Below are 56,170 nucleotides of genomic sequence, written 5' to 3'. Positions count from 1 at the left end.
CCACGTCGGCATCGAGGTGGCGTCCCGACCTCAGCGTGATCCCGTTGGTGTCGAAGTGGTCGACCTGGTCGGTCACCACCTCCACCCGCCCGGCGTTGATCGCCTCGAAGAGATCACCGTCGGCAGCGAGGCAGATCCGCTGATCCCACGGCTGATACGGCGGCGTGAAATGGGTCCCGATGTCGTAGCCGGCGGGCAGCCGCTTGCTTTGCATCCGCCGGAACAGGAACTTCATGAACTCGGGCGTCTTGCGCGCCAGGAACCAGCCGATCGCCTCCTGCACCGCCATTCGGAACCGGACCACAGTATGAAAGGCCTTGGGAGGAAGGAGCTTTCGCATCACCTCGGTCAACGAATCGATCCGCGGAAACGTCCCGATGTAGCTCGGTGTGCGCTGCAGCATCACGACCCGACGGGCCCGTTCGGCCAACGCGGGAATCATCGACACGGCGGTCGCGCCGCTGCCGATCACCACCAGCGTCTTGTCGGTGTAGTCGAGGTCTTCCGGCCAGTGCTGTGGATGCACGATGTCGCCGGTGAACTGCGCCATTCCAGGAAAGTCGGGGATGTAGCCCTCGTCGTACTTGTAGTAGCCGGTGGCGAAGAACACGAACCGCGACCGGTACGTCGTCCCGTCATCGAGGCGCACCGTCCACGTGTGCGTCGCGGAGTCCCAGTCGGCGCTGCGCACGTAGCTGTTGAACCGGATGTGCTCGTAGATGCCGTGCTTTCGGGCGCTGTCGATCAGATATTGGCGGATGTGGTCGCCGTCGGCGATGCCCTCGCGCCGCGGCCACGGCTCCCAGGGGAAGCTGAGCGTGAAAATGCTGCTGTCCGAGCGGATACCGGGGTAGCGGAAAAGATCCCAGGTCCCGCCGATGTTCGCGCGCCGCTCCAAGATCACGTAACTGATTCCGGGGTTGCGCTGCTGAATCCGGTAGGCGGCGCCGATGCCGGAGATGCCGGCGCCGACGATCACCACGTCGGCGTACTCACTGACGGTCACCGAACAAGTGTGACGCAGGCCTCACTTGTCCGGGCCGGCGGGCTGCGCGTCGTGGCAAGGTGGTCGGTATGGCGATGACTGACGCGGAGCGCGCGTGGGAGGAGCTCTACGGCGAACGCGACCGAGTGTGGAGCGGTCGGGTCAACGTCCGGCTGGCCGAGGTGGCCACGGCCATGACGCCCGGACGCGCACTCGACCTGGGCTGCGGAGAGGGCGCCGACGCGATCTGGTTGGCCGAACAGGGTTGGCAGGTAACGGCGGTGGACATTTCGCCGACAGCGCTGGATCGGGCCATGGCTGACGCTGAAGCTAGAAATGTGAAGAGCCGCATTGACTTTCAGCGGCGCGACCTCACCGAGAGCTTCCCGGATAGCGAGTTCGACTTGGTGTCGGCCCAGTTCTTGCATTCTCGGACTCCGATGGACCGGGTGTCGTTGTTGCGCCGCGCGGCTCAGGCCGTCAAGCCCGGCGGCACCTTGCTCATTGTGGATCATGCCGCCGCCCCGCCGTGGGCGTCGAAGATGCACGACCACCAATTCCCGACCGCCGACGAGGTGGTCGAGTCGCTGCAACTCGACGAAAAGCACTGGGATCGGGTCAGGGTCCAAGCCGTCGAACGCCAAACTGTCAGTCCCGACGGCGAACCCGCCGTGCTCACCGACAACGTGATGGTCCTGCGTCGGCGATGACCCAGCCGCCGCCCGGTGCCAACGCCGACGAGGTGTCCGCCTGGTGGAACTCGCTGAGTCGCGACCAGCAGGATCAACTGATCGCTGCACATCCGCCAGAGTTGGGCAATCTCAACGGCATTCCCGCACAAGCGCGCGACCAGATCAACCGCGCGGTCCTGGCCGACGACCTCAATCGGCCCGACGATGACGTTCGGCACCGCAACGCCGAACAGGTGACCATGGGCCTCGACCATGACAGAGGCGCGGACCCTGGCAATCCACGCCCGGTGCTGTTGTGGGCGTACGAGCCCTTGGCGTTTGGCGGGCAGGGCCGCGCAGCGATCGCGATCGGCGACCCGGATCACGCCGAGGACATCGCGGTGATCGTGCCGGGTGCGGGCAGCAGCGTCGCCAGCGGGTGGCTGCACGGCGGCCACAACGACGCGATCAATCTCTACGACCAGTCGAAGGCCGCCCACCCCGACGACGACCTGTCGGTGATCGCCTGGATGGGTTACGACACCCCCGACGGCTACGACGACGCCCGGGTGGCGTCACCGTGGCTGGCTCGTCAGGGAGGTGCGCGGCTGGCACAAGACGTCAACGGACTGGCTGCGACTCACGTGGGCGCCCCGGCTCATGTAACCGTGCTGGGTCACTCGTACGGGGCGACCACTGTTGCCGACGCATTCGCCGGCAGCGGCGCTCACGCCGACGACGTGATCCTGCTCGGTTGTCCTGGAACAGATTTGGCGCACAGGGCCAACGACTTTCACGTCAATGGTCACGTATACGTCGGCTCGGCGTCATCGGATCCGATCAGCTGGCTCGGTGAGGCGGGCGGTGTCCCCAACGAGTTGAACGAGGCACTCGGATACCCGTTCGGCAGATATGCGGGCCTGGGTACCGATCCCGCGGGCGACGGATTCGGCGCGATCCGGTTCCACGCCGAGGTGCCCGGCGGTGACGGGCTGAGCTTCCGCAACCATTCGCACTATTACGACTTGGGCGGCGAGGCGCTGCGCAGCATGGTCCACATCGTGACCGGCCACCCCGATGCGTTGGCCCGCGACAACCTGCTGGCGGAAGGACGGCGCCAGCCGCATATCAGCACGCCGAGCCAGATCACGCTGCCTTGGATCGGCCCAATTCGTCTGCCACACATCGACACTCGGATCCCGGGGGTGCCGGCCTACATCGATCCGGAAGCCGGGCGGGGCAGGGAGGACGCGTCATGACAGAACCGCTGACCGACGAGCAGGCGATGGCCCAGGTGCTCAACGCCGCCCGCGAGATCGTGCGGGCGGCGAACCTGGCTGACGTCACCGGTGCGTTCACGTTCGAGTCGTGCAACGACCAGGGCCGCCCGCCGTATCGAGGCCATGTCGAGATGAGCTTCGCGGTACCGGCGGGCACCGACCCTGCCGACTACTTCCGCCGGATCGCGCGGGCGCTGGTAGAGAACGGCTGGACGGAGGGGCCGCCGCCGGGCAAGTGCCCGTTCGGGGAGGCTGTGCACACCCCGGCCGTGATGGCGGTCATCTGCCATGCCTCCGGCAACATCGTCCGCGGCTCGGTGCAGGTCTCCGGTGAGTGCCGCAACATGACCGACCACCGGCACGACGGCAAGACGGTCGGGGTCGACGTCAGCGAGCAGCTCAGTGGCCGTTGACGCCCGCGTCGGCGAGCGCCTCCACACCCGCCGGCGTCACCCTCAGCACCCCGGCACTCGGGATGTCGTAGAACAGCCCGATCACGTTGACAGTGCGCTCTTCTCGCGCCCGGCTGACCACCGGATGCTCCGACAGTGTTTCCACCTGCACCGCGACGTTGACCATGCTGAGCTGGTCGACGGTGTCGAAGCCGGCGGCGGCCGCAGACTGTGCGACGGGATGACGGCCGTCGGCGAACGCGGCCAGCGTGGGTTGGCCGTGCTGCAACCACGCGTGCAGTGGTTCGTCGTCCGGGCCTGACTCCGAATTCTTCTGCGGCAAAAGCGCATTCATCGCGCCGCAACTCGAGTGGCCGCAGACCACGATCGAGGACACGTGCAGCTTTTCCACCGCGAATGCGATCGCCGCTTCGATCGACGGGTCCTGACGCCCGGCGGGAACGAGATTGCCGACGTTGCGGACGGTGAACAAGTCACCCGGGCCGCTACTGGTGATGACGTTCGGCACGATCCGGGAGTCGGTGCACGTGATGAACAGCGTCTCGGGCCGTTGGGCGTGGGCGAGTTCGCGCATGTGCGGGCGAAGGTAGGGCGCGGTCCGGCGGTGATACACCGCCAGCCCGTGCATCACGGGACGAGCACCGTTGCGGTTGCCGTTGGAATTGGACGGCTGCCATGAACTCCACGGCGCCACACCGGATCTCTTGTCGATGGGCGTGAACCCGCGAGCCGGCGGACCGGCCACCGCGTCGGAGACGTCGACGGCACCGACGTCGTGCACGCGTACGGTGCCGCCGGCCTCGCAATGGCGTTTTTGCCACTCCTCGATCGTCTCGTAGACCGCGCGGTCGATGAAGTCCACCGACAGCTCGACGTCGACCGCGGCGCCGCGTGGAATCGAGGCCAGCACTGCGGTCAGGCGTGGCAGCGACAGGAAACTGCACGAACCGTCGATGGACACCCGCCACTCGTCGTCGCCGATCTGCTCGGCGTGGATCTGCGCGCGCACCACCCGCCAGACCGTGAGCACGATCGTCAGGGCGAGCCCAATCAGCACGCCCTCGAGCAAGTTGAGGAAGATGACACCGAGGATCGTCACGACGTAGACAGCGAGATCGCCTGTGCGCAAAGCTGTTTCGATGTGAGCCCACTTGACCAGCTGGATGCCGATGACCACCAGGAGTCCCGCCAGCGCCGACAGCGGGATCTGCTCGGCCAGGCTTACGAACGGCAGCGCGAACAGCAGCACCCACACCCCGTGCAGGATCGCCGAGGCCCGGGTGCGAGCGCCTGCGGCGACGTTCGTCGAGCTGCGCACGATCACCCCGGTGACCGGCAGACCGCCCAGCGTGCCGGAGGCGATGTTGGCCGCACCCTGACCGATCATCTCCCGGTTGAAGTTGGTGCTGGTGCCGCCGATGCGGTCCACGGCCACCGCGCACAACAGGCTCTCGACGGACGCGATGAGCGTCATCGTCAGCACACCGACCGCGAACGCGCCCCACTGGCCGTCGGGCAGACTCGGCAGCGACAGCGCATCGACGAGCGAACCGTCGAGCTTGATCCGCTCGACGTCGAACGCGAACACCACCGAAATGACCGTCGCGCCCACGACCGCCACCAGCGGCCCCGGCACCTTGCCCAGCCACCCCGGCACCCAGCGCCACGCCACCAGCGTCCCGATCACCAGAAGACCGATGAACAACTCGGCTGGGTTCACGTTGAGCAGCTGGCGTGGTAGCTCGACCACGTTGGTCCAGGCCGACGACTGCGAGCTGCCGCCCAGCAGCACATGCACCTGCTGAAGCGCAATCGTGATCCCGATGCCGGCCAACATCGCGTGGACCACCACAGGTGATATCGCGAGCGCCGCGCGGGCCACTCGGCTCAGGCCCAGCAGAACTTGGCACACGCCGGCCGCCACTGTGATGGCGCAGGTCACCGCCCAGCCGAATTCGGCGACCAGGCCCGCGACGACGACGGTCAATCCCGCGGCCGGGCCGCTGACCTGCAGCGGCGAGCCGCCAAGAACGCCGACGACGATGCCGCCGACGATGGCTGCGATGATCCCGGCCAACACCGGCGCATCTGATGCGACGGCGATGCCGAGCGACAGTGGCAGGGCGACGAGGAACACCACCAGCGACGCCGGCACGTCGTAGCGCAGGATCGGCCGCAGCCGGTCGAGTCGCGTCGGTTCTTTCTTGGTGACGGCGGCTTGGTTCTCCGTCACTTCCATGGTGTGAATGGTTTGCTCCGCTCGTAGCAGGGAAGGGTCACTAAATGCTTGCTACGCAACGTATTTGCGTGGTCCAGGCGGATCAAGCGATCAGACCGAATGCATAGAAGATGCAAATCTTTGAAGGTCATATGTTCGTGACCATTCGAATCCCTTTGAAGCAGAAAGCGATTCATGTGGCCCGCGCCACAAGACCGCAAATGAGTCCGGGTGTGAGCAGCGCAGATAGGAAAACTCTATGAAGGACGTGACAGTCACATATGCGATCTGGACTATGGAATCATGACGACGCTGTCTGTGCCCGCGCGAAACCAACGCCCTCGCCAAGCGATCCTGGGGCAGCTGCCCAGGATGCATCGCGCCGACGGCTCACCGATCCGCGTCCTTCTTGTCGACGACGAACCGGCGCTCACCAACCTGGTCAAGATGGCGTTGCACTACGAGGGCTGGACCGTCGACGTTGCGCATGACGGCGAGGAGGCGGTGCGAAAGTTAGACGAGATGGAGCCGGACATCCTCGTTCTCGACATCATGCTGCCCGACATGGACGGCATGCAGATCCTGCATCGGGTCCGGGAGGGCGAGACCTACACGCCGATCCTGTTCCTGACGGCACGCGACTCCGTGACCGACCGGGTCACCGGGCTCACCGCGGGCGCCGACGACTACATGACCAAGCCGTTCAGCCTCGAAGAGCTCGTCGCGCGGCTTCGCGGGCTGCTTCGGCGATCCAACGTCACGGCGGCTCCCGAAGACGAAGTGCTCAAGGTCGGCGATCTGGTGCTCGACGGGGCGAGCCGGGAGGTCACCCGCGGCGGCGAGCCGATCGCCTTGACCGCCACAGAGTTCGAGTTGTTGCGGTATCTGATGCGCAACCCGAAGCGGGCGCTGAGCCGCGCTCAGATCCTCGATCGGGTGTGGAACTACGGCTTCGGAGGCCGCGCGAGCATCGTCGACCTCTACGTCTCTTATCTGCGCAAGAAGATCGACGCCGGCCGTGAGCCGATGATCCACACCGTGCGCGGTGTGGGGTACATGCTGCGCCCGCCCCGATGAGTGCCGTCCGCAGGTGGTGGCCGCGGTCGCTGCGGCGACAGCTGATCATCGGCGTGACCGCGGTCGTGTCGGTGGTGCTGCTGGCGGTCGGCGCGGTGTCGGTGCTCGTGCTGCGCAGCTATGTGACCGGCATGGTCGACTCGGAGGTGTCGCGGTCGCTGGCCGCGGTGTGCGAGTCCTTCGACAAGGTGACCGCCGAGCGCATCACGATCACCAGCACCGAGGAACCATTGGCGGCGTTCGTCGGACATGCCGAAGGCAACGTGATCGCGGTCCTGCGCAACGGCGACGTCGTCGAGGCCGCGGTCTTTTCCAACGGTGAACCGGTGCCCGCGTCGTCCGACGTGGTTTCCGAGATCAAGGCGCAGTCGTGGTCGGACGGTCCGCCGCGAACCGTCGAGTTGGCCGGTTTGGGCTCGTATCGGATGCAAAGCCGCGGTATCGGCGACGGCAGCGTGATCGTGTCGGGGGTGTCGTTGGAGGAGGCCAACGACGCGGTCAGGCAGAAGATGGTGGTCACCGGCGCGCTGATCGTCGTCGCGTTGTTGGTCACGGCGGGTGCCACATTCCTGGTCGTGCGGCATGCCTTGCGCCCACTGCGCCGCGTCGCAGCCACTGCCGCGAAGGCGGCGAAGGCGCCGCTGGACGATCACCGCATCACCGCGCGGGTTCGCGAGCGCGACACCGACCCGGACAACGAAGTCGGCATGGTGGGCGAGACGTTGAACCGGCTGCTGGCCAACGTCGACTCGGCGCTGGCGCAACGCGCGGAATCGGATCGGCGGATGCGGCAGTTCCTCGCCGACGCCAGTCATGAGCTCCGCACGCCGCTGGCGGCGATCCAGGGTTACGCCGAGCTGACCCGCCAGGACAGCGCCGAGCTCCCGCCCACCACCGAGTACGCGCTGGCGCGCATCGAGGCCGAAGCCCGGCGGATGGCGTCGCTGGTGGGGGAGTTGCTGCTGCTGTCACGCCTCGACGAAGGACATGACCTGGAAACCGACATCGTCGATTTGGTCGATCTCACCATCGATGCGGTGAACGACGCGGCGGTTTCGGGTCCGGGCCACCGCTGGCTGACCGATCTGCCCGACGACCCGGTGTGGGTTCGTGGTGATCGGGCGCGGCTGCATCAGTTGGTGAGCAATCTGTTGAACAATGCGCGGGTGCACACGCCTGCCGGGGTGACGGTGACGACGGCGATCGCGCGCGACGGTGACTACGCGGAGCTGACCGTCACCGACGACGGGCCCGACATCGATCCCGAGTTGTTGCCTCATCTGTTCGAGCGGTTCGTGCGGGCCGACAAGGCGAGGTCGCACCACTCCGGCAGCACGGGTTTGGGACTGGCGATCGTCGCGTCGATCGTCGAGGCTCACCAGGGCTCGGTGACCGCGGAGTCGGCGGAGGGCCGAACGGTGTTCCGGGTGCGGCTTCCGCTGGTCGACGATGTCGCGGTGGATTCTGCCCAGGCGGCCGTCGGAATCACGTAAATAGCATCGGGCGCCATTCTTTGTATTTCACATGAGTTTCTCGCAGGTGCGTCAATGCGCTTTTAACCTGGTGTTATGAACGCAATCAGGAGGACCGAAATGAGGCGTACAAAAATGGCTGTCCTCACCGGCGCCACGTTGTCCGCATTGTTCCTGGCACTGGCCGCTCCGGCCGCTGCGGGCCCGTCAGGACCAGGGGACCTCGGGCCTGACACGCGGGGTGCGAACACGCATGGTTCATGGGCTGTACCAGGGCAAACGCCATACGGCACATATCAGAACGACACGCCGCAGCAATCGGCGTCGCGTCGTTAGCGGCTATTTCCGCGTCAGCGGTAATTGACGAACTGCAGGGCGACGTCCAGGTCGGCTCCTTTGAGGAGGGAAATGACCGCCTGCAGGTCGTCTCTCTTCTTACTGCTGACGCGGATTTCGTCGCCCTGAATTTGCGTCTTGACGGTTTTCGGGCCCTCATCGCGGATCAGTTTGGTGATCTTCTTGGCGTGCTCGCTCGAGATGCCCTGCTTGATGGTGCCGCTGACTTTGTACGTCTTGCCCGAGGCTTGCGGCTCGCCGACGTCGAAGGCCTTCATCGAGATGTCGCGGCGGACGAGCTTTTCCTTGAAGACGTCGACGGCGGCCTTGACACGCTCCTCCGTGGACGAGGTGATCTCGATGACGTCGTCGCCCTTCCACGCGATCTTGGTGTCGGTGCCGCGGAAGTCGAAGCGGGTGGCCAGCTCCTTAGCGGCTTGGTTCAGCGCGTTGTCGACTTCTTGCCGGTCCACCTTGCTGACGACGTCGAACGATGAATCCGCCATGGGATCCGGTCCTCCTGGAGTTCTGCCGGTGTGGTCGTGAGGTTCATCTTCGTCGCACGCGATCCGAAGGGCCAAGGCAGGTGCGTGGTTTTTCAGTCTCGAGGGTGCTCGTTGTACCCTGCTATTCGCACCACGGCAGGTTGCCCGAGCGGCCAATGGGAGCGGACTGTAAATCCGTCGGCTTACGCCTACGCAGGTTCGAATCCTGCACCTGCCACCATCTGATGTGTCAAGACATAGTTGAGTCCTTGGACTCAGTCGCCCGCGATCGCAGCGGCGAGCGCCTTGGCGTTGTCCGCGATACGCCGCTTGCTCAGCCGAATCTCTTGCCGCTGGTAGGCGTATAGCTGCGGATCGACCGTCGCGAGCAGGACGTCGGCGTGCCAGCCAGCGTCCTTGGCGTCGAAGTCGTCTCGCAGCCGACGCAAAAGCGTCACGAGGTGTAGACGCCAGCCCTGATAAGCGCCGATCTTCAGCCGCCCGGGCGGGGTCGCGTCGGTCACCAGCAGCGCGCCGAGGTTGCGTTCGGTAAGCGCCACCAGCGCGTCGATGAACGCAGCCAACCGCTGCGCCGGCTCCGCGCCGGGGCCGAGCGGCGGCGGACCGGTCAGCACCGCCTCCTGCAGCGTCCTCTCGTCTTCGCCGACCACCGCGGCCAGCAGTCCGGCCTTGTCGCCGAACCGCCGGTACAAAGTGCCGACGCCGACACCCGCCGCTCGTGCGATGTCGCGCATCTCGACATTGCCGCCGTCGGGGGAGCGCAACAGCGTGCGCGCCGCGTTCAGCACCTTCGCCTCGTTGCGCGCCGCCGCTTCGCGCTGCGGTCGCCACCCGTCCATGCTCGCATCCTATTGCGGAATAGCGTTCCGCATCTGCGCGTTTGTGGTAAGGAACATTGTTCCGCAACTAGGGAGTGATCGAACATGGCCCGCGTACTGCTCGTCAATGCGTCGCCCCGTGGCGACGAATCTCATTCGCTGAGGCTCGCCGAGACGTTCGTCAACGCCTACCGTGAGCACGAGCCCGACACAGAGGTGGACCGGCTCGACACCTTCACCGACATCGCGCCTTTCGGCCAGCGACATGTCGCGGCGAAGATGGCGGTGATCGCGGGCCAGGCCGTGCCCGATGAGGCGGCACGGGATTGGTCCGCGGTCCTCGACATCGCCGCGCGCGTGCAGGCGGCAGACACGCTGGTTTTCGCCGTACCGATGTGGAACGGTGCAATTCCGTGGTCGCTGAAGCTGTTCGTCGACACAGTGACCCAGCCGGGCATCGCGTTCACGTTCGACCCGGCGACCGGATACCGGGGCCTGCTCGCCGGACGCCGTGCGGTGACCGTCTACACCAGCCGTGTCTACGCGCCGGGCGTGCCGCCGACGTTTGGAACCGACCACCAGTCCACGTATCTGCGGTGGTGGTTGCAGTACTGCGGCATCACCGACATTCATGAAATACGCCTGCAGCCAACCTTTCCGGGGCCGGATCTGGCGGGAGCTGCGAGACGGGCCGAACGCTTGGCGCACCAGCTCGCCGCAACGTTGGCAGGTGCCCGATGAGCGGGTGGGCGTGGCTGCTGACCGCCGCGCTGGCAGAGGTGGCATGGTCGCAGAGCATCAAGCCGACCGAGGGCTTCACCCGGCCGTTGCCGACATTGTTGTGCTTCCTGCTCGCGGTCGCGGCGGTCTATCCGTTGACCCTCGCGATGCAGAGCATCCCGGTGGGAACGGCGTACGCGGTGTTCACCGGCGTCGGTGCGACAGGAGCCGTCCTCCTCGGCATCGTCTTGTACGGTGATCCGGTCACGGCCCTTCGGCTGACCGGCATAGCGTTGGTGGTCGGTGGTGTGTTGATTCTCAGAACTGCGTAATTCGAGGCGTCGGCGCCGCGCAACAACTAGCCCTGCGCCTGATGCAGAACGCTGCACCTGCCACCGGTCCGCGGAGCTTTTCAGCCGGACAGCTGGCTACCGTACTGCGGACAGTAGACCTGCACGGACCTGGTCATGAATATCGCCGTCTGGCGTGGCGTCATCGGCAACGTGGTCTGCATTTTGCTCAGAATGTCCGCCGGCGATGCGCCTGCTGAAAATGCCTGGCAGACCACGTAGGCCTTCTGGATCGCTACCTGCGGCAGGTCGAAGGACAGTGCGTCGGCATTGAGTGCGCGCAGGAACGCGTCGTCGTCAGAGTCAGCGGCCGCGCCCGTCGCGGTGGCCAGCCCCAGTGCTGCTGCCGCTGTCGCGATGCCCACGAGCTTGGCGATGTCCTGATACGCGAACGTCATGGCGACTCCTCGATCACTTGCACCCGCCGCTGATGAACTCAAGTTAGTGGTTCCCCGGCCGGTCGGGTAGTCCGTCGTCTGGATCAGCGCCCCTACTTGTCGCTATGAGGCGGGCACAACGGGTCTCGGCTCTTGCGAAGGCGGCGCGACATACCCCCTCAGTCGTGCCGGTGCAGGAAGCCGTGCAATACCGCCTGAACCAGTTCGTTGACGATCGCTTCGCGCGACGGCTGGTGCGCTCCGAAGAACGTCGAACTCAGTGCCACCATGCCGACGATCATGGCCACCGTCGAATGCGCCGGCAGGTCAGCCTCGCTCGACCGCATACCCCGCAATCGCATGCCTTCAGCGCCGATTCGGCTGAGCAACGCCAGCGCCCGTCTGATGTCCGCGATGCCGGCGTCGGCAATCTCCTCCTCGCTGAACGCCTCGGAGGCGACGAGCGTCAGCAGCAGACCCCGGTGTTCGACGACCACGTCGTAGAGCTGCTCGACGAAATGACGCGCCAACTCTTCCTCGTCGGTCTGCTCGGGGACCACCGACTGCCAGGTCTGCGCGAATTCGTCGACGATGCCGGTGAACGGTAAGACGAGCGCTTCCCGAAACAGGCCGGCCTTCGAGCCGAAGTGGCGAAAAAGCAGGTATTCGCTGACTCCGGCCGCCTCGGCGATTTCGCGCGTCGTCGTGCTCCGATAGTCGCGACGGGCGAACAGTTCTCGTGCCGCATCGAGCAGAAGTCTGCGCGGTTCGCCGCGGGGCCGGCGGATCGCCTGAACCGGCGTCTTGTCAATCGAACGTCGCTGGGCCACGGTCTCACTCCTTGAACCGCGCTCAGCGGTTTGACGGCTTCCACGATAGCGGTCTTGACCGAGGCCGTTAGAATAGTGTTCACTTTTATAAACCGTGAGCGACGAAAGGGGCGTGGCTGTGGGAGCGGTGATCATGCTCGGCACGCTGTTCGGCCTGATCGTCCTCATCTTCGGTCTGGTCGTGTACTTCGATCCCGAAGCACGCAGTGGCACAAAGGAAAAGCGCGAACCGTGAACACCGAGCTGACTCCGTTGCTCACGGCTGCGGTCATCTTCGGCTGGGCCAGCGGCATCCTTTTCCTCGTCGCCGGCGTGTACCTGAGCATTCGCCGCCGACGCCTGCACCCTCTGCTTCTGCTGTGCATCTCGGCGATCTCGTTCTCGTGGATCGAGGCGCCGTACGACTGGGCGATGTACGCGCAATTCCCGCCGGCGCTGCCACGCATGCCTTCGTGGTGGCCGTTGAACATGACCTGGGGCGGCCTGCCGTCGTCGGTTCCGATCGGCTACATCGGCTACTTCTGCCTGCCCGCCGTGACAGGTGCGGCACTCGGACGTCGGCTGAGCGCAAAGTTCAACTGGCGCAGGCCAATAACGCTTCTCACAGTCGGTCTGGTCGTCGGCTTCTGCTGGGCCCTGATATTCAACGCCGGCCTGGGCGCCCGGCTCGGAGTCTTCTACTACGCCTACGTAATTCCGGGCCTCGGCTTGTTCGAGGGCACGCTGCATCAATACCCGATCTACGACGCGCTGGCGATGGGGATTCAGATGATGGTCTTCACTTACCTTCTCGGGCGGACGGATGCGCAAGGACGAAACGTCATCGAGATGTGGGCCGACAAGGTCTCACACAGCCGCGTCCAGTCGTCGATCCTGTCGATCGTGGCCGTCGTCGTGGTCGGAAACCTCGTCTACGGCGCCGTTTTTGCCCCACACCTTGTGACGAAGCTCGGTGGCTGGGTCACCTCGGGACCGACCGTGCAGCTGTTCCCCGGAGTTCCGGACCAACCCCGGTAGGGAGGAGCATCAGTGAGCACCAAGCAGACTGCGGAACTGTACTACGACCCGTTCGACTTCGACATCGACGACGATCCCTATCCGGTGTGGAAGCGAATGCGCGCAGAAGCCCCGCTCTATTACAACGACAAGTACAACTTCTATGCGCTGAGTCGTCACGACGACGTGGCGCGTGCGCTTCCCGATTGGCAGACGTATCGGTCGGGACGCGGCACGACGGCTGACATCTTGTTCAGCGGCCTCGAAGTGCCGCCGGGCATTTTGCTGTTCGAGGATCCGCCCTTGCACGACCTGCACCGCCGGTTGTTGTCCCGGGTTTTCACGCCGCGGCGGATGATGGCGGTCGAAGACCTGGTCCGCGGATTCTGTTCTCGCGCACTGGATCCGCTGCGCGACGCCGACGGATTCGACTTCGTGCTGGATCTCGGCGCCATCATGCCGATGCGCACCATCGGCTACCTGTTGGGCATCCCCGAAGAGGCACAGCAGCAGATCCGCGATCGCAACGACAAGAGCATCACCGTCGACTCGGAAGAAAATGTCGGCGATCTCAGCCCGACGGTCTTTCAGGACGCGATCGCGCTGTTCGCCGAGTACATCGAGTGGCGGTCGACGCATCCCTCTGACGACTTGATGACCGAGCTGCTCAACGCAGAGGTGGAAGAGGAAGACGGCTCGCGGCGTCGGCTCGAACGGACCGAAGTGCTCGCATACACCGCGATGATCGCCGGGGCCGGCAACGAAACCACCGCTCGGCTCATCGGATTCATGGGCCAACTGCTCGGCGAACATCCCGACCAGCGCCACGAACTCGTCGCAAACCCCTCGCTGATTCCGTCGGCAGTCGAAGAGACGCTGCGTTACGAACCCCCGTCACCCGTGCAGGCCCGCTACGTCGCCCGCGACGTCGAGTTGTACGGGCACACCGTCACGGAGGGCTCGTACATGCTGCTGCTCAACGGGTCGGCCAATCGTGACGAGACCAGATACAGCGACCCCGACCGCTACGACATCCACCGCAAGGCCGCGCATCTGAGCTTCGGGCAGGGCCTGCACTTCTGCCTGGGATCGGCATTGGCACGCCTCGAAGGACGAGTCGCCTTGGAGGAAGTGCTCAAGCGGTGGACCGACTGGGAGGTCGACTACGACAACGCGCGGCGCGCGCGGACGTCGAGCGTTCGCGGTTGGGCACAGCTTCCGGTCAGGACCGGCTAGCCCGCCCGCATCGAGGTCAGGAAGTACGTCTCCCGGCCCGTCGGATATCCGCCGCCGTCGGTGGCGATGTGGACATGGTCGAAGTGGTTGGCGGTCTCGTTGCCGTAGTCGGCCGTCCAGCTCGGCGCCCCGATGCCCGGATAGAACCCTTGGCGCCAGATCACGTGCAGCACGCCCCACCGTTGCGCATTGGCCAACGCCAAGCCGGCGATCTGGTTGCCCAGCGCGATGCCCTCCGCCGAGTGGTGGTTGGGGATCATCACGTCGATCGCCAAGCCGTTGGGATGCCACTTCAGCGGATCCTGTCGATAGCCGCCGATGGTGGTGATCTCGGGAAACATCACGCTGATGGCCCGCGCGACCCAGATGGTGTGCACCTGCAGGCCGTCTTCGGGGGCCACACCGCGAGGCAGTGCGAACTGCAAGTCCGCGGCTGAGATCGGCGCGCTGGCCGCCAGCAGTTGCGCCTCCTCGGGGCTGGCGACCCGGGGCGCAGCCGCCGGCGCCGCCGCCGCCGCAGTCGGCACCGCTGCAGGTGACGCGGCGCAGCAGTGCGTCTCCTTGCCTTGGCTGTAGAACATGGCCGCAGACACGGCGAGCGAAACCCCGAACGCCAGCCACCGCCCTCTGGCGTTGGCAAACGGGTTCGTGGCCACGAGCAGGACTTTACTGCCGACGGCGACCCGATATGGCGTTCTTCGCGGTCGTGACCAGGACGTTATCTACGGCGACGCCGGCTGGTCCGGCGGCGGCCCGAGCGCGCCGGTGATTCCCGACTCGCCAAGCGACGAGCGCAGGGCGCGCACCCCGTAGTGCAGCCGGGACAGCACCGTGGTTTCGTCGAGCTTCAACTCGCCGGCGATCTGCGCGACCGTCTGCGCGCCGTAGTAGCACCGGTCGATCACCGCACGCTGGTCGGCGCTGAGCCGAGCGAGCGCTTTCAGCAAGATCTCGCGGTTCACCGGGGCGTCGGCCATCGGACTACTTCCTGGGTGACGGTCACTCAGGTACTTCTCTACGAGCCGCGGAAGACATATTGTTGTTATAGTAATAAGACAACTAATGGACGGCAAGGGCAAAAAGGGAGCCGTGGACGAGACCCGCAACACACCCGTCTTGGTCCGTGCCGGAGCGGGGGTGCCGCTGCACCGGCAACTGTTCTTGGTGCTGCACGACGAGATCGCTCGCGGTGCCATCGCCCCCGGCGACCCGCTGCCGACGGAGCAGGAACTGTGCGACCAGTTCGGTGTCTCTCGCATCACCGTCCGGCGCGCATTGGCCGATCTCGCGGCCCAGGGCTATATCATGCGCCGACAAGGCGTGGGATCGTTTGTGCGCGAACGCGATTCGCATGACGAGCCCACGGCCAGCCGGTTCTACGACGACGAGATGCATCGGATCCAGTTCGAATCCGGCGTCGAAGTCATCGACTTCGGCGTCCGCACCACCCCGCCGGTGATCGCCGACAAAATCGGTCTGGCCGGCGACGCGCTGTACGTGCTCGCCGTCCGGCGCGCGCGTCGCACCCGCGAACCGCTGATGGTCACGGAGGCCTGGATGCCTGCCGATCTCGCCAAAACTGTCACCGCTGAGAAGATGGCGCACACGCCGATGTTTCAGCTTCTCGCCGAGGCGGGCGTCAAATTCACCCGCATGCAGCACGAGTTCAGCGCCGAGATCGCCAACCCCCGCAACGCGCGCCTGCTCGACGTCGCGATCGGCGCGCCGATCATCCGGATCGACCGCATCTCGTTCACGCACGACGACCGGCCGCACCATCACCTGTCGATCCTGTTGTCGCCCAACCGAAGCCGCATTCTGCTCAGCCACTCCGTCGAAGAACTCGAGACCGTGCCCAACATGGCGATCCTGCACGACGTACGCAGGTGAGTGGCGATGCGGCTGTCAAATCATGTCCTTGTCGGTGAGCCATCGCATGATCGGCCAACCGACGAATACGGGCAACCAGCACGTGAGCACCCGGTACAGCAGCACCGACGGCACCCCGACGGCCGCCGGCACCCCGAACGCGGCCAGCCCGCCGATCAACGCGGCTTCGACGGCGCCGACACCGCCTGGTGTGGGAGCCGCCGACGCCAGCGTGCCGCCGATCATCGTGACCACGGTGACGGTGACGAACGTGGTGCCACCGCCGAAGGCCTCCACGCTCGCCCACAGCGCCAGCGCCATGCCGAGAGTCGTTGTGGCGCAACCCAACACGATCAGCGCGAGTCGCTTCGGTTCGCGAGCCAGGTCGACCAGGTCGGCGCCCACCTCTTCGAGACGCGGCCGCACCGCCGTCCCCAGCCACTTACGCAGCCGGGGCACGAACAAAAAGGCGCCCACTGCACCGAGCGCCAGACCGGCGATCAGGTACAGGATCGTGGCCGACGGCACGAAGTGGGAGAGGTCGGTCGACGCGCCCGCCGCGGCGCTGAAGAACAGCAGCAGCCCGACATGGGTGATCACCTGGACAGACTGCTGAAGCGCCACCGCGGCAGTGGCGCGCACCGCGCCGAGTCCGCCCTTCTGCAGGAAGCGGGTACTCAGCGCCAGCCCGCCGACGCCGGCCGGCGTGGTGGTGGCGGCGAATGTGTTGGCCACCTGCATGATCGCCAGGTGCCGGAAGCTCACCAACCCGTTGGCGCACGCCCACAACGCCACCGCTGCGCCGATGTACGTCAGCGCCGACACGGTCAAACCCAGTAGCGCCCACCACCAGTTCGCGGTCCGCAACTCGGAGAAGAACGTCGGCAGGGTGCTGATGAACGGGTATGCGACGTACACCAAGGCCACCAGTAGCACCAATTGGATGAGTTGCCGGCGGGTGAACCGGGTGATGGTCTCGGTTTGGATCTGGTTGGCGCCGGTCTGGTGTTTCACCTCGTCGCGGGCGGCAGAGATCACGGCACCCGCATCGGTGATCGAGGTGCGAAGCCGTTTGGGCACAGCCGATTTCGTGAGCCGGCGCGACGCCGTGAGGATCGTGTCCTTTCCGAACGCGTCGATCGCCGCGCCCACCGCCCGTTTGGCGTCGTAGATGTCGGTCGTCGTGACCAACAGCTGCGCGATGTCGGATTGCAGTTGAGCGTCGGTGGCGCCGTACTCTGCGCGGCCGAATCCGCCGAACAGCACGGTGCCGTCCTCGACGGTGATCTCCTTGCGCCGCAAGTCGCCGTGCGAGATCTGCTGGTCATGCAGCTGATGCAGCGAATCCCACACGCGGTCAACGGGAATCGCGTCGTCAAGTGGGCGGCCCCGGGCGGGCGTGTGGGCGTAAAGATGCCATCCGCGATCGAGCTCCGCGACCGCGACCGCGGACGTGTTGGCGATGCCGATGTCGCCGATCGCAATTGCCATCAGCGCGCGGTGCTCGACGGCGCGGCGCATCGAGGCCTGCAGTGGCGCGGTTTCGCTCCCGCGCAGCTTCAGTTTGCGCCACAGCTGCCGCAGCGCACCGCCGCTGCGCTGGTTCGGCCCGTACATCTCCACGATCGCGGGTGTGCCGGGTTCCGACGACGCCGCCGACAACACGAGCGGTCCGCGGCCGGCCGGGCGCACCACCGTCAGCGCGGTGGCATGGAATCCGCGCCGAGCCAACGCCCGCACGGCGCCGTCCAGCGGCACTTCCAACGCCGGTGTACCGACGACGAGCACCACCAATGCGCCGACGAACCAGCCCACCGCCAGACCCAGCAGCGCACGCGCCGGCACGACGGCGCTGACGACAAGATGGATGGGCACGAAGGCCAGCAAAAGTGTCCACCACCAGCGCCGCCACCGGCTGGGCAGCCAAGGACCCGAGACCGTCAGCACCGCCGCGAGCATCGCGATCCACCGCGGGTCGTCGAGGAATTGCGACAGGGTGGTGTCGAGCTTCTCGGACACGTCGAAGTGCCATCGGGGCGCGGCGATGCCGTTGCCGGTGATCGACAGGGCCAGCAGAGCAATCAGCGCGGCCGCCGCATACGCGCCGAGCATTTTCCACTGGCGGGCGACGATCAACCCGACCAGGATCAAGAACGGCAACGCCAGGATCGCGAAGCCGTACACCAGATAGATCAAATTGGCTTGGGCGGGCGGCAGAATGCCGACGATCCGGGAGATGGACTTCTCCAACGCCATCCACTCGGTGCGGGTGACCAGAGACCCCGTGACCACGATCGCCAGGAACACCGTGGCCAGCGCGAGCCGCAGGATGTCGTTGGTCCGTCGCGTCAACGGTTGCAGCAAGCTGCCCGAAACGGTGACGTCCCGCCCGTCAACTCGCATGTTCCGATTCTGCGCTCGGCCGCCGCCCGGTCGCGCCTTAACCTCACCACTCCGACCAATAACGAAACAACGGGCGCCTTTTTAGGCGCCCGTTGTTCCGCGAATGGCTAGTGTCAGTGTGCTCCGCTCTTGTGCGGGTTCTGGTATGTGCCGTAAGGCGTTTGCGCATTCGTCGGGTAGTTGTTCGTGTCGACGCCGACCGTGTCTTGCCCGTTGTCGGCCGGCGCGACGGCCACGGCCGGGGCAGCCAGTCCGATGGACAGCGCGGCCAGCGCGCTCGCTGCGATCGTGGCGAATGTGACGTTCTTCTTCATTGTCGTGCCTCGCTCTGTGCTCGTCTGCTGACCGACTTCGGTGGGTTCTCTTGGCCGGTCGATCCTGAAAACAGGGCGCCCGAAACTTTTAGTTCCGGGTTGGCAGAAAGTTGTCCAGGGTTGGCAGAAATGCAGCGGATGCGCCGCGAACAGGGCAATTTGACCGTCCGGTCTCCAGTGCAACGTCAACTGTGGTCGGATAGCGGAGGTATGCGTCCCTAGGTTGGCGACAGGGGGAACGATGACGACGCCGGAACCGCAGACGCCCCACCCGCCATTGTCCGGGCGAGGCTGGCTCGCGCTGGGAGCGGTCGCGGCGGCCGTCAGCGCGCTGATCGTCGGGATACTCGTCGCGACCACGCCGCCGTCGCAGCCAACCGCGTCGCCTGCCGCCACGACCGCCGCTTCGCCGCTGCCCGACCTCGGCGGTCCGCGTTCGCAGTTGGTGCCCGAGGTCACGCTGCCGGTGGGCGCGCGGCCCTACGTCGGCAAGCGGCCGACACCGCCGGGTTTCGAGTTCTGGGAGGTGCCCGGCAGCCATCATGAGCTGGTCGCGCAGATGCGCGCCGAGTTGCCGACGTACGCGCCGCTGAACGGGATGCCGTGGTGCGGCGAGTTGAGCGACGCGATCACCACGTGGGCGTGGGGATCGGCCGCGGACACCATCGGCGTCTCGCTGACCGACGGCGGCGTGATGATCACCCGCCTGCCGCAGCCGCTGGGCTGCCGTCCTTAGTTCGTCAGCGCACCACGACCGCGTGCTCGCCGCGCGGCACCAGTTCGCCGACGACGGGTGCGCCCGGAATCTCGCCGGCGATCAACAGCCCGCCGGAGGTCTGCGCATCGGCCAACAGCAGCGCCTCCTCTTCGCTGACCGCTGACAAGTCGGCATGCGGGGCCACCCAGTCGAGATTGCGCCGGGTCCCGCCGCTGACGTAGCCGGCCGCCAGTGCGTCGCGGGCACCGTCGAGGTACGGCACCGCCGCTGCGTCGATCACCGCGGTGACACCGCTGGCCCGCGCCAGCTTGTACAGATGGCCCAGCAACCCGAAACCCGTGACGTCCGTGGCGCATTCGACACCGGCCTGCAGTGCGGCTCTGGCCGCGTCCGCATTGAGCGTGGTCATCGCGTCGATCGCCTGATCGAACCGCTCGCCGGTCGCCTTGTGACGGCTGTTCAGCACGCCGATGCCCAGCGGCTTGGTCAACGACAGCGGCAATCCGGGCTTACCGGAGTCGTTGCGCAGCAATCGGTTCGGATCCGCGATGCCAGTGACGGCCAGCCCGTACTTGGGTTCGGGGTCGTCGACGCTGTGTCCGCCTGCCAGGTGGCATCCGGCGGCATTGCACACGTCCAGTCCGCCACGCAGAGTTTCGGCGGCGAGCTCGAACGGCAGCGCGTCGCGTGGCCAGCCCAGCAGGTTGACCGCCACCACCGGGCGGCCACCCATCGCGTACACGTCCGACAGCGCGTTCGTCGCCGCGATGCGGCCCCAGTCGTACGGGTCGTCGACCACCGGGGTGAAGAAGTCCGTCGTCGCAATCAGCGCCACGTTACCTTCGATCCGCACCGCGGCCGCGTCGTCGCCGCTGTCAAGGCCGACCAGCAGCTCGCCGGCCGGATCCCGCGGCGCGGATGTCGACAGTCCGCGAACCACGTCTTCCAGCTCGCCGGGCGGGATCTTGCAGGCACAGCCGCCGCCGTGCGCGTACTGGGTCAATCGGTAGGCCACTGTTCCATGCTGCCCTACCGAGTTGCCATGATGGCGTCATGGCCCAGGGAGGCGTATCCGGTCTGGTGGCCGGCGCGGTCTTCAAAATCGTTGAGCGGCAGGTTCTGTCGCTGGCGGGTTCGATTCCCGTCCGCCTCCGCCACAGTCCAGAGGCCGTCGATGGCTGACCCGCGGCGGCGCGTGCCGCGCACCGACGTGCTGCTGGCCGATCCGCGGCTCGCCGAGGCTTCCCGGGTGCTGGGTCGCGCCTTGGTGAAAACCGTTGTGGCGCAAGCTCAGGAGCGCGCACGTGCGGGACAGATTACTCCGGAGGAGGTCGCCGACGCCGCGGTGGCCGGCTTGCCGACAAGTGCGACCAGCTTGCGGCCGGTGATCAACGCCACCGGCGTGGTCGTGCACACGAACCTCGGGCGCGCACCGCTGTCGCAGGCCGCGCTGGACGCGGTGGTGACCGCGGGCCGGGCCACCGACGTCGAATTCGACCTCGCCACGGGCCGTCGCGCGCACCGCGGCCGCAGCGCGCTGGCCGCACTTGCCCGCGCGGTACCGGCCGCGGAGGGCGTGCACGTGGTCAACAACAACGCCGCAGCCCTGCTGCTGACCGCGATGACCCTGGCCGACGGCAAGGAGATCGTGCTCAGCCGAGGCGAGCTCGTCGAGATCGGCGACGGGTTCCGCATCCCCGAATTGCTCGAGTCCACCGGGGCGCGGCTGCGTGAAGTCGGCACCACCAACCGCACCAGCCTGCGCGACTACGCCGACGCGATCGGCCCCGACACCGGCTTCGTGCTCAAGGTGCACCCGTCGAATTTCCACGTCACCGGCTTCACGTCGGCGGTTGCGGTCAGCGAGTTGGCCAAGGTCGACGTCCCGCTCGTCGTCGACATCGGCTCGGGGCTGCTTGCGCCACACCCTCTTTTGCCCGACGAGCCTGATGCCACAACGGTTTTGCGCGACGGTGCCGATCTGGTGACCGCCAGCGGCGACAAGCTGCTAGGCGGACCGCAAGCCGGACTGTTGCTCGGCCGGGCCGGCGTGATCGAGCGGCTGCGGCGCCACCCGGCGGCGCGGGCGCTGCGCGTGGACAAGCTGACGCTCGCTGCGCTGGAAGCGACGCTGGTGGGTCCGCCGCCGCCGGTGGTCGAGCAGCTCTCGGTTGACGTCGCGTCGTTGCGGCGGCGCGCGGAGCACCTGGCCGCACAGCTTGCCGAGGCGCAAGCCGTCGATTGCATCGCCGCGGTCGGCGGCGGTGGGGCGCCGGGGGTGGAGCTGCCGAGCGCCGGGGTGAGCCTGCCGGAGCGGTACGCGGCGCCGCTGCGCACCGGTGCGCCTTCGGTCGTCGGGCGGTTGGAAGGTGGCCGCTGCCTGCTGGATCTGCGCACGGTTGCGCCCGAGGACGACGAACTGTTGCTCGCGGCGGTCAGGGCGTGTTCGTAGTAGCGACGGCCGGGCACGTCGACCACGGCAAGTCCACGCTGGTGCAGCGGCTCACCGGCATGTGGCCCGACCGGCTGGCCGAGGAGCAACGTCGAGGGTTGACCATCGATCTCGGGTTCGCGTGGACCTCGATCGAGGGCCGGGAGATCGCGTTCGTCGACGTGCCCGGGCACGAGCGGTTCGTCGCGAACATGCTCGCCGGCGTGGGCCCGGTGCCGGCCGTGATGTTCGTCGTCGCGGCCACCGAGGGATGGATGCCGCAGTCCGACGAGCATCTCGCCGCGCTCGACGCGCTCGGCGTGCGGCATGCCGTGGTGGTGATCAGCAAGGCCGACCTCGCCGACCCGGTGCCGGTGATAGACCAAGTGCAGCAACGACTTTCGGACACGGCCCTCGCGCATGCACCGATTGCGCTGGGCACCGACCTCGCGCAGGTGCGTACCGAGTTGGCGGCACTGGTGGACCAGCTGCCGGCGCCGGACCGCGACGCCGACGTTCGGCTGTGGGTGGACCGCTCGTTCACCGTGCGCGGTGCGGGCACCGTCGTCACTGGCACCCTGGCTGCCGGCACCATCCGAGTCGGTGACGAACTCGAGCACGCGGGCCGTCGCCTGGCGGTTCGGGGGCTGCAATCGCTGGGCCGCGATGAAACCGAGGTGTCAGCGGTCGCGCGTGTCGCGGTGAACCTGCGCGGCGTCGATCGTCAGCACATCGGACGCGGCGACGCGGTTCGCACCCCGGGCGCATGGTTGGACACCGCCGAGATCGACGTGGCGCTGCGCAAGCCGGGGCAACTGCATCGAGAGTTGGTGTTGCACATCGGTTCTGCGAACGTGCCGGTGCGCGTACGTCCGCTCGGCGCGGCGGCGAGGCTTCGATTGGCCAGGCCGTTGCCGTTGCGAATCGGCGACGTCGGGCTGTTGCGTGATCCCGGTGAGCACCGGATCGCCGCCGGCATCGAGGTGCTCGACGTGCGGCCGGCGCCGCTGCGCCGCCGTGGGGCGGCGCGTGCCCGAGCCGAAGAGCTGGCCCGCGGTCGGGTCGATCCGCCTGCCTGCGCCCGCGCAAAGGAGCTGCGCGCCATGGGTTTTCCCGTTGCAGGGCAGCGCGTCGGTGACTGGGTTGTGGACCCGCAGTGGTGGGCCGGACGGCGGAGTGATCTCATGGCGGCACTTGAAAGCTGGTCTGCCGAACACGATCTTGCGGCGGGCATGCCGCTGGAGACCTTGCGCCAGCGCCTGGATCTGCCCGCCGCTGAGCTGGTCGCCCCGCTGGTGGAGGGCACTGGGCTCGAGGTTGCCGATGGTCGAGTCCGCAAGCCGGGGATCGGGCTGCCTGCGGGGGTCGACAAGGCGGTGCGCATCATCGAGGAACGGCTGAGCGAAAAACCGTTTCGCGCGCCGGAGGCTGACGAGCTCGCCGGGCTCGGTCTCGGTCCGAAGGAACTCGCTGCGGCGGTGCGCGCTGGGCGGCTGACCCGCATTGGCGACGGCGTGGTGTTGGGACCCGATGTGTTCGACCGGGCGGCCGAGATGCTGCGCACGCTGCCGCAACCGTTCACGGTCAGCGAGGCCCGTCGTGCTCTGGACACCACCCGGCGAGTGGCCGTGCCGCTACTCGAACAGCTCGACGCCCGCCGGATCACGCGGCGTGACGACGACGGCACGCGGACGGTCATGGGCACCCTGCGCTGAGTTTCGCGTCGGAAAATTCGGCCGGGGACCGTCATGCCCGCCTCTTAGCGACAACCGCGTGTGACCAGGTCAGCGGCATAGCAGGAGAACCGTCGACGGCGGCGGCGCGGCTCTATCCGCCCGGGTCAGCTACTTGTCGCTAAGAGGCGGGCACACGCATGTATGCCCGGAACGTCCTTGACGCGCCGAATTCAGCAAGAGCAGGCGGCTTACCACCTAGAGTCGGTCGTAGATTTCGGTGCGCTAATCGGCGCTCAGCGCCGGAAATCGCACCGAAATCACACACCGGGGTGACCACGGGAGGGGCGGCACATGGACTTCAGGAAGCTAATCGAGTCGTGGCCGGTCTACCGGCAGCTCACCGGCGCCGACCGCCTGGGCCGCGGCAAGGCCGCCCAGTCCCACCGCTCACAACAGCTGCAACCCCGCACGACCGACGCCGATCACATCGCCCACTCCGTGTGCCCCTTCTGCGCAGTCGGCTGTGCGCAGAAGGTGTACGTGAAGGACGGCCAAGTCATTCAGATCGAAGGCAATCCGGACAGCCCGGTGTCGCGAGGTCGTCTGTGCCCCAAGGGATCTGCCAGCAAGCAGCTCGTCACCGGCAAGCAGCGACTCACCAAGGTCAAGTACCGCGCGCCGTACGCCACCCAGTGGCAGACCCTCGACCTCGATACCGCCATGGACATGGTCGCCGACCGTGTCCTCGACGCCCGCGCCAAAGGCTGGCAGGACTTCGACAAAGACCGCAACACGTTGCGCCGCACCATGGGCATCGCCAGCCTCGGCGGCGCCACGCTGGACAACGAAGAGAACTACCTCATCAAGAAACTCTTCACCGCGCTGGGCGCGTTGCAGATCGAGAACCAAGCCCGTATTTGACACAGCGCCACGGTTCCCGGTCTGGGAGCCTCCTTCGGTCGCGGCGGAGCGACGGACTATCAGCAAGACCTCGCCAACTCGGACTTCATCGTCATCATGGGCTCGAACATGGCCGAGGCCCATCCGGTTGGCTTCCAGTGGGTGATGGAGGCCAAGGCCCGCGGCGCCGAAGTGGTCCACATCGACCCGCGGTTCACCAGAACCAGCGCGGTCGTCGACAAGCACGTGCCGTTGAGAGCCGGCAGTGACATCGCGTTCCTCGGCGGGGTGATCAACTACATCCTGTCCAACGAGCTCGACTTCCGTGAGTACGTCACCGCCTACACCAACGCCGCCTTCCTGGTCGACGAGCGTTTTCAAGACACCGAGGACCTCGACGGGCTGTTCAGCGGCTACGACCGCGACACCGCGTCCTACGACACGTCGACTTGGCAGTACCAGCAGACCGAGTCTCAAGGTGGTGGCTCAGGAGCCAAGGAACGCAGCGCACCCGACCAGCAGGGCTCCGGCGGCGCACCGGTCCAAGGAGCCAAGGACATCCCGTCCGACCCGACCCTGCAGCACCCGCGCTGCGTCTACCAGATTCTCAAGCGCCACTACGCCCGCTACACCCCGGAAATGGTGGAGCGGGTCTGCGGGGTGCCGGCCGAGCAGTTCGAATACGTCGCCCGCACGTGGGCGCAGAACTCCGGCCGCGAACGCACCTCCGCGCTGGTGTACAGCGTCGGCTGGACGCAGCACACCATGGGCGCGCAGTTCATCCGCGCCGGATCGATCATCCAACTGCTGCTGGGCAACATTGGACGACCGGGCGGCGGTGTGTTCGCGCTCCGAGGCCACGCCAGCATCCAGGGCTCCACCGACGTACCGACACTGTTCAACCTGCTGCCCGGCTACCTCGCCATGCCGCACGCCGGGCAGGAAACCCTCAGCGACTACCTCGACGACATCATCAGCCGCAACCAGAAAGGCTTCTGGCACAACGCCGATGCGTACATGGTGTCGCTCCTGAAGGAATACTGGGGCGAAAAGGCAACCGCTGCAAACGATTACTGCTTCGACTACCTGCCCCGGATCAACGGCGACCACGGCACCTACCGCACGGTGATGGACATGGTCGACGGCAACGTGTTCGGCTACTTCCTGCTCGGGCAGAACCCGGCCGTCGGATCCGCGCACGGAAAGCTGCAACGCCTCGGCATGGCCAACCTCGACTGGCTGGTGGTCCGCGATCTCGTCGAGATCGAGAGCGCGACGTTCTGGAGGGACGGCCCGGAGGTCGAGACGGGGGAGATCACCCCGCAGACCTGCCGCACGGAGGTCTTCCTGTTCCCGGCCGCATCGCACGTCGAGAAGGCCGGCACGTTCACCCAGACGCAGCGGATGCTGCAGTGGCGCGAGAAGGCGGTCGACCCGCCCGGCGACGCCCGCTCGGAGCTGTGGTTCTTCTACCACCTCGGCCGCATCCTGCGCGAAAAGCTCTCCGGCTCAACCGATCCCAAGGACCGGCCGCTGCTCGACCTCTCCTGGGACTACGCGATGGACGGCGACGAGCCCTCCGGCGAGGACGTGCTGCGCCGCATCAACGGCATCGACGTTACGACGGGTCGCGCCGTCGACGGCTACACAGACCTCAAGGCCGACGGCACGACGATGTGCGGCTGCTGGATCTACAGCGGGGTGTACGCCGGCGACGTCAACCAGGCCGCGCGGCGCACTCCGCACGACGACGCGCAGTGGGGATGGGCGTGGCCGATGAACCGGCGGGTGCTCTACAACCGCGCATCCGCCGACCCGCAGGGCCGGCCGTGGAGCGAACGCAAGAAGCTCGTCTGGTGGGACGCCGACGCACGCGAATGGACCGGCTACGACGTGCCCGACTTCGAGAAGACCAAACCGCCCGACTACCGACCCCCTGACGACGCGGTCGGCGTCGCGGCACTGCGCGGTGACGACCCGTTCGTCATGCAAGCCGACGGCAAGGCCTGGCTGTTCGCGCCCAACGGCGTGCTCGACGGTCCGCTGCCCACCCATTACGAGCCGCACGAGTCGCCGGTGCGCAACGCTCTTTACAAGCAGCAGGGCAATCCGGCGCGGAAAGTCTATGCGCGCCAAGACAATCCGTCGAACCCAGCGCCACCCGAACAGCACGGCGAGGTGTTCCCCTACGTGTTCACTGCGGCACGGCTCACCGAGCACCACACCGCGGGCGGGATGAGTCGGCAGCTGCCGTACCTGTCGGAGCTGCAGCCCGCGTTGTTCGTCGAGGTGTCACCGGAGCTTGCGGCCGAGAGAGGGCTGACACACATGGAGTGGGCGCACGTCGTCACCAGCCGCACCGCAGTGGACGCTCGCGTCTTCGTCACCGACAGGATGCGTCCGCTGCGAATCGAAGACCATGTGGTGCACCAGATCTGGATGCCGTATCACTGGGGACATTCGGGGCTGGTCGACGGCGACGTGGTCAACGACCTGCTCGGCGTGGTCGCCGACCCCAACGTCTTCATCCAGGAGAGCAAGGTGCTCACCTGCGACATCCAGCCTGGCCGGCGGCCGCGCGGCTCAGCGCTGCTGACCTACATCGCCGAATACCGCGATCGCGCGGGCATCACAGCGCAAACCGGCACCCACTTGGACACCCACACTGAGGAACAGCATTGACCGATCCCGCAAGCCAATCCGGCTACGACGACCATCCGCAGCGAGTCGGCTTCTTCACCGACACCTCGGTGTGCATCGGTTGCAAGGCATGTGAAGTGGCGTGCAAGGAATGGAACGGTGTGCCCGACGACGGGTTCAACCTGTTGGGCATGTCGTTCGACAACACCGGTGCACTGGGAGCGAACTCGTGGCGGCACGTCGCGTTCGTCGAGCAGCCGGCCCGCGCCGACGACAACTTCCGGTGGCTGATGAGCTCCGACGTGTGCAAACACTGCACCCACGCCGGATGCCTCGACGTCTGTCCGACGGGCGCGCTGTTCCGCACCGAATTCAGCACAGTCGTTGTGCAACAGGATATTTGCAACGGCTGCGGCTACTGCGTGTCGGGCTGCCCCTACGGGGTGATCGAACGGCGGGAGGGCGACGGCCGGGCATGGAAGTGCACGATGTGCTACGACCGCCTGCACGACGGTCTGGAGCCGGCGTGCGCGAAGGCGTGCCCGACGGACTCCATCCAGTTCGGTCCGCTGGACGAGCTGCGCGAGCGGGCGCAGCAGCGCGTCGACGACCTGCACGCGCGCGGCGTCACCCAGGCGCGGCTGTACGGCAACGATCCCGACGACGGCGTCGGCGGCAACGGCGCGTTCTTCCTGCTGCTCGACGAGCCCGAGGTCTACGGGCTGCCACCAGATCCCGTGGTGCCGACGCGCGACGCACCGGCGATGTGGCGCTACGCGGGGATGGCGGCGTCGGCGTTGGTGGCCGCGGCGGTGTCGGCGTTCGTGGGGCGCAGGAGATGAAAGAGCAACTGGCGGTTCCCCGCGCGGAGTTCCGGTCGTACTACGGCCGGCCGGTGCTGAAGTCGCCGGTGTGGAACTGGATGATCGCGGCCTACCTGTTCACCGGCGGGCTGTCCGCGGGTTCAGCGCTGCTGGCGGCCGGGGCGGACCTCACCGACCGCCCACACCTGCGACGGGTGGCGCGCCTCGGCGCGCTGGGCAGCCTGCTAGTGAGCATGTACTTGCTGATCGCCGACCTCGGGCGGCCAGAGCGGTTCCACCACATGCTGCGGGTGGCCAAACCCAGCTCGCCGATGAGCATGGGCACCTGGATACTCGGCGCCTACGGGCCGGGTACCGGCCTGGCCGCGGTCGCAGAGCTGATGCCAAAACGGCTGCAGCGCAGCGTGATTGGCAGGACCGCAGTCCGGTTGGCTCGGCCGGCCGGCCTGCACGCGGGGGCGGTGGCCCCCGGGGTGGCGTCATACACGGCAGTGCTGCTGTCGCAGACCGCGGTCCCGGCATGGCATGAGGCGCACCCGTATCTTCCGTTCGTGTTCACCGGGTCCGCGGCCGCCAGCGGCGGCGGACTGGGGATGCTGCTGGCACCGGTCGACGAGTCCGGTCCGGCGCGACGCATGGCAGTCGCGGGCGCCGCGCTGGAAGTGGTGGCGTCACGGGCGTTAGAGCAGCGGCTCGGGCTGGTCCGCGAGGCCTACACCACGGGCAAAGCGCACCGGCTACGGAGGTGGGCGGAGTACCTCACGGTCGGTGGCGCTGTCGGCGCGGCGGCGGGCGGGCGCAGCCGGCCGGTGGTCGCGCTGTCGGGGCTGGCGCTGCTCGCGGGCAGCGCGCTGCAGCGGTTCGGCGTGTTCGAGGCCGGCGTCGCGTCCACCCGCGACCCCAAGTACGTCGTCGTCCCCCAACGGGAGCGGCAGGACGCGAGGGCCGCGACGAACGTCAGGACCGGCGGATGAGCTCGACGAACGCCTGAGCGGCCGCGTCCACGCCGGCCTCGTCGTCGGTGGCCACCAGGTCCAGCAGCAGTCCGCGGATCACGGCCAGGCCCAGGCGGGCGAATGCCACATCGGCTCCGGCGAATTCGGCCAGCCAGTCGTCAACCGCGCCCGGCAGCATGCTCGCGTACGGCTTTTCGCCCTGGGCCGCGCGCGCATAGCACTCGAAGAACAGTCGCTCGAACGGACGCAGCTGCGGTCGGCGAACGTCGGCCCACATCGCGGCGAAAGCCTCGGCCGGCTCGCTGGGCAGCTCCCGCAACAACGCACGTTGGCGGCGCTCGACCTCGTCGACAATCGCCATCAGCAGTTCGTCTCGAGAACCGAAGTGATGCAACAGCATTCGATGACTGGTACCGACGCTGTCGGCCACCTCGCGCAGCGAGCGGTCGCCGATGCCGCCCGCTGCGAACGTGTCGACCAGCGCACCGAGCAGCTCCGCGCGCCGCGACGCGTCAGGAGACCGGGCCATCGAGGCCGTCGACGCCGTTGCGGCAGCGCTGCTCGCTGCGGGCCTTGAGTCCCTGCGCCTCCAGTTCGAGGTAGCGCTTGGACATCGGCCGGATGAGCCAGCCGACCAGCGTGCCCACCGGTCCTCGCTGTTCGAGTTGCTGCCGCACGAGCGTGCGGTCGCCGGCTGTGGCGAGCACGTCATGCCGTGCGACGGTTGCGCCGCCGGGCGAGTGCTGTACCCAGGTCCACGAACTGCCCGGCTGCAGCTCGGTGACCTCCCAGACCAGCCGCGGCATTCGGGGCTGCTTGATCGCAAACCGCCTGCCGACGGCCAGCGCGGGCCCGTCCAGGCCGACGAGGCGGGTGACCGAGGCTGTCCATTCCGGCCAGCGCTCGACGTCGCTGAACACGTCCCAGACCACGGCCGCAGGCGCGGCGATCTCGACGCTGCTCTCGGTAATCATGTACCAAACGGTACAGCGTTGGCTGCAACCATAGCGCAGTGGCATAGTTGTGGCATGGCTCGCATACGCCTGAGCACGACCGTAGATGCCGACCTGTTAGCCAGCGCCCGCAGGGCGCGAGCAGGGATGACTGACGCATCTTTGATCGACGAGGCGCTTGGTGCCTTGATGGCTCGGCATCGCGCCGCCGAGATCGACGCAGCCTACGCCGCCTACGACGAAGAGCCGCTTGATACGCCTGACGACTGGGGAGATCTCGCCTCTTGGCGACGGACAGCCGGCGCTTCGTGAGTAGGTTGCCGGCGCGCGGCGAAGTCTGGTGGTCCGAATTGGCCGAAATCGGCCGCCGGCCTGTCGTAGTGCTGTCGCGTGATGCGGCGATTCCCCGGCTTGGACGAGCATTGGTAGCACCGTGTACGACGACCCTTCGGGCGCTGCCGAGCGAGGTGATCCTCGAGCCGGGGCAGGACCCGATTCCCCGCCGATGCGCGGTGAATCTGGATTCGGTGGAAAGCGTCTCGATCGCAGTTCTGGTCAGCCGTATCGGCCGCCTCGCCGACATCCGTATGCACGCGATCTGTGAAGCCCTCGAGGTTGCCGTCGACTGCTCCCGCTGACTACACGGCCCGTCGGGTGAACGCCTCAGCTGCGAAGCCCGCTGGAAGATGTAGTCTCAAGAACCGTACAAGCGGCGGACGCCAGCCCCCAAGTACCAAACCAGGGACGGACTATGGCAACAACTTCGAGTCAAACCCAGAGCCAGACGCCTCAAGCTCAGTCCAAGTGGCTTTCGAAATCTGCGGCCCAGGCACGCGGGTCGGACGCTAAAGAAGTCCAATTCCATTACGACATCAGCAACGAGTTCTTCAAGCTGTGGCAGGACCCCACTCAGACGTATAGCTGCGCATACTTCGAGCGCGACGACATGACCCTCGAAGAAGCGCAAATGGCCAAGGTGGATCTGGCGCTCGGCAAGCTGGGTCTGCAGCCCGGGATGACGCTGCTGGACATCGGCTGCGGCTGGGGCTCGACGATCATGCGGGCCGTGGAGAAGTACGACGTCAACGTCATCGGCCTGACGCTGTCGCAGAACCAGAAGCGGCACATCGAGGAACACTGGTTCGCCAACTCCAAGAGCAAGCGCCACATGGAGGTGCGGCTGCAACCGTGGGAGGAGTTCGAGGGCAAGGTCGACCGGATCGTGTCGATCGGCGCCTTCGAGCACTTCGGATTCAGCAAGTACGACGATTACTTCAAGAAGACCTACAGCTGGCTGCCTGACGACGGCGTGATGCTGCTACACACGATCATCATTCCCGAGGATGAAGAGATCAAAGCCAAGGGTCTGCCGCTGACCATGTCGCGGGTGCGGTTCATCAAGTTCATCATGGACGAGATCTATCCCGGTGGCCGTCTGCCGTTGGCCTCGATGGTCAAAGAGCACGCCACAAAGGCCGGCTACACCGTCACCCGCGAGCAGCACCTGCAGCCGCACTACGCCCGCACGCTGGACACATGGGCCGCCAATCTCGAGGCCAAGAAAGACGAGGCCATCGCGATCACGTCCGAGGAGATCTACGAGCGGTTCCACAAGTATCTGACCGGCTGTGCCGACCTGTTCCGGCAGGGCTACACCGACGTCTGTCAGTTCACCTGCGAGAAGGCGGCCTGATTTTCGGAGGAGGAGGCAACAGCCGATGTCTGACGGAGGCGCGGGCGTAAAGACGATGCGCCCGCAGTTCGAAGAGGTCCAAGCGCATTACGACCTCTCGGACGACTTCTTCGGTGTTTTCCAGGATCCCACGCGGACCTACAGCTGCGCGTTCTACGAGCGCGAGGACATGACGCTCGAAGAGGCGCAGCTGGCCAAGATCGACCTCGCACTGGGCAAGCTTGACCTGCAGCCCGGCATGACGCTGCTCGACGTGGGCTGCGGCTGGGGCTCGGTGATGAAGCGCGCGGTCGAGCGCTACGACGTCAACGTCATCGGCCTCACCCTCAGCAAGAACCAGCGGGCCTTCTGCGAGAAGATGTTCGACACCATGGACACCGACCGCTCGCGGCAGGTGTTTTTGCGCGGCTGGGAGGAGTTCGACGAGCCCGTCGACCGCATCGTGTCGATCGAGGCGTTCGAGGCATTCCCCAAGGAGCGGTACGGGGCGTTCTTCGAGACCTGCTACCGCATCCTGCCCAGCGGCGGGCGCATGGTGTTGCAGACGATCATGGGTCATCCGCTGAAACGCTGGCCGGAGATGGGCATCCCGATCACGATGACCGACCTGAAATTCATGCGGTTCATCGCCAAGGAGATCTTCCCGGGCGGCTCGATCCCGTGCGACGAGGACATCATCGGGTTGTCAAGCGCCGCAGGGTTTTCCGTGGAACACGTGCAGCGGCTCAATCAGCACTACGTGCGCACGTTGGACACCTGGGCGATGAACCTGCAGGCGGCGCGCGACGAGGCGATCGCCGCGACATCGGTCGAGGTGTACGACCGCTACATGCACTACCTGACCGGCTGCTCCGACTTCTTCCGGCGCGGCATCAGCGAGCTGGGGCAGTTCACGATCGTCAAGGCGTAGCTCAACAGACCTTGCCGTCGGCAGGGGTGAGCGTGTTGTCGGCATCGGGCGTCTTCGCCAGCTGCTCCAGCGCGTCGTCCAACGTCTCCGCCACCGGCAGCCGGTGGTCCGGTGTCACCGCGAGCGCGACGTTCACCGCGTCGCTGGTCACGAACATCCAAGCGCGCCCGGCTCGATGGCATTCGCGGGCGAAGCGAAGGACGGCTTTGAGCCCGGCGACGCCGAGGAACTCGACCCCGCTGAAGTCCACCACCAGCGGGTGGTCGACGTGGACGAAGCCGACCAGGTAGTCGCTGACCTGCTCTTCGTCGCACGCGTCGATGTCACCGGCCACCTCGATGACCGTGGCCGGGGGGCGCGGGTAACTCCCTAGCCGCAGCGGCGCTTCGGTGCGCTTGCGCTTGATCGGCACGGTCAATGTACGAACGCGTTCCTGATAGTCGTTGTCAGCCAAAGCAAACCTCGGCAGTCGGACACGGCGTGTCCGAGAGGCTTACCCGGTGAAGCAACTCCGTACTCCTTGGCAGGGACTTTCACATCGTTGGGCCTGCGAGCGTCGCCCATGACAACCCATAGAGTTGCGGCATCACCTGATGCCGTGCCACCGGGGGAGCCGCGCGCGATATGACTCGACAACTGCCAACGGCAGCTGAACCGGAGCCGCGCTGGTCCGTGCGCGAAACCCGGAAGGCCGCAACGGTTCTCGCTATCGCGCTGCTCATGGCGTCGGCTTTCGCCACTACCTACACGGTGGCACTCGGCCGGCCGTTTCCGCGCCACCTGCCCATCGGGGTCGTGGGTCCGTCGGAAACCACGACCTCGATGATCAATGCGCTGCAGATCAAGTCCCACGAGTTCGACGCGCGCACGTATCCGTCCCGCGAGGCCGCGATTGCCGCGGTGAATCGGCAGGAGATCCCTGCGGTGATCGACGCCAGCGCGAGCCCACCGCAGCTTCTGCTGTCCAGCGCCAGTGACCCGTCGTCGGCGCGAGTGTTGACGCAGCTGGACCAGTCGGCGCCCGGCCGCTTCATCCTTCCGGTCATCGACCTGCATCCGTTGCCGGCGACGGACCCCGCGGGGCTGGCCACGTTCTACGTGATCATCGCGGCGACGATCCTGGGCTTCGTCACGATGTTCCAGTTGCGCGCCAACGTCAAGACGCTGAACCTGCGCCGCTGGCTGGTATGTGTGGCGGTGCTGGTGGTCGTAGGTGGCGCCGCACTGGCGGGAGTCACCGGTCCGCTGCTGGATGCGCTGCACGCGCCGTTTGCGGAACTGTGGTTGCTGCTTTCGCTGCAGATTGCGATCGCGGCGTTGTTCAACTCCACCATGCTGGTGCTGATCCACCGGTGGGCCATCATCCCGACGTGGGGCGTGTTCATCCTGCTGGGCAACACGTCGTCGGGCGGCGCGGTGTCCGCGTCCCTGCTGCCGCAGCCGTTCGCGTTTCTCAATCACGCACTGCCCAGCGGTGCGGCGGTCAGCGCCATCCACTCGGCGTCGTACTTTCCGCACAACCAGCGCGCGTTGCCGTTCGTGGTGCTCGGGGTGTGGCTGGTGGCGACGCTGACCGCGCTGTTGGTGTCGTCGCGGCTGTTGAAGCGCTCACCGGCGAATGCGTGAGCTCAGCGCACCCCGAGCAGCGTGTCGATCCAGCCGCGCGCGAAGTACAACAGGAATCCGGCTGCCACCACCCACAGCAGCGGGCTGATCTGGCGAACTCTGCCCGACGCCGCACGCAGCACCACCCACGCGATGAACCCCACGCCGATCCCGTTGGCGATCGAGTAGCTCAGCGGCATCACCGCGACCGTCAGCACCACGGGCAGCGACACCGAGAACTCCGAGAAGTCGATCTCCCGCAGGACGGAGGCCATCATGGTGCCGACGATCACCAGCGCGGCGGCGGCCACCTCCGACGGCACGATCGCGGCCAACGGCGTCAGAAACATTGCCGCCAAGAACAATCCGCCGGTCACGAGGCTCGCGAGGCCAGTGCGGGCACCTTCGCCGATGCCCGCCCCGGACTCGACGAACACCGTGTTCGACGACGCGGACACCGCGCCGCCGGCCACCGCGCCGGCGCCTTCGACGACGAGGGCGGTCTGCAGGCGCGGGAAGTTGCCATGCTCGTCGGAGAGCCCGGCCTGGCGCGCCAGGCCGGTGAAGCTGCCCATCGCGTCGAAGAAGTTGGTGAACACCAGCGTAAACACCAGCATGACGGCGGCCACGATGCCGATGCGGCTGAAGCTGTTGAGGCTGAACTCGCCGACCAACGTCAGGTCGGGCAGTGCGAACGGTGAACGCTGCAGCGTCGGCACGGATAGGGTCCAGCCGCCAGGGTTCTTGGTCGCGGGCCCGAGGTGCCAGATCGCTTCGACGACGACGGCGACCGCGGTTCCGAAGATGAGCCCAATCAGGATGGCGCCGCGCACTTTTCGCGTAACGAGGATGCCGGTCGCCAGCAGCGTGAGGGCGAAGACAACGGTCGGCACGGTGTTGATCGAGCCGCCGCCGTGGGTGCCCAGGCCCACCGGAGGCGACGGCAGTTTCGTCGAACCGACGAAACCCGCGTCCACCAAGCCGACGAACAAGATGAACAGTCCGATGCCGGCGGTGATGGCCAGCTTCAACGGCATCGGCACCGCGTCGAAGATCAGTCTGCGCAAGCCGGTGGCGGCCAGCGCGACGATGATCAGCCCGTCGATGACGACCAGGCCCATCGCCTCGGGCCACGTCAGATCGCCGACGACCGAGCTGGCGAGAAACGAGTTGATGCCCAGGCCGGCGGCGAACGCGAACGGCAGCCGCGCCGCGACGCCGAACAAGACTGTCATCGCGCCCGCAGCGAGCGACGTGACCGCGGAGACTTGAGTGAAGCCAAGCCGGTGGCCGGTGACGTCGGCGGTGCCCGACAAGACAATCGGGTTCAGCACGATGATGTAGGCCATCGCGATGAAAGTGACTATGCCGCCGCGTATTTCGGTGCCGACGGTCGAGCCGCGCGAGGTGATCTCGAAGAAGCGGTCGATACGGTTCACCGTTCGACCCTACGGGGTGTGCTCGGCCTCAGTACGCGCCGAACACCAGCGCGACGTTGTGCCCGCCCAGCCCCATGGAGTTCGACAGCGCGTACCGGTAGTCGGCGCGCCGCGGTTCCCCGGCGACCACGTCGAGGTCGATCTCAGGGTCGAGGGTGTGCAGGTTGAGCGTCGGCGGCACGACGCCGTCACGCAGCGCCTGCACCGTCAGGACGGCTTCGACCGCTGCGGTGGCGCCCAGCGACTGACCCAGTGCCGCTTTGGGGGCGTAGACCGCGGGGTTGTTGTTCTTCAGCGCTCGCCTCAGCGCGCGAGCTTCGGCGAGGTCGCCGAACGTGGTGCCGGTGGCGTGGGCGTTGACGTGGTCGATGTCGTCGGGACTCAGCCCGGCGAGGTGGATGGCGTGGCTGATCGCGTCGGCGGCTGACTCGCCCGTCGGGTCGGGCTTGAGGTCGTCGTAGCCGTCGGAGGTGATCGCGACGCCCAGCAGCCGCGCCAGGATCGGCGCGCCGCGGGCTTTCGCGTGCTCCTCGGTTTCGAGGATCATCAGCGCGCCGCCCTCACCCAGCACCATGCCGTCACGGTCTTTGTCGAAGGGACGGCAGGCGCCGGCGGGGTCGTCGTTGTTGGTCGACAGCAGCCCGAGCTTGGTGAACGCGGCGACGGGCACTGCCTCGATGTGGGTTTCGACGCCGCCGCAGATCGCGATGTCGGCGTCGCCGAACACGATGTGCTGCCAGGCCTTGGCGATCGCGGCCGCTCCGGCGGCGTCGGCCATCACCGGCGAGATCACCCCGGCCTTGGCCTGGCGGTCAAGCCCGACCGCGGCGGCCGGCGCGTTGGGCATGAACATCTGCACCGACAACGGCGACACGGCACGCAGGCCGCGTTCCCGCCAGAGATCGTGCTGGTTGGGGATCTCCTGGGTGGAGCCGAGGGCCAGCCCAATGGAGACCAGCAGCCGTTTGGTGTCGACCTCCGGTTCGCCTGCGATCTTCCACAGCCGGCGGTTGAGCACCAGCGCCATCTTCTGCATGTAGGAGGTGCGCCTGCGCTCCACGCGGTCCAGCTGCTCGTCGAATGTCTCGCGTAGTTCACCGCCGATGCGCACCGGTGAGTCGAACTCTTGGACGAACGGCTTTTCCAGGGGCCGGATACCGCTACGACCCGTCAGTAGCTGCTGCCATGTCTGTTCGGCATCGGGCGCGAGCGCGGTGGTTGACGTGACTGCGGTGACGACGACGTCGGGGAGTTCGTCCCCGGTTCTCAACGGTGGCATGCCTCTGGTCGCCTAGCTTGTTGATGACGTTTCGGACGCTGTTCCATCCTACGAAAGCCCGGGCGAGTCCGTAGCCACCCACTTCCGGCCCGCGGCTCGTAGGCTCGAAGCGATGAGCGAGTCGGCGTTGCCTCCCGGTCCCACGCTGCCCAGGTGGATTCAGGCCAGCCTGATGATGCGCTACTGGCCGCGGTTCATCTCTGCGTGCCGACGCCGCTACGGCCCGATATTCACGGTCCGCATCGCGTCTCTGGGCACCTGGGTGTATCTGGCCGACCCCGCCGACATCAAGACCGTGTTCGCCGGCGACCCCGAGATTTTCCGTGCGGGAGAGGCGAACTCGATGTTGAGCGGAATGCTCGGGGAGACCTCGGTGCTGGTGGTCGACGGGCAGATGCACCGCGAGCTTCGCCGGCTGATGCTGCCGCCGTTTCACCGCGACGCCGTCGCGCGTCAGATGGAGGTGATGGCGGAGATCGCCGCGGCCAACGTGGCGCAATGGCCCATAGGAAAGGAATTCGCGGTGGCGCCGAAGATGGCGCAGATCACGCTGGAAGTGATTCTGCGGACCGTCATCGGTGCCAGTGACCCGGCCCGGCTCGCGGCCCTGCGTCGCGTGATGCCGAAGCTGCTGCAGGTGGGCGCGCTGGAGACGCTGGCCATCAACAACCCGGACCTGCAACGGCATTGGCCGTGGCGGGCGATGAGCCGCCGGATGGCCGAAGCCGATCAGCTGTTGTATGCGGAGATCGCAGAACGCCGCGCCGACCCGCACCTGGCTGAGCGCACCGACGTGCTGGCGATGCTGGTGCGCGCCGCTGCCGGCGACGAGCGCGGGATGACTGATCGGGAGCTGCGCGACCAGTTGATGACGCTGCTTGTCGCCGGCCATGAGACCACCGCAACCGGATTGTCATGGGCGCTAGAGCGATTGACGCGCCATCCCGCGATTCTTCAGAGAGCCGTGCGCGCGGCCGAGGCCGGCGACGACGACTACCTGGATGCCGTCGTCAAGGAGACGCTGCGGATCCGGCCCGTCGTGTTCGACGTCGCACGGGCGTTGCAGCAGCCGGTGGAGATCCGCGGGTATCGGCTGCCCGCCGGGGTCATCGTGGTGCCCGGGATCGGGCTGGTGCATGCCAGCGCCGAGGTCTACCCGGAGCCGCAGCGATTCGACGCGGACCGGATGGTGGGTGCGACGCTGGGCCCGACGACGTGGTTTCCGTTCGGTGGCGGCAACCGCCGCTGCCTCGGTGCGACGTTCGCGACGGTCGAGATGCGGGTGGTGCTGCGCGAAATCCTGCGCCGCGTCGAGCTCGCGCCCACGACGGCCAAGGCCGAGCGGCAGAAGGTCAAGCACGTCACGCTCGTCCCGCACCGCGGCGCTCGGATCCCCGTGCATGCCCGGCGCAACGTCGAGGCGCCGGCGCGTCACGCGTACTGAACTCGTACCGCCCGTTGGCTGGCGTAGACCTCGGCCAGGAACTGCTCGACGGCAACAGCCGCGTGGGCGGCGCGTGCCGAGCCGATGATGTCGAAACCGTGCTGTGTCAAAGGCAATTCGGCGTATACCACCGGCTGCGTGCTGACGTCACGCAGCCTCGTGACGAATGCGCGGGCCTGCTCGACCGGAACCAGCGAGTCGTTCACTCCGTGCAGGACGAAGAACGGGGGAGCGTCCGCAGACACGTAGCGCACCGGTGACGCGTCGATGTACGGCTGGAGATATTTCGAGTGCGGCTGCTTGACCACCCAGCGCTCGAGCAGCTCGGGCATCGACGGATGCATCGCGTCGTCGAAGCGGGTGAAGTCGTAGACACCGTAGAACGGCACGGCCGCCTGCACGCGGGTGTCGGCTCCTTCGAATCCGGGCTGGAACCGCGGATCGTTGGGCGTCAGCGCTGCCAGTGACGACAGGTGGCCGCCGGCCGAACCGCCTGTGGCGGCAATGAAATTCGGGTCGCCGCCATATTCGGCGATGTGTGCCTTGACCCACGCAAGGGCGCGCTTGACGTCGACGATGTGGTCGGGCCAGGTGTTGCGCGGGCTGTGCCGGTAATTGATCGCCACGCAGACCCAACCGAGTTCGGCGAGGTGGCTCATCAACGGATGTGCTTGTCCGCGTTTGTTTCCCGTCGTCCACGCGCCGCCGGGGATCTGGAACAGCACGGGAGCGCCACCGTCCGGGTCGAGGTCGGGACGTCGCCAGATGTCGAGGTGGTTGGCGCGGCCGAAGGGGCCGTAGCTGATGTCGGAGTCGTGGGCGTAGTTGCGGTAGATCCGCAGCATCCGGACGGGGCCCGGTGTCTTGGCGGTGCCGCCGCCGGCCGGCCGGCGCCACAGCCCCGACGAGTCGGTGCGGCGGTCAGCGCCCAGGCCGTCGTCCAGCGCAGCTTTCAGCGGTACGTCGGCGCGATGCCCGGCGCGGTGGAAGGTCAGCAGACCCAACGCGGACAGGGCCGCGGTGACCCAGGCGATCAAGCGGACCGGCCGGGTGAGGCGACGGGCGGTCAGCGCCAGGCCGGCGAGCTGGCTGGCCAGCGTCTGCAGCGGCAACTCGGTGACCACCAAACCGAATGCCCACGCCCAGATCGACGGGTATCCGGACCGGGCCAGCGGCCGGTAGCCGTTGAGGGTGGACGCGGCGGTGACTGCCGCGACGCCCAGCGCGCCGACTTGGCGGCCGATGTGGATGACTCGAGCCTTACGCATTCGGCCACGATACGAGAAGGTCAGGTGGCGCCCAGAAATCACCGCTCGAAGTGCTGATAGTCGTGCGGGTTTCGCCAATCGCCGCCCCAGCGCCAGCCATGATCGGTGAAGGCGCGAACCGCCGCGTCGCCGTCGTGAAGCATGCCGGGCTCGGTGCGGTTGCGGTCGAGATATTGTGCGGCGTTCTTCGGTTGAAATGCGCCCGTGGCATCGATGGACGGGTTGAGGAGCGGATTGACGTCGACAGCGGTACCGAGGGCGTGCAAAGACCAGCGGCCGGTTCCCGGGATGTCGCGACAGTTGAACGCCGAGGTGTTGTTGTCCTCCATCGACAGTTCGTCGTCTGCGCCCGGATACTGCTCGACGGTGCGCATCTTCGCGATGGGATAGCGCAGTCGCTGCAACTGGCCGAAGATCGTGATCACCTCGGCCGCCACGTGGTCGTCGACAATCAACTGGCCGCGGTGTGTTCGGCCGTCGAAGCCGACGTAGTCCACCTCGACGAGCCGCAGCGCTTCCGGCGCGACCGGGCAGCCCGGCCGCCAGCTGGCGCCCAGCTCGGCGGCGCTGACGGGGCGGACGGAGGCTGGGGCCGAAGCAGACGGCAGCGCGCTGGTGTCCGGCGGGGCGAGTGGCGTCGTCGGAGGCGCCGGCGGTACGGACGTGCACTGGGTGAGCAGCGCGCACAGGCTGAGCAAGATCGCCGGTAAAGCGAGCCGCGCCGCGCCGATGCGAAATGGCACCGCGCAGATGGTAGGCGCGGCTCGTCATCGGTGTACAGTCGAAGTTCAACGGTTTGAGGAATTTCGTGGAACATCGCAAGTCGCTTACCATCGTCAGCAAGATTTTGGTGCCGCCGCGCACCACGCTTGTCAAAAGAATTGCGCAACAAGCCTTTTCGTGTCGATCAGACGTGCCGTCGTGAACGGCATGACCGGCGCGCGGCGCTCGGCGCGTCCGGTGCGGGTGACGCTGGCCCATGCGTTGGGCGGTGACATCGACGGGGCCTGGTGGCCGCGGACTGCGTCAGTGGCGGGTGAGCTTCCAGAGTTGGTGGAGGCGCTGCATCGTCTTCTCGGCGAGATCCTCAATATCAACGTCAACTGGTCCGCAATGGCCGGCGCACCGGATCTGAACGCGTTGCGCTACGGACCCAAACCGATCCTTACATCGAATGACCGGCCACAACGGCTGATGGCTGTGACGGGCGATCTCGGATGCGCGACGCTGCTGGTCGTTCCGCATCTGACCATGCCTGCGCTCGGTCTTATGGTGCTTCGCCGGGCGGCGGGGCGGCCGCTGACCGTCGCCGAGCAAGACAGCCAGGAATTCCGGACCGCTGACCGAGTGGTGCGGGTTGCCGAGGCGCAGAGCGCGTCATGGGCGAAGGCCGTTTTAGAGGCCTAGAAAGGGCCTAGAAAGACCAATGGGCTGGTGTGGCATCGCCACCCCAGCCCACGGTCGTGTGGAAACTCAGAGTCTGGTCACTCCGACTGCCTGAGGGCCTTTGGCGCCTTGCCCGATCTCGAATTCGACGCGCTGGTCTTCGTCGAGGCTGCGATAGCCATTGCCCTGGATCTCGGAGTAGTGGACGAACACATCCTCGGTAGCACCGTCAGGAGTGATGAAGCCGTAGCCCTTTTCGCCGTTGAACCACTTCACGGTTCCTTGTGTCATGAATTAACTTCTCTCATTCAAAGCGGATGTAGGTAGAACATCCGCGGTCCAGCGTAACAAAGAAACGCGAATTGTCATCTTGCGTCGCTATTTTCGTTGGCCGCCTTCGGTTATTGCGGACGCCGTCGGCGTTGGCCCGACCGGCGACGACTGACAGGCGCGGCAACGGGAGCGGCCGGCGCACGGTAGGGTGCCGGCTCACCGACCAGCGCTTGCACCGCTGGCGAATCGGCAGCCACGTGCTGAGGACTGACGTGAATGCCGGCCTTACGCAGCAAAGTCCGCGTGTCACCGCGTTGTTCGGGCAGCACGACGGTGACTACGTCACCGGCATTTCCAGCGCGGGCCGTGCGTCCGGAACGGTGAAGGTAGGCCTTGTGTTCGTTGGGCGGGTCGACGTGCACCACCAACTCGATGCCGTCGACGTGCACGCCGCGTGCGGCGATATCGGTGGCCACCAGCACGCGAGCGTCGCCTGCGGTGAACGCGGCGAGGTTGCGTGCTCGGGCGGGCTGAGAAAGGTTGCCGTGCAAGTCAACTGACGGGACACCCGACGCGGTGAGTTCCTTGGCGAGCTTACGTGCCTGATGTTTGGTGCGGGAGAACAGGATTCGCCGACCGGTGCCTGACGCCAACCGGTGCACCAGTTCTTTTTTGGCTTGCACGCCGGCGACGTGGAAGACGTGATGGTTCATCGCCGCGACCGGTGAGCTGGCGCTGTCGACGGAGTGTGCGATCTCGTCGCGCAGGAATCGTCGGACCAGCTTGTCGACGCCGTTGTCCAGCGTCGCGGAGAACAGCAGCCGCTGGCCGCCGGCCGGAGTGGCGGCGAGGATGCGTGTGACGCTCGGCAGGAAACCGAGGTCGGCCATGTGGTCGGCTTCGTCGATCACGGTGATCTGCACGTCGTCGAGGCTGACGAGGCGTTGCTTCATCAGGTCTTCGAGCCGGCCCGGGCAGGCGACCACGATGTCGACGCCGGCGCGCAGCGCCGTGACCTGGCGGGCCTGCGGGACGCCGCCGAAGATCGTGGTGAGACGCAGGTCGCGGGCTGCGGCCAGCGGTTCCAGCGTCGCGCTGATCTGGGTGGCCAATTCGCGGGTAGGGGCCAGCACGAGTCCGGACGGACGCCTGCCGCTGCGGAGCCGACTGGCCATAGGGATCGCGAAGGCCAGTGTCTTGCCGCTGCCGGTCTTGCCCCGCCCGAGGACGTCACGGCCGGCGAGAGTGTCGGCCAGGGTGGCGGCCTGAATGGGGAACGGACGGTTGATGCCGCCTGCGGCGAGCGCGTCGATCACTGCTGCAGGCACGCCAAGGTCGGCGAAGTTTGTGGTCATTGATGTCTTTCAGGCATTGGGTGCGCCGAGGCTCGTCGCGCCGAACAGCGCGGTAACTCAGCACAACGTGGCGAGATTGCCGGTGGGCAAAATCGATCGCCGCGAATCGGATTTCGGCGGAGCCGATGGGGTTCCACGACGGTTTGTCGTAGCCAGCCTACCTGACGGCGGTCCGGGATCAGAGTTCGCCGAGATCGTCGGGCACGTCGACGGCGTATTTCTGCAGCGTCTCCAGCGGTACCACCGCCAGTGTCGCCTCGTGGGTGCAGGTCAGCACGACGGGTGCGGCGCAGCCGTCGACGTGGGCCCGCAGCCAGTTCGCGGCGGTCACACACCACCGGTCGCCCGGCACTAGGCCGGGGAAGCGGTACTGGGGCAGCGGCGTGGAGAGGTCGTTGCCGATCGAGCGCTGATGTTGCAGGAACTCGGCGGTCACCACCGCACAGATGGTGTGCAGGCCGATGTCCTGGGGACCGGTCGAGCAGCAGCCGTCGCGGTAGAAGCCGGTGAGCGGGTCGGTGCCGCACGGCTCGAGGACGCCGCCGAGAACGTTGCGGTCAGCCATGGGCACAGTATGCCGTCGAAACGGCGCGAATCGTGGGCGGCTGCGAGCGTCTTTGGCGCAGCTCGCGCGGATTGGGTACCGTCGCGAACGATTCCGGTACGACGTCGACGGAACCCACGCGAGGCAGGCCCCGATAGTGAGCGGCCGCCCGGCGGGGTTGGGTTTTTGGGAGTTTTCCGATGGTGTCAGCGCGCGGCGGCTACCGCGTAGGGACGACGTTCGGTCCCTATGAGCTGCGGTCGCTCATCGGGGTCGGCGGCATGGGCGAGGTGTACCGGGCCTACGACACGGCGCGGGACCGCATGGTTGCGCTCAAGCTGCTGCGGCCCGAGCTGGCCGCGGACCCGAGCTATCAGGAGAGGTTCCGCCGCGAGTCGCGGGTGGCCGCGCGCCTGCAGGAGCCGCACGTCATCCCGGTGCACGACTGGGGTGACATCGGCGGCGTGCTGTTCATCGACATGCGGTTGGTCGAGGGTGCGAACCTGAAGTCGCTGTTGGCGAGAACGGGTCCGCTGGAACCGGCGCGGGCGGTGTCGATCGTCGAGCAGGTGGCGGCGGCGCTGGACGCCGCGCACGCCGACGGTCTGGTACACCGCGACATCAAGCCGGAGAACATCCTGCTGACGGCTACCGACTTCACGTATCTCGCAGACTTCGGGATCGCGCACGGAGCCGGAGATGCAGGGCTGACGAACACCGGGCTGGCGATCGGGTCGTCGGCGTACATGGCACCGGAGCGGTTCAACGGCGGACGGGTGGGCCCGCGCGCCGACATCTATTCGCTGACCTGTGTTCTCTACGAATGCCTGACCGGCCGGCCACCGTTCGAGGGAGAGCTCAGTCAGCTGCTGAGCGCGCACCTGCTGACGGCGCCGCCCCGGCCGAGCCTGGTTCGGCCGGGTCTCAACCGCGCGTTCGACGACGTGATCGCACGCGGCATGGCGAAAGACCCGGCGGCGCGCTTCGCGTCGGCGGGAGAGCTGGCGGCCGCGGCGAAAGCTGCGGTGAGTGCGCCGTCGGCCGCGTCGAAGCCCAGCGAACCGCAGAAGACACGGCAGTTCCCGGCTCAGTGGCCCAACCCTGTCGGAACCGGCTACATCCCGTACGCGCAACCGCCTGTCACGCCGCAGCGGAGGCGCGGAATGGGCCCGCTGCAACTGCTGTTGGCGGGTGCGGCTGCGGGGTTGCTGCTGGTGGCGTTGGTGGTGGCAATGTGGTTGGTGTTCAAGGGAACTCAGGACGCGGCAGTGCCCTCGGCGGCGCCGTTGACGACCACGGAACCGTCGCCGACGACGTCTGTGACCACGACTACCCGGGCGACGACGACCACGTCGCGGCCGTCGTCGACGACACCCAGCTCGACGTCGCGTGCGCCCACCAATGTGGCCGGCACGGACGCGCAGGGCTTCGTCGGATCGGCCGCGCGCTGCAATTCCGGCGATCCCGTCGCGGCGATGGCACGCACCGACAAGTCGGTGCTCGTGGTGTGCCAGGGCAGCTCGGGCACTTACTACTACCGCGGGCAGCGGCTCAGCGACGGGGCGAGCATCGAGCTGTCCAATGCCACGCGATCGTCGGGCGGGTGGGACGTGGTCAACCCGGCCGACGGCACCCGATATGTGATCCGGCCGGACCAGTTGACGATCACCAACGGCCGAGCGTCCGAGGTGGAACCGATGGTGCAGTACGCCTCCAGCTAGGCGCTAGGCCAGCCTGTCACGTCACCGTGAGACCAGGCCCAGATGACGACGGGGGAGTTGCGTCCTGCAGGCGTGGATCAAGCGACGGACAGTATGCGACGGTAGCGGCCGCCAAGATCATGGACGCCTCGTGCAGCGTGTAGCCGATGTTCATCAGCTTGGTCACGGTGATCCGCCAGTTGTTGCCGCTGGCCATGTCCGCGCACGCGGCCAGGCCCTGCACCCGGATGCCCGGTGGATCCCAGACGACCATGCCCAGGGTGTCGAGCGTCGAGTAGTAGACGTAGTCCTGCGTCGGATCGGCGTTCGCCGGGGCGGCGAGACCGACAGCAAGGGTCAGTGCGGCGATCAAGATCGCCAGTGTTGATGTGCGCCAGCACTTTTGGTGGGTGTTCATGTGCGGCCTCCTTGGTGCCTGGTGGCTAGCGCTGAGAAGCTACACCCAGCCACCGACAAGTCGGCGAGTGCGAATGGGGCAGATGTGTCAAGACGACACGCCGGAGGTCGAAGCGCATCGTCGGCTGATGACCTCGCTATCGTGAGCTCGCATGACGGCCACCACCACAGCTGCGCCGCGATCGACCCCGGCCGAGACGCGCCGGGCGATCTGGAACACGGTCAGGGGATCGTCGGGCAACCTCGTCGAGTGGTACGACGTGTACGTCTACACGGTGTTCGCGCCGTACTTCGAGTACAAGTTCTTCGACGAGGCCGACAAGAACTCGACGATCTACATCTACGCGATCTTCGCGGTGACATTCGTGACGCGGCCGATCGGGTCGTGGTTCTTCGGCCGGTTCGCCGACCGCCACGGCCGCCGGGCGGCGTTGACGTTCAGTGTGTCGCTGATGGCGGCTTGCTCGCTGGTGGTGGCGCTGGTGCCGGCGCGGGATGTGATCGGTGCGGCTGCGCCGGTGATCCTGATCCTGTGCCGGCTGGTGCAGGGGTTCGCAACGGGTGGTGAGTACGGCACATCGGCGACGTACATGTCGGAGGCGGCGACCCGCGAGCGGCGGGGCTTCTTCTCGTCGTTTCAGTACGTGACGCTGGTGGGCGGCCACGTGCTGGCGCAGTTCACGCTGTTGGTGGTGCTGGCGGTGTTCGACGACGCACAGGTACACGAATTCGGTTGGCGCATAGGCTTTGCGGTGGGCGGCGTCGCGGCGGTGGTGGTGTTCTGGCTGCGGCGCACGATGGACGAATCGCTTCCGGAGTCGCATCTGGCGGCGGTGGCGGCCGGCCGGGACCGGGCGTCAGGGTCGCTGCGGGAGTTGCTCACGCGCTATTGGAAGCCGCTGCTGTTGTGCTTTTTGATCACGCTGGGCGGCACGGTGGCCTTCTACACGTACAGCGTCAACGCGCCGGCGATGGTCAAGGCCACGTACAAGAACCAAGCGATGACGGCGACGTGGATCAACTTGGCAGGGCTGGTGTTCCTGATGGCGCTGCAGCCGGTCGGCGGACTGCTCAGCGACAAGGTGGGCCGCAAGCCGCTGCTGTTGTGGTTCGGGTTCGGCGGGCTGGCGTACACCTACGTGCTGATCACGTACTTACCTCGAACTCATTCGGCCGCAATGACTTTCGCGCTGGTGGCGATCGGTTATGTGATCTTGACGGGGTACACGTCGATCAACGCGGTGGTGAAGGCGGAGCTGTTCCCCGCGCACATCCGGGCGCTCGGGGTGGGGTTGGGATACGCGCTGGCGAACTCGTTGGTCGGTGGGACCGCGCCGGCGATCTACCAGGCGCTCAAGGCCCGCGATCAGGTGCCGCTGTTCGTCGGGTACGTGACCGTGTGCATCGCGGTGTCGTTGGTGGTCTATCTGTTGTGTTTGAAGAACAAGGCCGAGACGTACCTGGATCGGGAGCAGGGCGGCGCTCTCGAGCCACGACGTGGTGCGCGGTGACACGATAGGGGGCGTGCGGGTCGGCGTGAGCGCCAGTGCAAGAGCCGTCGGTGCGATCGTGATTGCGATCGCTGCGGTGTCGTCGTGCGCCGCTCCCGTACACGATGACGACAGCCATCAGACTCAGGTGATCCAGGCGCCTGCAGCTGTGGTGCCGACGACCACGCCGGTTCTGGCTCCCACGCCTGACTTGCCGGTGGTGTCGAAGCTCGTCAACGACGCGATTGCGGCGCATCGGCTGCCCGGGGCGGTGGTGGTGGTCGGTCACGACGGCCATGTGGTCTTCCATCAGGCGTACGGCGTGCGCAAGCTCCCCGACGAGCAGGGGCTGGACGGATTGCCTTCTGCCGCAGAGCCGATGACGGAGGACACGATTTTCGACGTGGCGTCGTTGACCAAGCCGCTGGCAACGGCGACGGCCGTGATGCAGCTCTACGAAAAGGGTGTCGTCGGCGTCGACGATCCGGTCGAACGGTACTTGCCGGAGTTCAACCCGGCGCACGATCCGGTTCGGGCGGAGGTGACGGTGCGCATGTTGCTCACGCACACGTCAGGCGAACCGGGAGACGTCGACCTCAGAGACCCGTGGGGACTCGCCCGCCCCGACAAAGCAGAAGGCATTCGTCGGGCGCTTACCGCGCCGCTGCAATCGGCTCCTGGTCGAGGGTTCAGCTACTCCGACATCAACTTCATTCTGCTGGGTGCGCTGGTGGAGAAGGTCAGCGGAGAACCGGAGGACGAATACGTCCAGGCGAATATCTTTGTGCCGCTTGGCATGCGGGACACTCGCTACCTCCCGTTGGCGAAAGTGTGTGGGCCGCATGGCGTCAGAGGAGCCGCGGTGGCATGGGATCCGCATGGTGAGGCAGCCAATTGTCCGGCGGGTACGTGGAACGCCGATGTGTTGCCGCGGATCGCACCGACGGCACTCGACGAGGAAGACAGGGCCGATCCGAGCAAGAACCCGGACATCGATCACCTACTGCGGGGCACGGTGCATGACCCGACGGCGCGGCGGATGGGGGGAGTGGCGGGCCATGCCGGAGTATTTTCGACGGCTCGTGACGTGAGCGTGTATGCGCAGAGTCTGCTCGACCGGTTGGCCGGGCGTCCGAGTGAATTTCCTTTGACACAGGCAACTTTGGAGGAGATGACGACACCGCAGCAGCCGGGACATACCGCTGGTCAACTACAGGCGGCGCAAGAGGCGGCGCGAGCAGCCGGTGTCAAGGCGCCGCACTACCCAGCCGTTAGGGGACAGAACCTGCGCGGCTTCGGATGGGACATCGACACGAGCCACTCCAAGCCGCGCGGCGTGCTGTTTCCTGTTGGGAGCTTTGGTCATACGGGGTTCACCGGGACGATGCTGTGGATGGACCCGGGCTCGGACACGTACGTCGTGCTGTTGACGAACGCCATCCACGTGCGAGGCAGTACGCCGATCTCGGATCTGCAAGCCGCTGTCTCGACGGCAGCAGCGCAGGCGCTGGGTCTTTATGGCGTACCGTCGGCTACACCGCCTGGGCGGTGACCGCCGTGCGGAAGGCGTTGCCTAGCCCTGCGCTTCGACGGCGACCGGCTGCCATTGCTCCCAAGTCTTGAGGCGATTTTCGTAGTCGGCCTTCGCAATTTGGAGCGGCAGCTCGCCGAAGAACACCCGCAGGGGCGGCTCGTCGGCGTCGACCACTTTGAGCAGGGCGGCCGCCGATGCCTTGGGGTCACCGGGTTTCGCGGCGCGCTGACTGCGTTGGCGCTCGGCTTCTTCCTTGATCTGGTCGTAGTCGGGGAGTGGCCGGGCGTGCTTGGACGACGGACCGGCCCAGTCGGTGGCGAAACCGCCCGGTTCGATCAGCGTGACGTGAATGCCGAACGGCTTCACTTCGGCGGCCAGCGCCTGGGACAGCCCTTCGAGTGCCCACTTCGACGCGTGGTAGATGCCGACGTTGGCGAAGGCGCTGATGCCGCCGATCGACGACACCTGGATGATGTGGCCGCTACGCTGCTCGCGGAGGAACGGCAGGGCGGCTTGGGTGATCCACAGAGCGCCAAAGAAATTCGTCTCGATCTGGTCGCGGGCTTCTTGTTCGGAAAGCTCTTCGACGAAACCGAATTGGCCGTAGCCGGCGTTGTTGACGACGATGTCGAGGCGGCCGAAGTGGTCGTGGGCCTGCTTGATGGCGGCGAAGTCCGCGGCGCGGTCGGTGACGTCGAGCTGGATCGGCAGCAGTGCGTCGCCGTATTTGTCGGCGAGGTCGACCAGGGTGGAGGTGTCGCGGGCGGTGGCGGCGACCTTGTCGCCGCGGTCGAGGGCTGCGATGGCCCATTCCCGGCCGAAGCCGCGGGAGGTGCCGGTGATGAACCAAACTTTGTCAGACAACGGTGAACCCTTTCGCTTGCTACGACAGGTTCCAAGGCGTCTCAGCCGGCTGGCATTCCCGGGTGTGGCTGTGAGTTTTCTGGGCTCAGGTCTTGGCGCCGCGGGGATATCCGCGGCGGACGGTGCGGTCGAGGATGCCGAGCGTGGCCCGAAGCGCGGCTTCGGAGATGACGGGGAAGATGCCGGCGTCGCGCCAGACCTGGTCGATGTCGGACCAGTCGTAGAACGAGGTGACGAGGGTGCCAGCGCCGTTGGGGTCGGGTTCGAGCCGATAGCCGTAGACGTGCCCGATCTGTGGGCGGATCTTGCCGAGCACAGTCCACGAGACGAGGCGGTCTTCCTCGAAGTCGCGAATGGTGACGGTGACGTCGTACTTGCCGAGTTCGGGGAAGTCGTTGAGCGACTGCCGATCCATGTGGACGACGAAGCTGTCGCCGGCGGCGGTGACTGGCTAGCCGTCGGCGTCTTGCAGCATGCCGGACGAGTCGATGGCGACGTGGCCGTGCGGGTCGCACAGCACGGCGAAGATGTCGGAGGCAGGTGCGGCGATGGTGCGTTGGACCTCGATGCGGTCAGCCATGAAGCGATCCTGTCACGGCCGCAAGACTTTCATAAGCCATGGTCCAACTGATCGGGGTCAGGCCAGAACCGCTAGCTCCGAATAACCCGGTACTGACTCGGTTCTATCAACCACGGCGAATTCGCCAGCGTGACAACCGGGTTCAGTATTCGAACCGGGTAACCCATTCCAGTCAGGCGTTCAAAATCCACTTGTGGATCGGCCCTTAGATCGATTGACCCCCAAAAATGAATCTCGTACGCTTCTTTGTGCCTGGTGGCGACGCGGTACTCATTAGAGCTAATGAAGAACTGGATCTCGTTACCAGCAGAGCCCTTAACCTCAATATGTCGCGGCGGCGGGCCCACTACCTCGATGTCATACCCGAGCGAGTCGTCGTCTCGACTCACCCAGACGACTCGCTCGCGCGCACCGACCTGTGCGGACCGTTCCAACTGCATCGAATATAGTTCAGCTCGCTCACCGATCGCCTTCCGCCTCTTCTCAACTTCTTGCCAGTCAACACGGCTGTCGGGAGTCAACTCGTTCCACATCGAGTCCAGCTCTAGCCCAGAATCTCGGCCTATCAGGATCCGCCCACCGACAGTCACGTCCGGCATCCGAGCCAACAGACCGACAAGCTGCGGCGCGACCGCTTGCGCTGCGTTACGGCTACACGCGTATCCGTCGCCGTTCCTGCTGAGAACCGTTCGAATCGTGCGAATTTGGCTCGCCATGAGTCCCGACCGAATGATGGCTATAGCCAACGGGTGTGACCCCTCTCTCCGAATTTGTCGCCACACTCGATCTCCGATCGTCGAGCGCGCGACAACACCGTCTGCTAAGACCACTAAGCGCATGGTCGCCAGGCATGCAACAGCGACCGGTACTGTCTGGCGCGCGGTTTTGACCCGCGCCTGCAATAGGAGCTGAAGCCCATCAATTGGCACTCCCCCGGCGTGACGGCTGGGAATCGCAGACAAGATCAGTAAGAGATGCTCGACAAATGGCTCGGTGAAATGAGCCGCTGTCAGGTTATGAGCCCCTACACTCATTCATCTTGACCCAGGATGTAGGCGAGCATTGACCGCAAATCATCCAACGTTCCTTCGGCTGCATCTGGTGCGTCCTCGATCGGTTCTAGCGATGCCCCTTGAAGCAACTGCAGCATTCGTGCCTCCTTGAGCGCTAGTGACGCACCCACTAGGCCATCCGCCGTAGGTTGCCCATCGCTCAAAGCCTGAAGTACAACCACATGCACCTCAGCATCTTCTGGCAGCCCTAGACGATGGATCCGGTCGATTGACTGGAGCCATTGGGCGCAGTCGTACGTGCGGTCGAGGTAAATCGCATTCCGGCAGGACCGATGGAGGCTGATCGACTCCGAACATGAAGCAGGATTGGTGATCAAAACCGCCTTGCCCCGATACCCGAGAAAACGCGCAATCACAGTCTCGCGAGATTGGTCGTCATCCGCCACCTCGGCTACCGAACCGATGTCCTGTGCGCGGGCAGCAGTCCGGCCATCTACTTGGAAAACCGCAACACCAAGCTCATCGCGCGCGAACCTGGCAAATTGATCGAGATTTCGAATGAAGTTGCTCCACACAACACACTTCTCATCTGCGGCTAACGAGGACACAATCTCGCCAGCGGCAACAAACTTCGCGGGCGGTTCCGCCACTGGGTCGAAACTCGCGATGCGGCCGAGAAGAGTCGGAGTGGCTCCTTCAGACGCTCGGCCGTGATGCCCTTCTTTCAGGACAGCGGCATTCGACGCCGCTTGCAGGAGCCGCATCGGCCGGCCCCGCCGAAGAGCCGCTAAGCGATCGGCCTCATTAGGATTAGCCGCCTGTACCGCTCGCCGGAGGTGGTTCCGGAGCATCTCGTATATCTCGCTCTCACTGGCCGAGAGCTCTACATCGATGTACTCAACAATTGGTGGCCGTAGACCGAGTTCATCTTTCGAAGTTCTGGATACGAATGGAAGAACCCTCGCAATGACCTGAGGAAATCGTCTCTCAACTTCAGGTTTGAACTGCGCTTTCGGTCCCGTCAGCTCACGGCCGGGCCACAGCACGTTGAGTTGCGAGTACAAGTCAAGCCCCGACTGCGGCATCGGAGTTCCAGACAACACCGTTCGAGCAGAAGCAAGTGCTGCGATATCGATCACCGCTGGCGCCCACTGCCCCCCATTGAAGCGCTTGATACGGTGAGATTCATCTGCTACCAACATGATTCGCAATCGACGACAGAGCTCTTTCAGGGCCGCGACATCCGCGACCGCACCCGGATAGCTGGTCAGCACTACTGTCTGCGGCCCAATGGATCGTATTACCCGGCGACGTTCTGTCGCCGACCCTGACAGCCGCTGCACGCTCCAGCTGGGCATGCAGATCGCTGTCTCAGACTCCCACGGCTGGAAACTCGATAGCGGTCCAATCACGAGCACCGCATCGATAGTGCCCGATGCAACGTGCGCTGCCGCCACGGCGAGGGTAGTCGCAGTCTTGCCCGCCCCGGGAACACTGAAGTTGGCCGCATTCCCTGCGGAGAGGGCATGTAGGACCGAATGGATTTGGTGCTCGCGCAATTGGCGGGCGGTCCGATTCCACCCCGCCACATCGAGCAGCTCCAGTAACCGCTCCCGCGAAATACTGGCACTTCCGCCGCGGAACTGTTCGGCAGCTTGCCGAGCCCGCTGAAAACTCCTCTGGCGCTCAAGGTCTCGTTCTACAGAGATATCTACGGCGCCGATGAGTTCCAGTTGGAGCCCTCTGCCCGTCAGCCATCGATTAACCTGAATACAAAGTTCATCGAGCGATCTCCCGCCCTTAGGCTCAAGCCGCCACCTTTGCCCATCTGTGGTACCTCCCAATACGCCTTGGAGGAACAGGCGTACCGCACGGGTCGAAGGCACCCCCTCGACGTACAGCACGCCGTCTTCGATAAGTAGCCGTGCGGGTGACGCGACAGAAGTCATTCGAGCACTTCGAGTGCTTGCGTAGCCCAGGATTGAATGGAGGTCACCGCAGCGCGCGCCTCCTCTCGTTCGGATCCTCTTAATTGACCTAAAGCCACGAGATCCACCGCTTCCAACCGCGCCGTGGCTTGGTTCAGCTGCTTCTGAACGTCGAGATTAGACGCAGCGAACCTATCCAGCGCCGAGTCAATCACAGCCGAGACTTCGTGTCTCGGGTAGTCGGCTGGACTGACAACTAACCCGCCGTCATCTTCATCGTCGGCGTCATCGTCACGCTCGGGGGCAGTGGCATCACTGAGCTCTGGATATTCAACTTCGGGCGCTGCATGTTCGGCGTCCCATCCGGAAATTTCCTCAACTTCGAGAATCTTTGCAACCATCTGATCGAAGAGGCCGCGATCCGTGCCAAAAACCTTTCGCAGTTGACGAATATCCAAGTAGCCGCGCCCAGCCTGTACGAACGCGAACGCCGCCTGTAGAAGCTCAAATTGCTGATCGGGTTCCTCTTCGTAGGTCGACATGCAGAGACCTACTTCCCGGAAGACCTCAACCTGCCGGCTGGCCAACGAATAGCGGCCCGGTGCGTTGATGTAAGTCAGATATTGATCGAGAGCGCGGATCGCATACAACTGCTTCGAGGCATATCCGGCATCATCGCGCCCCGCATAATGCTTCAATCGGTTCGCGACTATCGAAATCGACTCTGGGTCCTCCCAGTCGATGCCCTCAAGCTCTGCCGCTTCGCGCAGAGCCAGTAGAGCGTTCACATCTTGGTAGCGCTTCTTGAAGTTCTCGGTGAGCTGTTCGCGCTGTTCCATTCTGAACAGCTCGCTCTCATCGACGTCATCAATCGTGAGAATGATCGCATCCACCCAATGGATGTCCGCACCCTCGTTCCTCAATCGCTTCAGCATAGCTAGTCGACGGTTCCCGTTCCGGACTGTTCCGTCAGGCCGAATCCACAACGGCTCAGCCTGTCCACGGTCCTGCCAATCGTCCCGCAATGCCTTGTAATCCTTTGAGGGAGTGCCGACCGCCACTCCGCGTTCAAGATCTACATCGATCGAGGAGTCGCACAGGATAGCGATGATGCTTTCTTCGTCGCTCGGGTTGTTCGCTGGATCCAGCGGTCTGCCGAGCTTGTGCTCAACTAGCTCGCGTTCCGAGCTAAATCGCTTGTTGTCGACATTTAGCACGAGTCGCTCAATTGGTACCTGCCACACGTCGTAGTACGCCCACCCATCGCGTACCCAGATCTTGTGCTGGGCCTGCTTATTGGGAGGGCCGACGGGCTGCTTACGGGCCTCAATGTCTGCTGCTCGCTGCTCTGGGGTCACTCACTACTCCAAATCATGGCTCAGGCTTAACGTAAAGTTCCAACCGTTCGGGCGTTTCTGCGCCCCTTTCCCCGCCTAGCCCTCACAAATCTGGCTTTGCTCATCGACCACGCATGCTCGAACGAATCACGATCGCCTCGGTTAATAGAAAGGCCCGACGCTTCGATCTGTGAAATCCATTTGCTGGGCAGGTCGCCGGTCACCCCGGACTCTAAGCCAGAGGCGACTACCTCCTGTTTTCGCCTCGCGACGACTATGACGTCCCATTCGCAATTGCCTTCTGCGACATGATGTCCCATATGAGGATCAGCGAGGACAGGCCAGAGCGCGACCACCGCTAAATCTGCGTCATCAAGAGCTTTGCCTATGGCCGTCCAAGCATCGCGGCTCGCAGAGTGGTAAGTGAATACAAGGGGTACGCCTGGCCGGACTCGGGCAAGCGTCGCCTTAAGTGCTCCGCCTAGTCCAATCGCGAATGACTCAACTGGCGAGTCTGCGTCTGGCAGTAGCGGGACGCCAGAAAGTTGTGGCTCGCGCAGCCATAGCCTGAAGAACTCTGACAGTTCTGAGTAGGCGATAAAGTCGAAGTACGGTGGGTCTGTCACACAAATGCTTGCCGCGCAATCGCTTTGACCGCTTGTATCATCAGCGGATTTGCAGACGATATCAACAGATGAGGCCATAACGGGCAGGTCTATTGCAGCTCGCTCGATCCGTCCCCCCGTCAGATACGCCCGCCGAACTTTCGTATCTGCGCGCTCCATGATGCGACTGCGGGCACTCTTGAAAGTTCCACGACCCCCAGTGGGGTGGAACGGATTCAACTCCACGGTCAGACACGGCAGCGAGAAGCCCCGTACGCTGAATAGCGGAGCAAGTCGGCCCCAGTCTCGCGCATAACCGCAGAGCACGTTATTGCAAAGGAGTGCGCCGGTCAGCATCAATGTCAAGTCCCGTTCCAGATTAGGACTCAATCCAGAAGTTCGGACCTTCTCGAACGCAGACGTGAACACAGCCCATTGACGCGGCGTGAAAAGGGTTCGCACCGACGAGTAGCCGGCGCTCACGGGTCGCCTATCCCGACGCTCCACCGCCAACGGCATATCGAAATCATGTCCAACGCGTGAAGCCAACTTCGCCGCCTCGACCACCAGCTTTCGATCGAACGGATCTGCGCTTCGAATCCGCCGACGAAATCCAGCCCGAGTTTCCTCGACAGCGACCAGTACCCGCTCGGCATTCGCTGTCTGAAGATCCTCGCGAGTGGATACCGCCCGACACTCCGGACAGTGGAACTTGCCGGCGTAGTACGTGCCGACGCCGAGCCTGTACCGCCGACCACAGCATCGAAGCTCCTTGCGGGCGGCCCCGAGCGCATGCACCTGTAAGCAGCTTGGACAGAATGCGTGAATTGCGTCGTCTCGAACGACGGATCCATCGCGCCCAGAGCTGGTCGCGATGATGAGATCCTTATAGAGAAGCCCCGGCTCTGAACACGCACTGCACTCCGGCCGCGACAGCCAAAACCAATGCAGAGGCGTCCACTCGTCATCCACGCCAGTGAAGTAACCCCCGAACGCGGCGGCCAGGTGCTCAACCAGCCTGGCCGACTGTTCGCCGAAGTCACTGATGTAGCCGCGAAGCTCCGAAGCCACAACTGCTACTGCAACCGGATCGACGTCGCGGCCAATAACGGCGGCACCCATTCTGGCCGCCTCAACCAAGCTCGTACCGCCGCCCATGAACGGGTCGTACACCGTCGCGTCTTTTAGCCATAGTCCAGACTCGGAGTGCAACCGCCAGAAATCGTCTGAGTTTGTGGCAGCAAGATGCGATGCAAGAAGCAGTGCACGTACCAATGTCGGAGGCCGCCGCGCAAACCACTTGTGAACGCCGTACACCGCGTCCTTACTCCTGCGGTCCGCCGCAACCAGACGGCTAACTGCGATGTAGGGAAACCAAGACTCAATTAGTCGAGCCGACCCCAGACCGTTCCCTGCGTCTCCCACTCGACTCAATCTAGCGGTCACCTGTGACATCTTCGATCATTTTGCCTCGCGGTCGAGCCACGTCCTGGATAGGGGCCATGCCGACGTGCCGCGAGTGCCATGGTCAAGTCCC

General features: G+C 65.7%; 52 protein-coding genes, 2 tRNA genes and 2 pseudogenes (1 of these 56 cut by a window edge). 28 read left to right on the top strand and 28 right to left on the bottom strand.

Annotated features, from left to right (window positions below; all coding sequences use genetic code 11):
• Positions 1–1,006 carry the 5' portion of a flavin-containing monooxygenase gene (locus AC5Y39_RS17045; protein ID WP_500020016.1) on the bottom strand. The gene continues 437 nt to the left of window position 1, outside the view, so the window shows 1,006 of its 1,443 coding nt (coding positions 1–1,006); the start codon lies at positions 1,004–1,006; its stop codon lies beyond the left edge, outside the window.
• Positions 1,007–1,074: 68 nt separating this feature from the next.
• Here AC5Y39_RS17045 and AC5Y39_RS17040 point away from each other — a divergent pair, with 68 nt between their 5' ends.
• From AC5Y39_RS17040 to AC5Y39_RS17030, 3 genes are read left to right on the top strand one after another with little or no spacing between them, the layout of a single operon-like run.
• Complete coding sequence (locus AC5Y39_RS17040; protein ID WP_500020018.1) at positions 1,075–1,695, top strand: class I SAM-dependent methyltransferase; 621 nt, start codon at positions 1,075–1,077, stop codon at positions 1,693–1,695.
• Positions 1,692–2,915 carry an alpha/beta hydrolase gene (locus AC5Y39_RS17035; RefSeq protein ID WP_500020020.1) on the top strand — a complete coding sequence of 408 codons (1,224 nt, stop codon included), beginning with the start codon at positions 1,692–1,694 and terminating at the stop codon, positions 2,913–2,915. Before AC5Y39_RS17040 ends, AC5Y39_RS17035 begins: the two co-directional genes overlap by 4 nt.
• Complete coding sequence (locus AC5Y39_RS17030; RefSeq protein WP_500020022.1) at positions 2,912–3,349, top strand: lipoprotein LppJ family protein; 438 nt, start codon at positions 2,912–2,914, stop codon at positions 3,347–3,349. The genes AC5Y39_RS17035 and AC5Y39_RS17030 overlap by 4 nt, the downstream gene beginning before the upstream one ends.
• Here the strand turns inward: AC5Y39_RS17030 and AC5Y39_RS17025 are convergent.
• Entirely contained in the window at positions 3,336–5,588 is a 2,253-nt protein-coding gene (locus tag AC5Y39_RS17025; protein WP_500020024.1) for a SulP family inorganic anion transporter, read from the bottom strand. The two genes, AC5Y39_RS17030 and AC5Y39_RS17025, sit on opposite strands and share 14 nt — an antisense overlap.
• A 282-nt stretch (positions 5,589–5,870) precedes the next feature.
• On the opposite strand from AC5Y39_RS17025, the gene AC5Y39_RS17020 reads away from it, so the two are divergent.
• On the top strand, positions 5,871–6,644 hold the full coding sequence (locus tag AC5Y39_RS17020) for a response regulator transcription factor (protein ID WP_500020026.1): 774 nt from the start codon (positions 5,871–5,873) through the stop codon (positions 6,642–6,644).
• On the top strand, positions 6,641–8,137 hold the full coding sequence (locus AC5Y39_RS17015) for a sensor histidine kinase (RefSeq protein ID WP_500048267.1): 1,497 nt from the start codon (positions 6,641–6,643) through the stop codon (positions 8,135–8,137). Before AC5Y39_RS17020 ends, AC5Y39_RS17015 begins: the two co-directional genes overlap by 4 nt.
• A gap of 329 nt (positions 8,138–8,466) precedes the next feature.
• Here AC5Y39_RS17015 and AC5Y39_RS17010 read toward each other — a convergent pair whose 3' ends face one another.
• Positions 8,467–8,958, bottom strand: a complete 492-nt coding sequence (locus AC5Y39_RS17010; RefSeq protein WP_500020030.1) for a YajQ family cyclic di-GMP-binding protein — start codon at positions 8,956–8,958, stop codon at positions 8,467–8,469.
• Between the two features lie 134 nt (positions 8,959–9,092).
• Between AC5Y39_RS17010 and AC5Y39_RS17005 the strand changes: the two genes are divergently transcribed.
• A tRNA-Tyr gene (locus tag AC5Y39_RS17005) sits at positions 9,093–9,178 on the top strand.
• Positions 9,179–9,212: 34 nt separating this feature from the next.
• Here AC5Y39_RS17005 and AC5Y39_RS17000 read toward each other — a convergent pair.
• Positions 9,213–9,797 carry a TetR/AcrR family transcriptional regulator gene (locus tag AC5Y39_RS17000; RefSeq protein ID WP_500020032.1) on the bottom strand — a complete coding sequence of 195 codons (585 nt, stop codon included), beginning with the start codon at positions 9,795–9,797 and terminating at the stop codon, positions 9,213–9,215.
• Positions 9,798–9,881: 84 nt separating this feature from the next.
• Here AC5Y39_RS17000 and AC5Y39_RS16995 point away from each other — a divergent pair, with 84 nt between their 5' ends.
• On the top strand, positions 9,882–10,517 hold the full coding sequence (locus tag AC5Y39_RS16995) for an FMN-dependent NADH-azoreductase (RefSeq protein ID WP_500020034.1): 636 nt from the start codon (positions 9,882–9,884) through the stop codon (positions 10,515–10,517).
• Positions 10,514–10,828 carry a DMT family transporter gene (locus AC5Y39_RS16990; RefSeq protein ID WP_499905967.1) on the top strand — a complete coding sequence of 105 codons (315 nt, stop codon included), beginning with the start codon at positions 10,514–10,516 and terminating at the stop codon, positions 10,826–10,828. The genes AC5Y39_RS16995 and AC5Y39_RS16990 overlap by 4 nt, the downstream gene beginning before the upstream one ends.
• A gap of 80 nt (positions 10,829–10,908) precedes the next feature.
• Here AC5Y39_RS16990 and AC5Y39_RS16985 read toward each other — a convergent pair whose 3' ends face one another.
• The gene (locus AC5Y39_RS16985; protein WP_500020036.1) at positions 10,909–11,244 is read right to left on the bottom strand and encodes a DUF732 domain-containing protein; all 336 of its coding nucleotides are present in this window, start codon (positions 11,242–11,244) and stop codon (positions 10,909–10,911) included.
• A 158-nt stretch (positions 11,245–11,402) separates the two neighbouring features.
• On the bottom strand, positions 11,403–12,053 hold the full coding sequence (locus AC5Y39_RS16980) for a TetR/AcrR family transcriptional regulator (protein WP_500020128.1): 651 nt from the start codon (positions 12,051–12,053) through the stop codon (positions 11,403–11,405).
• A 231-nt stretch (positions 12,054–12,284) separates the two neighbouring features.
• Here AC5Y39_RS16980 and AC5Y39_RS16975 point away from each other — a divergent pair, with 231 nt between their 5' ends.
• Positions 12,285–13,070 (top strand): spirocyclase AveC family protein, encoded by a 786-nt coding sequence (locus AC5Y39_RS16975; protein WP_500020038.1) that lies wholly within the window; start codon positions 12,285–12,287, stop codon positions 13,068–13,070.
• A gap of 12 nt (positions 13,071–13,082) precedes the next feature.
• Positions 13,083–14,285 (top strand): cytochrome P450, encoded by a 1,203-nt coding sequence (locus AC5Y39_RS16970; RefSeq protein ID WP_500020040.1) that lies wholly within the window; start codon positions 13,083–13,085, stop codon positions 14,283–14,285.
• Here the strand turns inward: AC5Y39_RS16970 and AC5Y39_RS16965 are convergent.
• Together AC5Y39_RS16965 and AC5Y39_RS16960 are read right to left on the bottom strand one after the other, a co-directional pair.
• Positions 14,282–14,866, bottom strand: coding sequence for a VldE C-terminal domain-containing protein (locus tag AC5Y39_RS16965; protein ID WP_500020130.1), 585 nt, complete (start codon positions 14,864–14,866; stop codon positions 14,282–14,284). The two genes, AC5Y39_RS16970 and AC5Y39_RS16965, sit on opposite strands and share 4 nt — an antisense overlap.
• A 141-nt stretch (positions 14,867–15,007) precedes the next feature.
• Positions 15,008–15,262: a sigma factor-like helix-turn-helix DNA-binding protein gene (locus AC5Y39_RS16960; protein WP_500020042.1), complete on the bottom strand. Its 255-nt coding sequence runs from the start codon at positions 15,260–15,262 to the stop codon at positions 15,008–15,010.
• A 112-nt stretch (positions 15,263–15,374) separates the two neighbouring features.
• Here AC5Y39_RS16960 and AC5Y39_RS16955 point away from each other — a divergent pair, with 112 nt between their 5' ends.
• On the top strand, positions 15,375–16,175 hold the full coding sequence (locus tag AC5Y39_RS16955; RefSeq protein WP_500020044.1) for a GntR family transcriptional regulator: 801 nt from the start codon (positions 15,375–15,377) through the stop codon (positions 16,173–16,175).
• Between the two features lie 15 nt (positions 16,176–16,190).
• On the opposite strand, the gene AC5Y39_RS16950 is transcribed toward AC5Y39_RS16955, so the two are convergent.
• Positions 16,191–18,557, bottom strand: coding sequence for a lysylphosphatidylglycerol synthase transmembrane domain-containing protein (locus AC5Y39_RS16950; protein ID WP_500020046.1), 2,367 nt, complete (start codon positions 18,555–18,557; stop codon positions 16,191–16,193).
• Between the two features lie 113 nt (positions 18,558–18,670).
• Complete coding sequence (locus AC5Y39_RS16945; RefSeq protein WP_500020048.1) at positions 18,671–18,871, bottom strand: hypothetical protein; 201 nt, start codon at positions 18,869–18,871, stop codon at positions 18,671–18,673.
• Between the two features lie 241 nt (positions 18,872–19,112).
• On the opposite strand from AC5Y39_RS16945, the gene AC5Y39_RS16940 reads away from it, so the two are divergent.
• Positions 19,113–19,607 carry a hypothetical protein gene (locus AC5Y39_RS16940; protein WP_500020050.1) on the top strand — a complete coding sequence of 165 codons (495 nt, stop codon included), beginning with the start codon at positions 19,113–19,115 and terminating at the stop codon, positions 19,605–19,607.
• 4 nt (positions 19,608–19,611) lie between these two features.
• Here the strand turns inward: AC5Y39_RS16940 and selD are convergent, their stop codons facing one another.
• Positions 19,612–20,604, bottom strand: coding sequence for a selenide, water dikinase SelD (gene selD, locus AC5Y39_RS16935; protein WP_500020052.1), 993 nt, complete (start codon positions 20,602–20,604; stop codon positions 19,612–19,614).
• Between the two features lie 47 nt (positions 20,605–20,651).
• Between selD and AC5Y39_RS16930 the strand changes: the two genes are divergently transcribed.
• The 6 genes from AC5Y39_RS16930 (at position 20,652) to nrfD (ending at position 29,034) form a co-directional block, all read left to right on the top strand.
• A tRNA-Sec gene (locus tag AC5Y39_RS16930) sits at positions 20,652–20,746 on the top strand.
• 17 nt (positions 20,747–20,763) lie between these two features.
• Positions 20,764–22,041 carry an L-seryl-tRNA(Sec) selenium transferase gene (selA, locus tag AC5Y39_RS16925; protein WP_500020054.1) on the top strand — a complete coding sequence of 426 codons (1,278 nt, stop codon included), beginning with the start codon at positions 20,764–20,766 and terminating at the stop codon, positions 22,039–22,041.
• Positions 22,032–23,735 (top strand): SelB domain-containing protein, encoded by a 1,704-nt coding sequence (locus AC5Y39_RS16920; RefSeq protein ID WP_500020056.1) that lies wholly within the window; start codon positions 22,032–22,034, stop codon positions 23,733–23,735. Before selA ends, AC5Y39_RS16920 begins: the two co-directional genes overlap by 10 nt.
• Before the next feature lie 312 nt (positions 23,736–24,047).
• Positions 24,048–27,278, top strand: coding sequence for a formate dehydrogenase (gene fdh, locus AC5Y39_RS16915; RefSeq protein WP_500020058.1), 3,231 nt, complete (start codon positions 24,048–24,050; stop codon positions 27,276–27,278).
• On the top strand, positions 27,275–28,078 hold the full coding sequence (locus tag AC5Y39_RS16910; protein ID WP_499906006.1) for a 4Fe-4S dicluster domain-containing protein: 804 nt from the start codon (positions 27,275–27,277) through the stop codon (positions 28,076–28,078). Before fdh ends, AC5Y39_RS16910 begins: the two co-directional genes overlap by 4 nt.
• Entirely contained in the window at positions 28,075–29,034 is a 960-nt protein-coding gene (nrfD, locus tag AC5Y39_RS16905) for an NrfD/PsrC family molybdoenzyme membrane anchor subunit (RefSeq protein ID WP_500020060.1), read from the top strand. The genes AC5Y39_RS16910 and nrfD overlap by 4 nt, the downstream gene beginning before the upstream one ends.
• On the opposite strand, the gene AC5Y39_RS16900 is transcribed toward nrfD, so the two are convergent.
• Both AC5Y39_RS16900 and AC5Y39_RS16895 read right to left on the bottom strand, forming a co-directional pair.
• Positions 29,018–29,545 carry a TetR family transcriptional regulator gene (locus tag AC5Y39_RS16900; RefSeq protein ID WP_500020063.1) on the bottom strand — a complete coding sequence of 176 codons (528 nt, stop codon included), beginning with the start codon at positions 29,543–29,545 and terminating at the stop codon, positions 29,018–29,020. The two genes, nrfD and AC5Y39_RS16900, sit on opposite strands and share 17 nt — an antisense overlap.
• On the bottom strand, positions 29,529–29,990 hold the full coding sequence (locus AC5Y39_RS16895) for an SRPBCC family protein (protein WP_500020065.1): 462 nt from the start codon (positions 29,988–29,990) through the stop codon (positions 29,529–29,531). Before AC5Y39_RS16895 ends, AC5Y39_RS16900 begins: the two co-directional genes overlap by 17 nt.
• 39 nt (positions 29,991–30,029) lie before the next feature.
• Here AC5Y39_RS16895 and AC5Y39_RS16890 point away from each other — a divergent pair.
• The 4 genes and pseudogenes from AC5Y39_RS16890 to AC5Y39_RS16875 form a co-directional block, all read left to right on the top strand.
• Positions 30,030–30,281, top strand: a pseudogene (locus AC5Y39_RS16890) (type II toxin-antitoxin system antitoxin MazE5); the annotation flags it as partial.
• Positions 30,278–30,607 carry a type II toxin-antitoxin system PemK/MazF family toxin gene (locus tag AC5Y39_RS16885; protein WP_500020067.1) on the top strand — a complete coding sequence of 110 codons (330 nt, stop codon included), beginning with the start codon at positions 30,278–30,280 and terminating at the stop codon, positions 30,605–30,607. The pseudogene AC5Y39_RS16890 and the gene AC5Y39_RS16885, both read left to right, overlap by 4 nt.
• 113 nt (positions 30,608–30,720) lie before the next feature.
• On the top strand, positions 30,721–31,662 hold the full coding sequence (locus AC5Y39_RS16880; protein WP_500020069.1) for a cyclopropane mycolic acid synthase family methyltransferase: 942 nt from the start codon (positions 30,721–30,723) through the stop codon (positions 31,660–31,662).
• Between the two features lie 25 nt (positions 31,663–31,687).
• Complete coding sequence (locus AC5Y39_RS16875) at positions 31,688–32,572, top strand: cyclopropane mycolic acid synthase family methyltransferase (protein ID WP_500020071.1); 885 nt, start codon at positions 31,688–31,690, stop codon at positions 32,570–32,572.
• A 1-nt stretch (position 32,573) separates the two neighbouring features.
• Here AC5Y39_RS16875 and AC5Y39_RS16870 read toward each other — a convergent pair whose 3' ends face one another.
• The gene (locus tag AC5Y39_RS16870; protein WP_500020073.1) at positions 32,574–33,026 is read right to left on the bottom strand and encodes an STAS domain-containing protein; all 453 of its coding nucleotides are present in this window, start codon (positions 33,024–33,026) and stop codon (positions 32,574–32,576) included.
• 266 nt (positions 33,027–33,292) lie between these two features.
• Here AC5Y39_RS16870 and AC5Y39_RS16865 point away from each other — a divergent pair, with 266 nt between their 5' ends.
• Positions 33,293–34,198: a DUF3533 domain-containing protein gene (locus tag AC5Y39_RS16865; RefSeq protein WP_500048266.1), complete on the top strand. Its 906-nt coding sequence runs from the start codon at positions 33,293–33,295 to the stop codon at positions 34,196–34,198.
• Between the two features lie 2 nt (positions 34,199–34,200).
• Here AC5Y39_RS16865 and AC5Y39_RS16860 read toward each other — a convergent pair whose 3' ends face one another.
• On the bottom strand, positions 34,201–35,616 hold the full coding sequence (locus AC5Y39_RS16860; RefSeq protein WP_500020077.1) for an NCS2 family permease: 1,416 nt from the start codon (positions 35,614–35,616) through the stop codon (positions 34,201–34,203).
• A 28-nt stretch (positions 35,617–35,644) separates the two neighbouring features.
• A complete protein-coding gene (locus AC5Y39_RS16855; RefSeq protein ID WP_500020079.1) occupies positions 35,645–36,895 on the bottom strand; it encodes a KasA/KasB family beta-ketoacyl-ACP synthase in 1,251 nt (416 codons plus the stop codon).
• Between the two features lie 112 nt (positions 36,896–37,007).
• Here AC5Y39_RS16855 and AC5Y39_RS16850 point away from each other — a divergent pair, with 112 nt between their 5' ends.
• On the top strand, positions 37,008–38,339 hold the full coding sequence (locus tag AC5Y39_RS16850; RefSeq protein ID WP_500020081.1) for a cytochrome P450: 1,332 nt from the start codon (positions 37,008–37,010) through the stop codon (positions 38,337–38,339).
• Here AC5Y39_RS16850 and AC5Y39_RS16845 read toward each other — a convergent pair.
• The gene (locus AC5Y39_RS16845; RefSeq protein ID WP_500020083.1) at positions 38,327–39,607 is read right to left on the bottom strand and encodes an alpha/beta hydrolase fold domain-containing protein; all 1,281 of its coding nucleotides are present in this window, start codon (positions 39,605–39,607) and stop codon (positions 38,327–38,329) included. The genes AC5Y39_RS16850 and AC5Y39_RS16845 overlap by 13 nt on opposite strands.
• A gap of 38 nt (positions 39,608–39,645) precedes the next feature.
• On the bottom strand, positions 39,646–40,350 hold the full coding sequence (locus tag AC5Y39_RS16840) for a M15 family metallopeptidase (protein WP_500020085.1): 705 nt from the start codon (positions 40,348–40,350) through the stop codon (positions 39,646–39,648).
• A gap of 157 nt (positions 40,351–40,507) precedes the next feature.
• Here AC5Y39_RS16840 and AC5Y39_RS16835 point away from each other — a divergent pair, with 157 nt between their 5' ends.
• On the top strand, positions 40,508–41,014 hold the full coding sequence (locus AC5Y39_RS16835) for a DUF5994 family protein (protein ID WP_500020087.1): 507 nt from the start codon (positions 40,508–40,510) through the stop codon (positions 41,012–41,014).
• Between the two features lie 66 nt (positions 41,015–41,080).
• Here the strand turns inward: AC5Y39_RS16835 and AC5Y39_RS16830 are convergent, their stop codons facing one another.
• The 3 genes from AC5Y39_RS16830 to AC5Y39_RS16820 form a co-directional block, all read right to left on the bottom strand.
• Positions 41,081–41,284: a cold-shock protein gene (locus AC5Y39_RS16830; protein WP_499906041.1), complete on the bottom strand. Its 204-nt coding sequence runs from the start codon at positions 41,282–41,284 to the stop codon at positions 41,081–41,083.
• 110 nt (positions 41,285–41,394) lie between these two features.
• Positions 41,395–42,621, bottom strand: coding sequence for a DEAD/DEAH box helicase (locus tag AC5Y39_RS16825; RefSeq protein WP_500020089.1), 1,227 nt, complete (start codon positions 42,619–42,621; stop codon positions 41,395–41,397).
• Between the two features lie 178 nt (positions 42,622–42,799).
• Complete coding sequence (locus AC5Y39_RS16820; protein WP_500020091.1) at positions 42,800–43,186, bottom strand: DUF2237 family protein; 387 nt, start codon at positions 43,184–43,186, stop codon at positions 42,800–42,802.
• A 179-nt stretch (positions 43,187–43,365) separates the two neighbouring features.
• Here AC5Y39_RS16820 and AC5Y39_RS16815 point away from each other — a divergent pair, with 179 nt between their 5' ends.
• A complete protein-coding gene (locus AC5Y39_RS16815; protein WP_500020093.1) occupies positions 43,366–44,886 on the top strand; it encodes a serine/threonine-protein kinase in 1,521 nt (506 codons plus the stop codon).
• Positions 44,887–44,902: 16 nt separating this feature from the next.
• Here the strand turns inward: AC5Y39_RS16815 and AC5Y39_RS16810 are convergent, their stop codons facing one another.
• Positions 44,903–45,283 (bottom strand): DUF732 domain-containing protein, encoded by a 381-nt coding sequence (locus AC5Y39_RS16810; RefSeq protein WP_500020095.1) that lies wholly within the window; start codon positions 45,281–45,283, stop codon positions 44,903–44,905.
• A 151-nt stretch (positions 45,284–45,434) separates the two neighbouring features.
• On the opposite strand from AC5Y39_RS16810, the gene AC5Y39_RS16805 reads away from it, so the two are divergent.
• On the top strand, positions 45,435–46,793 hold the full coding sequence (locus AC5Y39_RS16805; protein WP_500020097.1) for an MFS transporter: 1,359 nt from the start codon (positions 45,435–45,437) through the stop codon (positions 46,791–46,793).
• A 13-nt stretch (positions 46,794–46,806) separates the two neighbouring features.
• On the top strand, positions 46,807–48,324 hold the full coding sequence (locus AC5Y39_RS16800) for a serine hydrolase domain-containing protein (protein WP_500020099.1): 1,518 nt from the start codon (positions 46,807–46,809) through the stop codon (positions 48,322–48,324).
• A 21-nt stretch (positions 48,325–48,345) separates the two neighbouring features.
• On the opposite strand, the gene AC5Y39_RS16795 is transcribed toward AC5Y39_RS16800, so the two are convergent.
• The 6 genes and pseudogenes from AC5Y39_RS16795 to AC5Y39_RS16770 all read right to left on the bottom strand — a co-directional run bounded on the left by AC5Y39_RS16795 (position 48,346) and on the right by AC5Y39_RS16770 (position 55,806).
• The gene (locus AC5Y39_RS16795; RefSeq protein WP_500020101.1) at positions 48,346–49,170 is read right to left on the bottom strand and encodes an SDR family oxidoreductase; all 825 of its coding nucleotides are present in this window, start codon (positions 49,168–49,170) and stop codon (positions 48,346–48,348) included.
• An 85-nt stretch (positions 49,171–49,255) separates the two neighbouring features.
• A pseudogene (locus AC5Y39_RS16790) lies at positions 49,256–49,750 on the bottom strand (SRPBCC family protein).
• A 71-nt stretch (positions 49,751–49,821) separates the two neighbouring features.
• On the bottom strand, positions 49,822–50,283 hold the full coding sequence (locus tag AC5Y39_RS16785; RefSeq protein WP_500020103.1) for a protein NO VEIN domain-containing protein: 462 nt from the start codon (positions 50,281–50,283) through the stop codon (positions 49,822–49,824).
• A 497-nt stretch (positions 50,284–50,780) separates the two neighbouring features.
• On the bottom strand, positions 50,781–52,712 hold the full coding sequence (locus AC5Y39_RS16780; protein WP_500020105.1) for an SNF2-related protein: 1,932 nt from the start codon (positions 52,710–52,712) through the stop codon (positions 50,781–50,783).
• Positions 52,709–54,049 carry a hypothetical protein gene (locus tag AC5Y39_RS16775; RefSeq protein ID WP_500020107.1) on the bottom strand — a complete coding sequence of 447 codons (1,341 nt, stop codon included), beginning with the start codon at positions 54,047–54,049 and terminating at the stop codon, positions 52,709–52,711. Before AC5Y39_RS16775 ends, AC5Y39_RS16780 begins: the two co-directional genes overlap by 4 nt.
• 26 nt (positions 54,050–54,075) lie before the next feature.
• Positions 54,076–55,806 carry a hypothetical protein gene (locus tag AC5Y39_RS16770; protein WP_500020109.1) on the bottom strand — a complete coding sequence of 577 codons (1,731 nt, stop codon included), beginning with the start codon at positions 55,804–55,806 and terminating at the stop codon, positions 54,076–54,078.
• Positions 55,807–56,170: the final 364 nt, after the last annotated feature.

Source organism: Mycobacterium sp. NGS39, from assembly GCF_059812765.1.
Note: the sequence above shows the minus strand (reverse complement) of the source record. Positions and strands in the feature narration are given on the sequence as shown.

Excerpts from the sequence above, each read along its gene's own strand:
- AC5Y39_RS17040 (WP_500020018.1), top strand. The coding sequence starts at position 1,075 with ATGGCGATGACTGACGCGGAGCGCGCGTGGGAGGAGCTCTACGGCGAA.
- AC5Y39_RS17035 (WP_500020020.1), top strand. The coding sequence starts at position 1,692 with ATGACCCAGCCGCCGCCCGGTGCCAACGCCGACGAGGTGTCCGCCTGG.
- AC5Y39_RS17030 (WP_500020022.1), top strand. The coding sequence starts at position 2,912 with ATGACAGAACCGCTGACCGACGAGCAGGCGATGGCCCAGGTGCTCAAC.
- AC5Y39_RS17025 (WP_500020024.1), bottom strand. The coding sequence starts at position 5,588 with ATGGAAGTGACGGAGAACCAAGCCGCCGTCACCAAGAAAGAACCGACG.
- AC5Y39_RS17020 (WP_500020026.1), top strand. The coding sequence starts at position 5,871 with ATGACGACGCTGTCTGTGCCCGCGCGAAACCAACGCCCTCGCCAAGCG.
- AC5Y39_RS17015 (WP_500048267.1), top strand. The coding sequence starts at position 6,641 with ATGAGTGCCGTCCGCAGGTGGTGGCCGCGGTCGCTGCGGCGACAGCTG.
- AC5Y39_RS17010 (WP_500020030.1), bottom strand. The coding sequence starts at position 8,958 with ATGGCGGATTCATCGTTCGACGTCGTCAGCAAGGTGGACCGGCAAGAA.
- AC5Y39_RS17000 (WP_500020032.1), bottom strand. The coding sequence starts at position 9,797 with ATGGACGGGTGGCGACCGCAGCGCGAAGCGGCGGCGCGCAACGAGGCG.
- AC5Y39_RS16995 (WP_500020034.1), top strand. The coding sequence starts at position 9,882 with ATGGCCCGCGTACTGCTCGTCAATGCGTCGCCCCGTGGCGACGAATCT.
- AC5Y39_RS16990 (WP_499905967.1), top strand. The coding sequence starts at position 10,514 with ATGAGCGGGTGGGCGTGGCTGCTGACCGCCGCGCTGGCAGAGGTGGCA.
- AC5Y39_RS16985 (WP_500020036.1), bottom strand. The coding sequence starts at position 11,244 with ATGACGTTCGCGTATCAGGACATCGCCAAGCTCGTGGGCATCGCGACA.
- AC5Y39_RS16965 (WP_500020130.1), bottom strand. The coding sequence starts at position 14,866 with ATGTTCTACAGCCAAGGCAAGGAGACGCACTGCTGCGCCGCGTCACCT.
- AC5Y39_RS16960 (WP_500020042.1), bottom strand. The coding sequence starts at position 15,262 with ATGGCCGACGCCCCGGTGAACCGCGAGATCTTGCTGAAAGCGCTCGCT.
- AC5Y39_RS16950 (WP_500020046.1), bottom strand. The coding sequence starts at position 18,557 with ATGCGAGTTGACGGGCGGGACGTCACCGTTTCGGGCAGCTTGCTGCAA.
- AC5Y39_RS16945 (WP_500020048.1), bottom strand. The coding sequence starts at position 18,871 with ATGAAGAAGAACGTCACATTCGCCACGATCGCAGCGAGCGCGCTGGCC.
- AC5Y39_RS16940 (WP_500020050.1), top strand. The coding sequence starts at position 19,113 with ATGACGACGCCGGAACCGCAGACGCCCCACCCGCCATTGTCCGGGCGA.
- selA (WP_500020054.1), top strand. The coding sequence starts at position 20,764 with ATGGCTGACCCGCGGCGGCGCGTGCCGCGCACCGACGTGCTGCTGGCC.
- nrfD (WP_500020060.1), top strand. The coding sequence starts at position 28,075 with ATGAAAGAGCAACTGGCGGTTCCCCGCGCGGAGTTCCGGTCGTACTAC.
- AC5Y39_RS16900 (WP_500020063.1), bottom strand. The coding sequence starts at position 29,545 with ATGGCCCGGTCTCCTGACGCGTCGCGGCGCGCGGAGCTGCTCGGTGCG.
- AC5Y39_RS16895 (WP_500020065.1), bottom strand. The coding sequence starts at position 29,990 with ATGATTACCGAGAGCAGCGTCGAGATCGCCGCGCCTGCGGCCGTGGTC.
- AC5Y39_RS16880 (WP_500020069.1), top strand. The coding sequence starts at position 30,721 with ATGGCAACAACTTCGAGTCAAACCCAGAGCCAGACGCCTCAAGCTCAG.
- AC5Y39_RS16875 (WP_500020071.1), top strand. The coding sequence starts at position 31,688 with ATGTCTGACGGAGGCGCGGGCGTAAAGACGATGCGCCCGCAGTTCGAA.
- AC5Y39_RS16865 (WP_500048266.1), top strand. The coding sequence starts at position 33,293 with ATGGCGTCGGCTTTCGCCACTACCTACACGGTGGCACTCGGCCGGCCG.
- AC5Y39_RS16855 (WP_500020079.1), bottom strand. The coding sequence starts at position 36,895 with ATGCCACCGTTGAGAACCGGGGACGAACTCCCCGACGTCGTCGTCACC.
- AC5Y39_RS16850 (WP_500020081.1), top strand. The coding sequence starts at position 37,008 with ATGAGCGAGTCGGCGTTGCCTCCCGGTCCCACGCTGCCCAGGTGGATT.
- AC5Y39_RS16845 (WP_500020083.1), bottom strand. The coding sequence starts at position 39,607 with ATGCGTAAGGCTCGAGTCATCCACATCGGCCGCCAAGTCGGCGCGCTG.
- AC5Y39_RS16830 (WP_499906041.1), bottom strand. The coding sequence starts at position 41,284 with ATGACACAAGGAACCGTGAAGTGGTTCAACGGCGAAAAGGGCTACGGC.
- AC5Y39_RS16825 (WP_500020089.1), bottom strand. The coding sequence starts at position 42,621 with ATGACCACAAACTTCGCCGACCTTGGCGTGCCTGCAGCAGTGATCGAC.
- AC5Y39_RS16820 (WP_500020091.1), bottom strand. The coding sequence starts at position 43,186 with ATGGCTGACCGCAACGTTCTCGGCGGCGTCCTCGAGCCGTGCGGCACC.
- AC5Y39_RS16815 (WP_500020093.1), top strand. The coding sequence starts at position 43,366 with ATGGTGTCAGCGCGCGGCGGCTACCGCGTAGGGACGACGTTCGGTCCC.
- AC5Y39_RS16810 (WP_500020095.1), bottom strand. The coding sequence starts at position 45,283 with ATGAACACCCACCAAAAGTGCTGGCGCACATCAACACTGGCGATCTTG.
- AC5Y39_RS16805 (WP_500020097.1), top strand. The coding sequence starts at position 45,435 with ATGACGGCCACCACCACAGCTGCGCCGCGATCGACCCCGGCCGAGACG.
- AC5Y39_RS16785 (WP_500020103.1), bottom strand. The coding sequence starts at position 50,283 with ATGTGGAACGAGTTGACTCCCGACAGCCGTGTTGACTGGCAAGAAGTT.
- AC5Y39_RS16780 (WP_500020105.1), bottom strand. The coding sequence starts at position 52,712 with ATGACTTCTGTCGCGTCACCCGCACGGCTACTTATCGAAGACGGCGTG.